The sequence below is a fragment of the Erwinia sp. Eh17-17 genome (assembly GCF_039675725.1).
Classification (GTDB): domain Bacteria; phylum Pseudomonadota; class Gammaproteobacteria; order Enterobacterales; family Enterobacteriaceae; genus Erwinia.
Genome location: NZ_JBDFQT010000001.1, coordinates 630,412 through 688,082, shown reverse-complemented (window position 1 = coordinate 688,082; position 57,671 = coordinate 630,412). Strand labels below are relative to the sequence as shown.

The following is a 57,671-nucleotide window of genomic DNA, read 5'->3' as shown; positions in this document are numbered from 1 at the left end:
GTATAGCTTATGTTGTGGGCCGTATCTAAATGGTACTGCAATACCAGATTCGCCAGAGGCGCTGATGCGCTCGCGCTACAGCGCTTATGTGATGCAGGATACACGTTATCTGGTTGCCACCTGGCACCCTTCCTGCCACGCTGAGCGATTTAGCGCGGCGATTGAAGAGAGCTATCCTTCGACGCAGTGGCTGGGATTAACCCTCCTGAGTCATGAAACAGTGCCGGAATCTAATCAGGGTTATGTGACTTTTTTTGCTCGATTTACTGAAAATGGCCGTGAAAGTTTTATTCATGAACGTTCACGCTTTCTTCGTGAGGAACAACGCTGGTACTATATTGACGGCACTTTCCCGCCAATCGGGCGTAATGACCAGTGTCCGTGTGGCTCTGGAAAAAAATACAAGAAATGCTGTGGTCACTCTTGACCCGGATTTCCCTTTTGTATCGACAGGATTACCATCGCAATGCAAGCGCAAACACTGCAACGTAAAGTTCTACGCACTATCTGCCCGGACGCTAAAGGGTTGATCGCGAAAATCACCAATATTTGCTACAAGCACGAGCTGAACATTGTACAAAACAATGAGTTCGTCGACCATCGCACCGGGCGTTTCTTTATGCGTACCGAGCTGGAAGGCATCTTCAATGACACCACGCTGCTGGCTGACCTCGACAGCGCCCTGCCAGCTGGTTCAGTGCGCGAACTGCAGCCAGCCGGCCGTCGCCGCATTGTCATTCTGGTCACTAAAGAGGCGCACTGCCTGGGTGACCTGCTGATGAAGAGTGCTTACGGCGGGCTGGACGTAGAAATTGCGGCCGTGATTGGCAACCACGATACGCTGCGCACGCTGGTTGAACGCTTTGATATTCCGTTCGTTCTGGTCAGCCATGAGGGCTTAACCCGCGACGAACACGACACCAATATGGCGGCGGAAATTGACCGTTACCAGCCTGACTATGTGGTACTGGCAAAATACATGCGTGTGCTGACGCCAGGTTTTGTCCAGCGCTACCCGAACCAGATTATCAATATTCACCACTCTTTCCTCCCTGCCTTTATCGGCGCACGCCCCTACCATCAGGCGTACGAACGCGGAGTGAAAATTATCGGAGCCACCGCGCACTATGTGAATGACAATCTGGATGAAGGTCCGATCATCATGCAGGACGTGATCCATGTTGATCACACCTACACGGCTGAAGACATGATGCGGGCTGGTCGTGATGTGGAGAAAAATGCCCTGAGCCGCGCCCTGTATCAGGTGCTGGCGCAGCGCGTGTTTGTTTACGGTAACCGCACCATCATTCTGTGACCCGGATGATGCTGTTTTGTATGACAAAACAGCATCACGGGTAAAAAAACGACAAACGCGCCACTTTATGCAAAACGGGGCTTTACAGTGTCACTTCATTTGATATGATGCGCCCCGCTTAACAAGCACAGTGTCAGGCCAGTGGTGGGGTTCCCGAGCGGCCAAAGGGAGCAGACTGTAAATCTGCCGTCATCGACTTCGAAGGTTCGAATCCTTCCCCCACCACCATTTCCTGTCTCACGATACGAAATGTCCGTCATACCGCTGCAGAATTCCCTACGGGAAGGATGAGAAGATTCGATATCGACATTCGGATTGAACGCGGTGGGACAACGCCATTCCACGAATTCAGACTTTGTACTTGTTAACACGCTTCCCCTGGTGGGGTTCCCGAGCGGCCAAAGGGAGCAGACTGTAAATCTGCCGTCATCGACTTCGAAGGTTCGAATCCTTCCCCCACCACCATCTTTAAGTACCCGTACACTGCCAAATTTGCTCCACAATTCCATGCTCCCCACGGGGAAGGATGAGAAGCTTCGACCCGAAGGTTTGAGTCGAACGCAGTGAGACAACGCCACCTGTGGCGGCCCGCAGGGCAAGGAGCGCAGCGACGCAGTCATCCTTCCCCCACCACCATCTTTAAGTACCCGTACTGCCAAATTTGCTCCACACCTCCATGTTCCCCAAGGAGAAGGATGAGAAGCTTCGACCCGAAGGTTTGAGTCGAACGCAGTGAGACAACGCCACCTGTGGCGGCCCGCAGGGCAAGGAGCGTAGCGACGCAGTCATCCTTCCCCCACCACCATCTTAAAGTACCCGTACTGCCAAATTTGCTCCACACCTCCATGTTCCCCATGGGGAAGGATGAGAAGCTTCGACCCGAAGGTTTGAGTCGAACGCAGTGAGACAACGCCACCCGTGGCGGCCCGCAGGGCAAGGAGCGCAGCGACGCAGTCATCCTTCCCCCACCACCATCTTTAAGTACCCGTACACTGCCAAATTTGCTCCACACTTCCATGTTCCCCACGGGGAAGGATGAGAAGCTTCGACCCGAAGGTTTGAGTCGAACGCAGTGGGACAACGCCACCTGTCACAGCAATATTTCGTTATCAGCCTGACATCTGCTACCATTCCGCCCTCTTTTCTCACGCTAAATGGCCTGCGCTATGAAATTTGTTTCTTTTAATATCAACGGGCTGCGCGCTCGACCTCATCAACTTGCCGCTATTGTTGAACAGCATCAGCCGTACGTGATTGGCCTGCAGGAAACTAAAGTTCACGACGATATGTTCCCGCTCGAAGACGTGGCGAAACTCGGCTATAACGTGTTTTATCACGGCCAGAAAGGCCACTATGGTGTCGCACTATTGACCAAAGAAGCGCCGATCGCCGTGCGCAGGGGCTTCGACGGTGATGATGAAGATGCACAGCGCCGGATCATCATGGCGGATATCCAGACCCCTTCTGGTCCGCTCACCGTAATTAACGGTTACTTCCCACAGGGTGAAAGTCGTGACCATCCCACCAAATTCCCGGCGAAAGAGAAATTCTATCGCGACCTGCAAAGCTATCTGGAACACCAGCAGAAAGCGGAAAATCAGGTGCTGATTATGGGCGATATGAATATCAGCAGCAGCGATCTGGACATTGGTATTGGTGATGATAACCGTAAGCGCTGGCTGCGCACCGGCAAATGCTCTTTCCTGCCGGAAGAGCGTGAATGGATGGATCGCCTGATGAACTGGGGCCTGGTCGATACCTGGCGCGCGCAAAACACCGACGTCAACGACCGCTTCTCCTGGTTCGATTACCGCTCCAGGGGCTTTGACGATAATCGCGGACTGCGTATCGACCTGGTTCTCGCCAGTAAGCCGCTGGCTGAGCGCTGTATTGCCACCGGCATTGATTACGACATCCGCGCCATGGAAAAACCGTCTGACCACGCCCCTATCTGGGCACAGTTTGATTTCTCATAGCGGTGGATAAAAAAAATGCCTGCCGTCAGGCAGGCATCTCAGGCTGCGATCATTTCACAATACGCCAGATAAGATTGTTGGTTCCCAGCGACTGCGGGTCGCGGGCGCACTGCAACAGTACGCCTTCACTCTTCAGCACCGCACCTTCCGTATAGCTCTGGTTCTCATAGATACAGCAATTCTGACAGGACGACTGATTATTGTTACGTCCCTGAGTCCAGACTTCAGGGGGCATATCCACCACGACATCAGTGTTACCGCCGCTGTTGTTACCGCCATGCCCCTGCCCGCTGCTGATATAGCGTTCAGCCATTGCCGATGAGCTGAGGGTCAACAACAGGGCTACTGCCAGATACCGTTTCATCACTCGCTTTCCTTCTCTTTCGTCGCTTTACGACGTGGCTTTTTCTTTGCCGCCGCTGCCGGAGCCGTCACGCCGCGAAAAGCCTGTGCGGAGGGTTGCTGCCGCGCCTGGTGGATCAGACTGTGCAGAGTTTCTACCAGAGGGAACATAAAATCCTGATAGCGACACTGCTTCTCACTGATTTTAGTCAGCGTGGACTCCCACTGCGCGGTCATATCTGGCCGCGCTGCCATTTCTGGCAGTGAGTGGATTAACGCGCGTCCCGCCGGGCTGGCGTGAATATAACGCCCTTTTTTAAACAAAAAAGTCCGTTTAAACAGCAGCTCGATAATGCCGGCACGCGTAGCTTCCGTTCCTAATCCATCGGTCGCACGCAGCACTTTCTTTAGATCTTTATCCTGCACAAAGCGGGCAATGCCCGTCATAGCTGACAGCAGGGTCGCATCGGTGAAAGGACGCGGTGGCTGAGTCTGCTTGGCCACCACTTCACCACGCTCGCACAGCAGATCGTCGCCTTTTGCCACGACCGGCAGCGGCGTGCCGTCATTTTCTTCATCCCGCTCTTTGCTTCCCAGCAGCGCGCGCCAGCCTGCTTCAGCCAGAAATCGTGCTTTTGCGACGAATTTGCCGCCGGCGATATCCAGTTCGATCACGCACTTGCGGTACACGGCATCCGGGCAGAACTGCATCAGGTACTGCGTGGCAATCAGCCGGTATATTTTCTGCTCATTATCAGTCAGGCTCACCCGGCTGCTGCGTGCGGTCGGAACAATGGCATGGTGAGCATCGACTTTTTTATCATCCCAGCAGCGGTTTTTCAGGTCACTGTTGAAGTCCGCTGGCGGGGTCAAGTCAGGCTGATGGACATTAATGGCATTCAGCACCGCCTGACGCCCGGCGAAATGTTCGTCAGGCAGGTAGCGGCTGTCTGAACGCGGATAGGTGATCAGCTTATGGGTTTCGTATAAGCGCTGGCAGGTATCAAGAACGATTTGTGCACTTAGTCCGAAACGCTTGCCCGCCTCAATCTGTAAGGCAGACAGAGAAAAGGGTAAAGGCGCGGTATCGTTCTCGCGCTTATCATTGTAACTGGTGACGCGCGCAGGCTGGCCGTCGATGCGCGCCACCACGTGATCGGCCAGCGGTCGATGAAGCAGCCGACCTTCTTCATCCTGATAAGGCTCGCAGGACTCGCTGGGCTGCCAGAGCGCGACAAAACGCTCCTCTTTAGGCGTAACGATATGGGCTTTTACTTCAAAGAAGTCTTTCGCTACGAAGTTTTCAATTTCTTCATCGCGCCGCACCACCAGCCCCAGCACCGGCGTCTGTACACGGCCGACTGACAGTACGCCATCATATCCGGCGTTACGCCCCAGCAGAGTGTACGCGCGGGTCATATTGATGCCGTAAAGCCAGTCGGCGCGCGAACGCGCCAGCGCCGAGACGCACAGCGGGATGAATTCGCGGTTTTCACGCAGCCGCCCGATGGCTCTTTCCACCGCCTGCGGGTTGAGATCGTTGATCAGGCAGCGTTGCACCTTTGCCCGCTTCTCTGCGGGCATCGTCAGATAATCCAGCACCTCGTCAACCAGCAGCTGACCCTCGCGGTCCGGGTCACCGGCGTGGACCACTTCGCTGGCCTGAGCCAGCAGCCCTTTAATCACATTAAGCTGTTTGGCCACTGAAGGGCGCGGCTGGAGCTGCCACTTTTCCGGCACAATGGGCAGATCAGCCAGCGACCAGCGCGCAAAGCGGCTGTTATAGCTGTCTGGCTGAGCCTGTTCTAACAGGTGCCCCACGCACCAGGTCACTACCTGGTCGGGACCACAAGCAATGTAACCATCACCGCGGCGGTGAGGCTTCGGCAGGACATCCGCAATAGCGCGGGCAAGACTGGGTTTCTCGGCAATAAACAAACGCATCCGGGGGTGAATTCCTGCTCAGGGTTTGACTTCAATAACGGCCCGTCCGGCAACCGCCGGCAGGAGTTCGCCAATGGGGGTTAGCGAAATGGCATGGTCGGCGGCGATAGCCTCAACCGCAGCCTCTGAACCGGGTAACACCGCCAGCAGCAGTCCGCCAGAGGTTTGCGGATCGCACAGTAACTGGCGCTGCGCATCGTTCATGGCCCCCACCAGATGTCCGTAGCTGGCGAAGTTACGCCCGGTGCCACCGGGTACGCAGCCCAGGGCGATATACTCTTCCACACCCGACAGCCTTGGGATGGCGCTGAACCACAGATCGGCATGCAGACCTGCCCCCTGGCACATCTCGCTGAGGTGCCCCAGCAGACCGAAACCGGTGACGTCAGTCATCGCACTGACGCCCGCCTCAGCAGCGAAGGCGGCTCCCACCTGGTTAAGCTGACACATGGTTGCCGTTGCCAGGCCCTGATGTTCCTGACGCAGCAGTGATTTTTTCTCTGCAGTAGTCAGAACGCCTATGCCCAGCGGCTTGGTAATATAGAGGCGACAACCCGGCAGCGCTTCACTGTTGCGCTTCACCTGAGCAGTATTGACCATGCCGGTCACGGCCAGGCCAAAGATCGGCTCCGGTGCATCGATAGAGTGCCCGCCCGCCAGGCTGATACCGGCCTGTTCACACACGCTGCGCCCGCCTTCTATCACCTTACGTGCAATCTCCGGTGCCAGCACGTTAACCGGCCAGCCGAGAATGGCAATCGCCATGATCGGTTTACCCCCCATCGCCCAGATGTCGCTGATGGCGTTAGTGGCTGCAATGCGTCCGAAATCGTAAGGATCGTCGACGACAGGCATAAAAAAGTCGGTGGTGCTGATGACCGCCGTGCCGTTACCCAGATCGTAAACCGCCGCATCATCACGTGTCTCATTGCCCACCAGCAGATTAGGATCGGTGCGCAACGGGTGTTCGCTGTGCAGAATGGTATCCAGCACCTTCGGGGAAATTTTGCATCCGCAGCCTGCTCCGTGGCTGTACTGCGTCAGACGAATCGCGTTCTCGTTCATCCCTGGCCCCACTCAGAAATAGCTAACGAATGGCGCAGTGTCGGACGGCACGACATTTGTCGACGATTTCAGCTGCGGCGTTCCCAGGTAGAGGAAGCCAACAATGGCGTCCTGCTGACGACAATGGAAAGCCTGACGCACCGCGTCATTCTCTGTCCAGGAGCCGGTGCGCCAGATACCGTTGAAGCCCTGGGCCGCAGCGGCCATCTGCATTGCCATCACGGCACACCCGGCTGAAACCACCTGTTCCCAGCGTGGAACTTTTGCATGCTCTTCACAATGTGCCACCACAGTGATAATCATCGGCGCACGAAACGGTGCCTGCCTGGCTTTGTCGATCGCTTTCTCATCGAGTTTGCCGTCAACCGACACGCTCTCCAGCAGCTTGCTCAGGCGGTCGCGCCCTTCATTTTCAACAATGACAAAGCGCCAGGGTTGCAGTGTGCCGTGGTCGGGAGCGCGCATTCCTGCACGTAGAATATTTTCCAGTACCTCTCCTGCCGGGGCGGGTGCCGCCAGACGCGATGCAGAGCGACGGTTCACCAGTAATTCCAGAGCATCCATTACTTCCTCCTGATAATAATTTGTATCCCGCAGAAACTAGCACAGGATGATGTTTTGTTACAGCATTGCGCTTTTTCCTGCTGACAATTACGCCACTGCTAATTAGGATATGGACTATTACTGCCCGGTTCTGCGGTTACGTTGTCACTGACTTCGACTGCGCCGGGCATTTCATTGCGAATGTGGAGAGTTTATGCGCGTCTTGTGGCGAATTATCGCTAATTTTTTTAAGTGGACATGGCGGGTGCTGAATTTCGTACGCGAATTTATTCTCAACCTTTTCCTGATCCTTCTGATCCTGGTTGGCGTCGGCATCTGGTTCCAGTTTAACAGCGCCTCAAGCCCGGCTGAAGTTCAGAAAGGCGCGCTGACCGTCGATCTGAGCGGTGTCGTGGTGGACAAGCCGTCCGTCAGCAGCACAATGAGCAAACTGGGCCGTCAATTTCTGGGAGCCAGCAGCGACCGTCTGAAAGAGAATTCGCTGTTCGATGTGGTTGACGCCATTCGTCAGGCGAAAGGCGATGCGAAAATCACCGGCATGGTGCTGAATTTGCAAAATTTTGCCGGGGCCGATCAGCCGTCACTGCAATATATCGGTAAAGCACTGCGCGAGTTCCGCGACAGCGGTAAGCCAATTTATGCCATCGGTGACAGCTACAGCCAGGCGCAATATTATCTCGCCAGCTTTGCCAGCAAAATCTATCTCTCTCCGCAGGGAACGGTCGATTTGCACGGCTTTGCCACTAACGGTCTGTACTACAAGACGCTGCTGGATAAACTGAAAGTCAGCTCACACGTCTTCCGCGTCGGCACCTATAAGTCGGCGGTGGAACCTTTCCTGCGTGATGATATGTCCCCCGCCGCGCGCGACGCTGACAGCCGCTGGGTCGGTGAGCTGTGGCAGAACTATGTCAACACGCTGGCCGCGAATCGCCAGATCACCGCCGACCAGGTGTTCCCTGGCGCACAGGGTGTGCTGGATGGCCTGCAGAAAGCCGGTGGGGATAGCGCCCTCTATGCCAAAGACAGCAAGCTGATCGATGAGCTGGCCTCTCCTTCTGTTGTCGATCAACAGCTGGTGAAAGTCTTTGGCTGGGATGAACAGGCGAAGGACTACAAGGGCACCAGCATCTATGATTATCCGGTGAAAAATGATCAGAACACCGACGGCAATATTGCGGTGATCATGGCTAATGGCGCCATTATGGATGGCGAAGAGACGCCGGGCAGCGTTGGTAGCGATACCACCGCACTGGAAATTCGCGATGCGCGCCTCGACCCGAAAATTAAAGCCATTGTTTTCCGCGTTAACAGCCCCGGCGGCAGCGTGACGGCGTCAGAAATGATCCGTGAAGAACTGGATGCGGCTAAAGCAGCCGGTAAGCCGGTGGTGGTGTCGATGGGTGGCATGGCAGCGTCTGGCGGTTACTGGGTGTCTACCCCGGCTAACTACATCATCGCCAGCCCGAACACGCTGACCGGTTCCATTGGCATCTTTGGCGTGATTAACACCGTTGAAAACTCGCTGGATGCGATTGGCGTGCACACTGACGGTGTGGCGACCTCGCCGCTGGCAGATGTTGCCAGCACTAAGGCGCTGCCGGTCGAAGTTCAGCAGTTAATGCAGTTAACCATTGAGAACGGCTATAAAAACTTCATAGGCCTGGTGGCGAAGTCACGTAACAAAACGCCGGAACAGATTGACCAGATTGCTCAGGGTCACGTCTGGACCGGTAGCGATGCGAAAGCCAACGGGCTGGTTGATGCGCTTGGTGACTTTGACGACGCGGTTGCCAAAGCCGCAGAACTGGCGAAACTGAAACAGCCTCAGCTTAACTGGTATCAGAATGAACCCAGCTTAATTGACGTGCTGTTCAGTCAGGTCGATGCCTCTGCGCACGCCGCCCTGCCTGAAGCGTTGAAAGCCTATCTGCCAGCACCGATGCTGGATGTAATGACCGCCATGAAAGATCAGCCTGGCCTGATGGGGAAACTGAATGACCCACAGAATCGCTACGCGTTCTGTCTGACCTGCGGTAACGTTAAATAAGCTGTGACCGCGTTCACTATTCAGCCCGGCGCTCTTCTGCCGGGCTGTTTTTCCCCGACTTTCCCCTTATACTGCGCCTTTTCGGCAAGTCTTGAGTTTACTAATGCAAAAGAAATCCATTTATGTCGCCTACACGGGCGGGACTATCGGTATGCAACGCTCTGAAAACGGGTTCATTCCGGTTTCCGGCCATTTGCAGCGCCAGCTGGCCAACATGCCCGAATTCCACCGCCCTGAAATGCCTGATTTCACCATCCACGAATATCAGCCGTTAATCGACTCCTCTGATATGACACCGCAGGACTGGCAATCGATTGCAGATGATATTCGCCTTAACTATGACAATTATGATGGTTTTGTCATTCTGCACGGCACCGACACCATGGCGTTTACCGCCTCTGCCCTCTCTTTCATGCTGGAAAACCTGGCCAAGCCGGTGATTGTGACCGGGTCACAAATTCCGCTGGAACAGCTGCGTTCTGACGGTCAGCAAAACCTGCTTAACTCACTGTTCGTTGCCGCTAATTATCCGATCAATGAAGTCACGTTATTTTTTAATAACACGCTTTTCCGCGGTAACCGTACCACTAAGGCTCATGCCGACGGCTTTAACGCCTTCGCGTCGCCGAATCTCGCTCCACTGCTTGAAGCCGGAATCCATATCCGCCGTCTGAATACTCCGGCAGCCCCCGCAGGCCTGGGGGAATTGATTGTTCACCCGATTACCCCGCAGCCGATCGGCGTGGTCACCATTTATCCGGGGATCTCTGCTGAAGTGGTGCGTAATTTTCTGCAGCAGCCGGTTAAGGCGCTGATTTTACGCTCTTACGGCGTGGGTAATGCCCCGCAGAACCCGGCGTTCCTGCAGGAGCTGAAAGCGGCCTCAGAGCGCGGCATTGTGGTCGTCAACCTGACGCAGTGCATGTCCGGTAAGGTCAATATGGGTGGCTATGCTACCGGAAATGCGCTGGCACATGCGGGTGTGATCAGCGGTGCCGACCTGACCGTCGAGGCCACCCTGACCAAGCTGCATTTTCTGCTCAGCCAGGATCTCACCAGTGATGAAATCCGCCAGCAGATGAAGCAGAACCTGCGCGGCGAGCTGACCCAGGACTAATGGCTATGCGTGACCGTCAGGCACTCGTGCTGATCGACCTGCAAAATGATTTTTGCCCTGGCGGCGCGCTGGCCGTTGATGAAGGTGAACAGACTATCGCGCCAGCCAACCGGCTGGCCGCTGAATTTCGCCAGCGCGGAGACGCGGTTATCGCCACGCTGGACTGGCACCCACCGGATCACGGCAGCTTTGCCAGCCGTGCAGGCACTCAGCCATGGACCACAGGCGAACTGTATGGCCTGCCACAGGTGTGGTGGCCCGATCACTGCGTGCAGCATAGCTGGGGCGCGCAGCTGCACCCACAGCTCAATCAGGCGCTGCTGACGCATCAGGTGTCGAAAGGTGAGAATCCGGATATCGACAGCTATAGCGCCTTTTTTGATAACGGGCATCGCCAACAGACAGCGCTGCATGCCTGGCTGCAGCATCAGGGCATCACCGCACTGACAGTCATGGGCCTGGCAACGGATTACTGCGTGAAGTTCAGCGTGCTCGACGCACTGGCATTAGGGTATCGGGTCACGGTCGTCACTGACGGATGTCGCGGAGTTAATTTACACGCCAGTGACAGCACACTCGCTCTGGAGGAGATGGCTCTGAAAGGGGCAAATATCGTCTGATGAGATAGCCATGGCCAGATCTGCATCTCGTGGCAGTCCGGCCATTTTTATCGTCAATTATTCCTGCAGGAATAATTTACTGGAGCTTGATGCGCGTGACGTCATCGTCGCTGATGCCAAACTCTTGTTTGAGCTGTTTTTTACTTTTCGTCACGATTTCCCCGCCCTTCGCGACACTCATATGTTGCGGATTGTCGTTATGCCGTGCCTGCCACAGCAGCACCAGCTGCAGGCTATTCTCTTTCTGCTCTGGCGTTAGCGCCACACCGTCAGCCCATTTGCCGGTTTCCACGGCGGTGACCAGGCGCTGATAGACTTCCGGCGTCAGGCTGGCGATCATTTCTTCCAGTTCCATCGTCGCTCCTAGCCTTGAGTTTTATTACCGTCTTCGTCTGTGAAGCTTAACGAAGCAGAGTTGACGCAGAAGCGCTCACCGCTGGGCTGCGGGCCATCCGGGAACACGTGTCCCAGGTGGGAATCGCAGCTACCGCAACGAATTTCAATACGTTGCATACCGTGAGTGTCATCTTCAAGGTAGCGAATTGCGTCGTCGCTGTAAGGCTGATAAAAACTCGGCCAGCCACAGCCGGAATCGTATTTGGTTTCCGAAAGAAACAGCGGGGCCTGACAGACGAGGCAATGATAAATGCCCTCATGCTTGTTATGCAGGAGTTTTCCTGAATACGGAGGTTCAGTACCGCGCTGCTGTGTGACATAGCGCTGCATTTCGCTTAACTCAGTTTCGGGTGTGTAAGGTGTATCATCTTTAGCCATGGTAGACTCTCTGGCAGGGTTATTCTGAAAATATCGGCTACTATTCTAACAAATACTTAACAAGATCAGGTGAATTTTTCGCGTCATGGGCCTCCGGTGTTTCGGCCAAGGCTTAATTTGTGACACAGCTCACCTTTTAGATCCTTCACCCCTTTATATTCGGGCAACTTGCCCCAAGATCAACTGTGTTCCCGCGTCAGTAAAGCGGTTTTGCGTTGAATAATTCCTGTTCGACAGTTTGATTTGTCGCAACAATTGACACGATTCCGCTTGACGCCTGGTATGGTTTTTGTAATTTTACAGCCAACCTTTTATTCACTATCAACAAGCTGGTGGAATATATGACTATCAAAGTAGGTATCAACGGTTTTGGCCGTATCGGTCGCATCGTTTTCCGTGCTGCTCAGGAACGTTCTGATGTAGAAATCGTTGCCATCAACGATCTGCTCGACGCAGAGTACATGGCTTACATGCTGAAGTATGACTCAACTCACGGTCGTTTCAACGGCACCGTGGAAGTCAAAGACGGCCATCTGGTTGTTAACGGCAAAACCATCCGTGTTACCGCTGAACGCGATCCAGCTAACCTGAAATGGGATGCAGTGGGCGTGGATGTGGTTGCAGAAGCAACCGGTATCTTCCTGACCGACGAAACTGCACGTAAACACATTGAAGCTGGCGCTAAGAAAGTTGTTCTGACTGGCCCATCTAAAGATGACACCCCAATGTTCGTTATGGGTGTTAACCACAAGTCTTACGCTGGCCAGGATATCGTTTCTAACGCATCCTGCACCACCAACTGCCTGGCACCGCTGGCAAAAGTTATCAACGACAACTTCGGTATCGTTGAAGCTCTGATGACCACCGTTCACGCAACGACTGCCACCCAGAAAACCGTTGATGGCCCGTCTCACAAAGACTGGCGCGGCGGCCGCGGCGCATCTCAGAACATCATCCCTTCTTCTACCGGTGCAGCTAAAGCCGTAGGTAAAGTGATTCCTGAGCTGAACGGCAAACTGACTGGTATGGCGTTCCGCGTTCCTACCCCTAACGTTTCTGTTGTTGACCTGACTGCACGTCTGGCTAAACCAGCATCTTACAAAGAAATTTGTGCTGTGATTAAAGCTGCTGCCGAAGGCGAAATGAAAGGCGTTCTGGGCTACACCGAAGACGAAGTGGTTTCTACCGATTTCAACGGCGAAACACTGACTTCTATCTTCGATGCAAAAGCCGGTATCGCACTGAGCGACACCTTCGTTAAACTGGTTTCCTGGTACGATAACGAAACTGGCTACTCCAACAAGGTCCTGGACCTGGTTGCTCACATCGCTAAATAAGCGAACCTGCCAATCACTGGAGTGGCATTAAAGCAGCAATTGAACGAATCACGATGGCCTTACGTAGTAATTAACTCGTGTGAGTGAAAGTAGCTAACGCAAATGCCGCTTCAAGAATGAAGGCAGGATGTGAAATGAATCTGAGGGCGACAGTAGTCGCCCTTTTTTTATGGTTAAATTTCAGAAGGCTGAATGATGAACGAGAAACTCTTTTCACTGCCGGTGATTAACCAGATTTCCCCTTACCTGTCTCAGCGCCAGATCGGCGAACTGCCGGTGGTGGTGGTGGCTCATCCGAAAGTACGTGCTGCGGTAACCCTGCAGGGCGCGCAGCTCATTGCCTGGCAGCCCGCCGGTGAGAAGCCAGTGATCTGGCTGAGTGACAAAACGGCATGGACGCCGGGCAAAGCCATTCGCGGCGGCGTTCCCATCTGCTGGCCGTGGTTTGGCCCGGCGGGTGAACCTGCTCACGGTTTTGCCCGTAACCTGCCCTGGACGCTTTCCGCCCACGATGAAAATGACAGCAGCGTGATGCTGACCTTTGAACTGAAAAGCAGCGAGCAGACGAAGAAACTCTGGCCGCACGACTTTACGCTGCTCGCCCGCTTCCTCTTCAGCAGCGACCGTTGTGAAATCGAACTTGAAGCGCACGGTGATTATGATGCGACTGCCGCCCTGCACAGCTACTTTGAAGTCGCTGACATTGCAGGCGTGGAGGTCTGCGGTCTTGGCCAGCACTTTATCGATAAGGTTAACAACGGGGTAAGCGGTTCCTCTGCGGATGGCAAACAGACCTACTCACAGCGTGTTGACCGTATCTACACCCAGCCTGATGGCTGTAGCGTGATTGATGATAAAACCGGGCAACGCGTGATTGAAGTGTATCATCACCATCAAAGTGACGTTGTCACCTGGAATCCGGGTGCGGAATTGTCATGCAGCATGGGTGATATGGCGAACGAGGGTTATAAAACGATGGTGTGTGTGGAAACGGCACACGTCAGTTCGCCAATGAAAAGCGCGGGTGAAAAACCTGCCCGCCTGGCAACCACCTTCCGGGTGCGGCGGAAAGCCTGACAGCGAGTGATGCCATCCCTTTTGGGTCGGGCATGCCCGGCCCGTTTACACCACGTCCAGCGGCTGTTTACCGCCCGGTGGTGGAAACGCCTGATTGAGCAGCGCCAGCTCTTCGCTGGTCAGCACCACGTTCAGCGCCGCGGCATTATCACGCACATGAGCAATACTGCTCGCCTTAGGGATCGCTATCACCCCGTCTTTGCGGATCGCCCACGCCAGTAAAAGCTGTGCCCGGCTGATGCCCTTTTGTTGTGCAATTTGCTGCAGCTGCGGGTGTTCCATCAGTTCGCGTCGCAGGCGACCGGCCTGTGCCAGCGGACAATAAGCCATGACCGGCATATTCATCTGCTGGCATTCAGGCAGCAGATCGTATTCGATACCGCGAGAAGCAAGATGGTACAGAACCTGATTCGTGGCGCAGCTTTTTCCGCCCTCTTCGGCCATCAGCTCCTGCAGGTCATCGGTATCGAAGTTCGAGACTCCCCAGCGGCGGATTTTACCCTGCTGTTGCAGCGTTTCCATGGCACGCAGCGTCTCCTCAAGCGGGATATTTCCACGCCAGTGCAGCAGATAAAGATCAAGATAATCCGTGTTCAGACGTACCAGACTGCGCTCACAGGCCTCAACAGCATCGACCTCACTGGCATTCCACGGATAGACCTTCGACACCAGAAAAGCACTGTCACGGCGTCCCAGCAGGGCCTCACCCACCACCAGTTCGGCTCCGCCATCCGCATACATTTCAGCGGTATCAATCAGTGTCAGGCCGCTTTCCAGCCCTGCCTGCAGCGCAGTGACTTCCTGTCTGCGCAAATGTGCTTCTTCTCCCATAAACCAGGTGCCCTGGCCTATCGCAGGCACGACCGTACCATCAGCAAAGGTAACCGTTCGATTCATCGCTCTCTCCATGCACTCTTTTTGCCCATTTTAATGATAAAAAGGGCGCAGCGCGCCCTTTTTTAGTGCAGACAAAGTCTGTCAGAAGGTATAACTCACCCCGGTCCACAACAGCATCTGAGAATTTCTGTCTACCATCGGGCTGTCTTTAATTTCATCACCCAGGCGGGTATAGCGGCCAGACAGTGTCGCATTCCAGTGCTCACTGATACTCCAGCCTGCCGTCAGCTCCACATACGGGCTCCAGCTGCTGTCAGGATCGTAACGGTCGAGACCGCTGCGGCGCGATTCTGCAGAGGAAATACCGTAGTAGTAGCCATTCTGGTTAGAGCTGTTCCACAAAGCACCAATCCCCGGCGTCAGGTTGAACTGTCCGAATTCGAAGCGATAGAGATAAGTCAGATCCCAGATAATCCCGTTGCTGTTATCCAGCATATCGCCCACCAGCGTGGTGCGCACAATGCCCCAGTCAGCGCTGTGGCGATAAGCCAGACCGCCCATCAGCGTCATATGACGTTTGTTGAGCGATTTCATATCGCTGTCATCGGCATCGTCCGGATCGTAGTTCTGCGGAGAACCGAGAACGGTCAGGGACAGCTGGTCCTGCTGATCTTTCCACAGGAAATAGCCGGCCTGAAGGCTGCGGATATAAAAACTGTCCCCTTCATAATTGATAACAGGGACCGGATAGTAGCGGTCCTGCCCACTTTTGTAAGGGCTCTGGCTATAGAGCAATGAAGCACCAAGAGTCAGCGGATTGGCCTGTGCGGCAGAAGCGGCAAAACAGAGAGGTATCAGCGCGGTCAGCGCAGTAAGTTTGAAATGGCTCACAATTTATTCAATCCTTTAATATATCAATTCGCACACAAGTTTATACAGTAACTCTGTGTTGAGTCACAAATTTACACAGCTTTTAGCACTTAAAATCAATTTCCTGACTTTCATTAATAGATGTATGGCAATAACGACATTTACAAATCCCTACAGGCCGCATCAGCTAAGGAGATTGTTTAGATGCTTTATGACTTTGTTATTGAAATTTCATTGAAAATGGTCGGTAAGTCAGGAAATTTCTTAAATGCGATCTACGCTTATTAATAAGACGCTAAATTCCATCGAGTAAAGCGACAGACCGCTTTGTGACTCCCGGTAAAAAAATCAGGTTGGCATAAGGGTTGCTGTACTCAAATAAGTTCCTTCAGGGGCTGACCCTACTTAGGCCTCTGGTACCTGTGCTAAAAACGAAAGGACGGGCATCGCCATGAATATATTCGATCACTACCGTCAGCGCTATGAAGCTGCCAAGGACGAAGAGTTCACACTGCAGGAATTTCTTACTGTTTGCCGGCAAGATCGCAGTGCTTACGCCAACGCGGCGGAACGACTGTTAATGGCCATAGGTGAGCCAGTGATGGTGGATACGGCTCTGGAGCCACGGCTTTCCCGGCTGTTCTCCAACCGTGTGGTGGCGCGTTACCCAGCCTTTGAAGAGTTTTACGGTATGGAAGATGCTATTGAACAGATCGTCTCTTACCTGAAACATGCGGCGCAGGGGCTGGAAGAGAAGAAACAGATCCTCTATCTGCTCGGTCCGGTGGGCGGAGGTAAATCCTCACTGGCTGAACGTCTCAAATCACTGATGCAGCGCGTGCCGATTTATGTGCTGACCGCCGATGGCGAACGCAGCCCGGTCAACGACCATCCGCTGTGCCTGTTCAATCCGCAGGAAGATGCCAATATTCTTGAAAAAGAGTACGGTGTGCCCCGCCGCTATCTCGGCACGATCATGTCGCCGTGGGCGGCAAAACGTCTGCACGACTTTGGTGGCGATATTACCCGTTTCAAGGTGGTCAAAGTCTGGCCATCCATTCTGGAGCAGGTGGCGATTGCTAAAACCGAACCCGGCGATGAAAATAACCAGGATATCTCTGCGCTGGTCGGTAAAGTGGACATCCGTAAACTGGAAAACCACGCGCAGAACGATCCAGATGCCTACGGTTACTCCGGTGCACTTTGCCGCGCCAACCAGGGGATTATGGAGTTCGTCGAAATGTTTAAAGCACCGATTAAGGTGCTGCATCCCCTGCTGACCGCCACTCAGGAAGGGAACTATAACGGTACTGAGGGCATCTCCGCCCTGCCTTTCAACGGGATTATCCTCGCGCACTCAAACGAATCTGAGTGGGTTACCTTCCGTAATAACAAGAATAACGAAGCGTTTCTTGACCGCGTGTATATCGTTAAAGTGCCTTACTGCCTGCGCGTGTCGGAAGAGATCAAAATCTACGACAAACTGCTGGTCAACAGTGAGCTGACCCATGCCCCTTGCGCGCCGGGTACGCTGGAAACGCTGGCACGCTTCTCCATCCTTTCGCGCCTGAAAGAACCGGAAAACTCCAGTATCTATTCGAAAATGCGCGTGTACGACGGTGAGAGCCTGAAGGATACCGATCCTAAGTCAAAATCTTACCAGGAGTATCGTGACTATGCCGGGGTGGATGAAGGGATGAACGGGTTATCCACCCGCTTTGCCTTTAAAATCCTCTCGCGGGTGTTTAACTTTGACCACGCGGAAGTTGCCGCTAACCCGGTCCATCTGTTCTACGTGCTGGAACAGCAGATCGATCGTGAGCAGTTCCCGCAGGAACAGGCCGAAAAATACCTTGAGCACCTGAAAGGGTATCTGATCCCGAAATATGCTGAGTTTATCGGTAAAGAGATTCAGACCGCTTATCTGGAATCCTATTCTGAATATGGTCAGAATATCTTTGACCGCTATGTCACTTATGCCGATTTCTGGATTCAGGATCAGGAATATCGCGATCCGGATACCGGACAGCTGTTTGACCGTGAATCCCTGAATGCAGAGCTGGAAAAAATTGAGAAGCCCGCCGGGATCAGTAATCCGAAAGACTTCCGCAATGAAATCGTCAACTTTGTTCTGCGCGCACGCGCGCACAATAATGGCCGTAATCCGAACTGGACCAGCTATGAGAAGCTGCGCACCGTGATCGAGAAGAAAATGTTCTCGAATACCGAGGAGCTGCTGCCGGTTATTTCGTTTAACGCCAAAACGTCTACTGACGAGCAGAAAAAGCATGACGATTTTGTCGACCGGATGATGGAAAAAGGCTATACCCGCAAACAGGTACGCCTGCTGTGTGAATGGTATTTACGTGTAAGAAAATCATCGTAATTCGGTAGTCGCACCCGATCGGGTCAGGGCCGATGCCCTGACCCGTCTTGCAGCACTGTTTGGGGGAGCTATGGCCTATTTTATCGATCGGCGTCTTAACGGTAAAAACAAGAGCGCGGTGAACCGCCAGCGTTTCCTGCGCCGCTATAAGTCGCAAATCAAACAGTCGATCTCCGAGGCCATCAACAAGCGCTCGGTGACCGATGTAGAGAGCGGAGAATCCGTCTCAATTCCCATTGAAGATATTAACGAACCGGGTTTCCACCAGGGACGCGGCGGCCAGCGCCATCGTGTCCATCCTGGTAATGACCACTTCGTACAAAACGATCGCGTGGAACGACCTCAGGGCGTCGGTGGCAGCGGTGGCGGCCAGGGTAAAGCCGGTCAGGATGGCGAAGGTCAGGATGAGTTCGTTTTCAATATTTCTAAAGATGAGTACCTCGATCTGCTGTTTGAAGATCTCGCTCTGCCGAATCTGAAGAAGAATCAGCACCGCCAGCTCAATGAATACAAAACTCACCGGGCAGGCTATACCGCCAACGGCGTGCCTGCCAATATCAGCGTAGTGCGTTCATTACAGAACTCTCTGGCGCGTCGCACCGCGATGACCGCAGGTAAACGACGTCTGCTGGCTGAACTGGAGAGTGCTCTGCAGCAGGTTGAGAACAGTGAACCGGCTCAGCTACTGGAAGAAGAGCGGCTGCGCCACGAGATTGAAGAACTGCGCGCCCGTATTAAGCGCGTCCCGTTTATCGATACCTTTGACCTGCGCTACAAGAACTTTGAAAAACGCCCGGAACCTTCCAGCCAGGCCGTGATGTTCTGCCTGATGGACGTATCGGGGTCGATGGATCAGGCCACCAAAGATATGGCCAAACGGTTTTATATCCTGCTGTATCTGTTTCTCAGTCGGACTTATAAAAATGTGGATGTGGTTTATATCCGTCACCATACTCAGGCGAAGGAAGTCGATGAGCAGGAATTTTTCTACTCGCAGGAGACCGGCGGCACTATCGTTTCCAGCGCGCTGAAACTGATGGATGAGGTCGTGAAAGAGCGTTACGACCCGGCGCAGTGGAATATTTACGCCGCGCAGGCTTCCGATGGCGATAACTGGGCGGATGACTCGCCGCTGTGCCATGAAATTCTGGCAAAAAATATTCTGCCAGTGGTGCGCTACTACAGCTATATCGAAATCACCCGGCGTGCGCACCAGACGCTGTGGCGTGAATATGAGCATCTGCAATCCACATTTGATAACTTTGCCATTCAACACATTCGTGAACCGGAGGATATTTATCCGGTGTTCCGCGCACTCTTCCACAAGCAGGCGGAAGAAAATTATTGAGATCTCCCTTCCTCTGCCGATAAAAATTTATCGGCAGAGAAATCCTTTATGTTATCTTCTGCACTTCCCCCCGCATTACAGGCCATAGTGTGCTGCCAGAAATGACTTTTTCTCGCCTTCACAACCTTTTTCACGGTTCAGCCGTTAATTCGTCAAACAAAGCCTGTTTTAGCCGCACTGAGCGGCATTTACTTACGCCTGTTTTAGGATATTTTAAGCTGATAACAACCTGATAGCTGGATGCTCGCCAACAGCGTTCAGATTTTGACCGCTTACCGCTCAGACCGCACCCGGTAATCGTTTTTCCCATCGCTCACAGGAGAGATAGCCTTTGGAAGCCAGCGCAATTTATAGTTTATTCATCATTGGTTCTGTGCTGGTTGCATCGAGCATTCTGCTGAGTTCGTTCTCTTCAAAGCTGGGTATCCCCATTCTGGTCATCTTCCTCGCGCTGGGTATGTTAGCCGGCGTTGATGGCATTGGCGGCATCGCCTTTGATAATTACCCTGCCGCCTATCTGATCAGTAACCTCGCACTGGCGGTGATCCTGCTGGATGGTGGGATGCGCACCCAGGCCAGCTCATTTAAGGTCGCGTTAGGCCCGGCGCTGTCGCTGGCAACGGTGGGCGTACTGATTACCGCCGGCCTGACCGGGCTGGCTGCGGCATGGCTGTTCGATTTAAATCTGATTAACGGCTTCCTGGTTGGCGCCATTATCGGTTCGACGGATGCGGCAGCGGTGTTCTCGCTGCTGGGGGGCAAAGGTCTGAACGAGCGCGTCAGCGCCACGCTGGAAATTGAGTCAGGCAGTAACGATCCGATGGCGGTGTTTCTGACCATTACGCTGATTGAGATGATCCAGCAGGGGCAGAGTGGATTGAGCTGGATGTTTGTCGTTCATCTGGTACAGCAATTTGGCCTGGGGATTGTCCTCGGTCTGGGCGGCGGCTGGGCTCTGCTGCAGCTGGTTAACCGCGTTTCGCTGGCCAGCGGGCTCTACCCCCTGCTGGCGTTAAGCGGCGGCATTCTGGTGTTTGCCCTGACTACTGTGCTGGAAGGTAGCGGCATTCTTGCGGTCTATCTGTGTGGTTTCGTGCTGGGTAATCGCCCGATTCGCAACCGCCACGGCATCCTGCAAACCTTCGACGGGATGGCCTGGCTGAGCCAGATCGGTATGTTCCTGGTACTGGGGCTGCTGGTCAACCCCACCGATCTGTGGAATATCGCTATTCCGGCTACGCTGCTGTCGTTGTGCCTGATACTGATTGCCCGTCCGCTTTCCATTATCATTGGACTGATGCCGTTCCGCGGCTTCAATATTCGTGAACGTATCTTTATCAGTTGGGTGGGGCTGAGAGGTGCCGTCCCGATTATCCTGGCGGTCTTCCCGATGATGGCAGGGCTACCGAATGCCTCCCTGTTCTTTAATATCGCGTTCTTCGTGGTGCTGGTATCGCTGATGGTTCAGGGTACTTCGCTGGGCTGGGCGGCACGAAAGGCCCGCGTGGTGGTTCCCCCGATGGCGTCACCGATTTCTCGCGTGGGGCTGGATATTCATCCGGAAAATCCGTGGGAGCAGTTTGTTTATCAGCTGAGTGCCGATAAATGGTGCGTCGGTGCCGCGCTGCGTGACCTCGTTATGCCGCGCGAAACCCGCATTGCCGCCCTGTTCCGCAACAACCTGCTGCTGCACCCGACCGGCAGCACGCGCCTCAGAGAGAACGATGTGCTGTGCGTGATAGGCCGCGAACGTGATTTACCTGCGCTGGGTAAACTGTTCAGCCAGTCGCCGCCGGTGTCACTCGATCAGCGCTTCTTCGGGGACTTTATTCTGCAGGCCGATGCCCGTCTGCATGACGTCTCTGAAATTTACGGCATTGAGCTGGATGAAAACGCCGACAGTCATCAGACGCTGGGCCAGCTGGTGCTGGCTTTAATTGGCGGCGCACCGGTGGTCGGCGATCAGGTTGAGTGGAAAAATATGGTCTGGACGGTCGCCGAAAAAGAAGCCAACGAAATCGTCAAGATCGGTGTCCGGGTGCAGGAAGAAAAGGAATAACCGGCTAACAGAGGCCTGAGAGGAAATAAACCTTCAGGACTTTTCTGAAACCGTCATATTTAATCATGACGGTTTCAGTTTCATCAAATAGTGTTCTGCTGGTTATCATATTGTCATACTATTTATTTATTACCCGGTGTTAACCGCTGCGCTGTCAGTGACCCACTGTGTTATTTTCACCCGCTTTTAGGATTATCCCGTATTAACTAACGCAAATAACTCCTGCATACTCATTCCTTCATTATGTGACGGATTAGCGTGGTTCTTTCCAGTACCACCGCTCCGCTGCCCTGAACATCTTAACGATAACGGCAACACACAAGACAGTCTGATAAACCTCCGGGTTTAACGTAGCGGCTCCTTGACGCGTGCTTTATCCTCGTCAGGTCATTGATTTCTCATTAAAAGAGAGCAGGCATTATGGCAAGTACCCTGGTACTGAACGACCGTCGCCGCACCTTCAGTGGCACGAGAAAAAATGTTATTGCAAAAGTCGCATTAAGTTTTTCAGATTTACTCTCTATTAATCTGGCCCTGTTTTTATCTGCTGCCACTCTCCAGGGTATTTGGGGAAATCTGGATATTTTTATCCCTCCGCAGGAAGTTGAAGTTCGCTTTATTGCTCAGTCAGTGATGTCAGTATTATGTACCGGCTGGTTTTGGATGCGTCTGCGTCATTATACTTATCGCAAACCCTTTTGGTTTGAATTAAAAGAGATTATTAAGACGCTGGTGATCTTTTCACTGCTGGACCTGGCGCTGATTGCGTTTTCCAAATGGGATTTCTCCCGCATGCTGTGGAGCTTCACCTGGCTGTACGCACTGATTCTGGTGCCGCTGCTGCGCTCCTGCGTGAAGAATGCCATCCTGAAAGCGGGCCAGTGGCAGAAGCACACCATCATTATTGGTTCAGGCCGCAATGCCCGTGAGGCCTACGCGGCGCTGCAGAGTGAAGAACTGCTCGGCTATGACGTCAAAGCCTTTGTCGCCCCGGCCGGCGAGAAGAACAGTAGTGATAACTTCAACGGCATTCCGGTGATCACCCATAAGGATATCGTCTGGGAGACTGTTGATCTTGATAACACCCAGTTCATCGTGGCGATGGAGAACGATCAGCGCGCCATCCGCGATCAGTGGCTCAAGCTGCTGTCGAAGAAAAAATGCCGTTCCGTCTCGGTGGTACCGACCCTGCGCGGCGTTCCGCTGTACGGTACGGATATGTCGTTTATCTTCAGCCATGAAGTGATGCTGTTACGCGTCAGCAATAATCTGGCCAAACGCTCTTCACGCTTCCTGAAGCGAACCTTTGACGTGGTGGTGGCATCGCTGTTGCTGCTGTTGCTGGCACCTGCTTTTGGGCTGATTTGCTGGATGGTAAGCCGTGATGGCGGCAGCCCGATTTACGGTCACGAACGCGTCGGCCAGGACGGCAGGAAGTTCAGGTGCCTGAAATTCCGCTCGATGGTTATGAATTCGAAAGAAGTGCTGGAAACCCTGCTGGCGACCAGTGAAGAAGCGCGCGCTGAATGGGACAAAGATTTCAAACTGAAAAACGATCCGCGCGTCACCAAAATTGGTTCATTTATGCGTAAAACCAGCCTTGATGAACTGCCGCAGCTGTGGAACGTGATCCGTGGAGAAATGAGCCTGGTGGGCCCACGCCCGGTCATTGAAGCCGAGCTGGAACGCTATGCCGGTGACGTAGACTACTACCTGATGGCCAAACCCGGCATGACCGGACTGTGGCAGGTGAGCGGTCGTAACGACATCGACTACGATACCAGGGTCTATTTTGACTCCTGGTATGTCAAGAACTGGGCGCTGTGGACCGATATTGCGATCCTGTTTAAAACCGCCGGCGTCGTGCTGCGTCGCGACGGCGCTTACTAAACGCGGATCAACTGTTCAGATAATCGTCATTGCCATTTCGTGGCAATGACGATTGACAGCCCCTCTCCCGCTTTTATCACTTTCCCCTTTTCTTTTCTGCCGGTTATCTCTACCCTGTCCGGCTTGCTTTACTCTGGACGCCTCACCCGCCATGCAAAAATTTACGCTACTGTTACTCAGCCTGGTGCTGCTCGCACCCCTTGGTATCGATCTCTACCTGCCAACGCTGCCCGATATCGCTGTCGGTCTGAATACCCCGGTCACTGCCATCCAGACCACCATCCCCCTGTTTTTGCTGGTGATGGGTCTGGGGCAGATTATAGCCGGCCCTCTGGTTGATAATCTGGGCCGTAAGCCGATTGCGCTGCTGGGCCTGCTGTTATATGTCACCGGCAGCGTGCTGGCGGCGACGGCCACCGGCTGGCCGCAGTTCCTCAGCGCCCGTATCATTCAGGGCTGTGCGGTCTGCTGCACCGCCGTCGTGGCATTCAGCGGTGTTCGTGACCGACTGAGCGGAGAAGAGGCCGCGCGGGCCTATGGCTTCTTAAACGGCGCGCTGAATATCGTACCGGCCCTGGCACCGATGCTTGGCGGTTTCCTGGCTGAAGCCTTTGGCTGGCGCGCCAACTTCTGGTTCCTGACGGGCTACGCGCTGTTTATTGCCGTCCTGGTGATGGTTTTCCTGCCAGAAACCCGCCCGGCGGATACGCAAAAGGTGAAGGGATTGCCGGTGAAGCAGTACTGGCAGATCCTGCGGCAGCCCCGTTTTCTTGCCTTTGCTTTCGCTAATGCGGGCGCACTGGGTATGGTGCTGACTTATGTATCCCTGGCCCCACAGGTGCTGATGACCGAGGGTAAACTAAGCGCCATGCAGTTTTCTATTGCCTTCGGCGCCAACGGCTTCTGGATCATGCTGGTCAGCGTGCTGGTGAACAAAATGATCCGCAAAGTAGGTCGTCCGGTTTGCCTGGCGACAGGCGCGCTGGCGATGACGCTGGGTGCGGTGATGTTAATGGCAGGAGTGATGCTGTTCCCGGACAGTATGCAGACGCACTGGGCGCTGTATATGCTGCCGGTGGCGGTCTCGGTTGCCGGACTGGCCTTTACCGTGGGCCCGGCCACCAGCTATGCGCTGGAGCCTTACCAGCAGCAGGCGGGCGTCGCTTCAGCGCTGGCGGGGTCTATTCAGATGGCGGGGGGGTCGTCTGCGGGTCTGCTGGTGATGGCCTTACCTCTGACCGAGAAACCGGCACTGGCCCTGATGATGGTGGCCGGTGCCCTGCTCAGCTTCACCGCCTGGCGTTTCAGTAAATCAGTACGCGGCAAACTGACCGCGCTCTGAGCTTATTCTACGGTGACCGGTACCCTGGGGGCGAGCGCGCACATCAGCTCATACCCGACGGTGCCGGATGCCAGTGCCACATCATCAATCTTCACGTTGTTCCCCCACAGCTCAACCTGACTGCCGATGCCCGCCTGCGGGCACGGCGTTAAATCGACGGTGATCATATCCATCGAAATCGCCCCGACGATCTGCGTTATGACGCCATCAACCATAACCGGTGTCCCGGTTGGGGCGTGGCGGGGATAGCCATCGGCATAGCCACAGGCGACCACGCCGATGCGCTGTTCGCCCGCTGCGCGATAACGGCTGCCGTAACCCACGCCAGAACCGGCCGTCAGCTGTTGAATGCCGATCACTTCACTGGTCAGCGTCATCACCGGCTTCAGACCACTGCTGGCGATATCCTGCCAGCGCCCGCTGGGAGACGCCCCGTAAAGAATAATACCGGGACGCACCCACTGATGATGCGTTTGCGGATGCCACAGGGTAGCAGCCGAGTTCGCCAGTGACCGCGCACAGTCAAGACCCTCTGCAGCCTGTTCGATACGTTTCAGCGGTTCAGCAATACCCTCCGCCGTTTCTGCCTCAGCAAAGTGCGCCATCAGCGTCATTTCACCGACATTATCCAGCGAACGCAGCTTATGCCAGACGTTGTGCACCTGCTCAGGCTGGAAGCCCAGGCGGTTCATCCCGCTGTTCATCTTGAGATAGATCTCCAGTGGGGCTGACAGCTTCGCTTTTGCCAGCGCCTGAATCTGCCAGTTGCTGTGTACACTGGTGGTCAGACGGTACTGGTCGAGGAGAGCCAAATCTTCCGGGTGGAAGAACCCCTCCAGCAGCAGGATGGGCTTTTTCCACCCGCGCTCGCGCAGCAGAATAGCCTCTTCAAGGTTCAACAGCGCGAAGCCATCGGTCTCTGCCAGACTTTCCCGCACCCGGTCAATTCCGTGCCCGTAGGCATTCGCTTTGACCACTGACCAGAGACGGGATTCCCCGGCGGCACGGCGGGCAACGGCAAGATTTTGCCGCAACGCGGCGCGATTAATCGTTGCGACAATGGGACGAGACATACTCTCTCCTTGTAAAATCTATACGATGAGTTAGCGAACACGGGCACTGTGCAGCACCCCAACCGGCTCCGGGCTGTAACCCGGCAGATAGCGCATCACGGACAGATCGTCGGCGGCTATCGCCGGGGTGATCCCGGAAATAATATCCGCCAGGAGCTGCCCGGAACCGCAGGCCATTGTCCAGCCAAGAGTACCATGACCCGTATTAAGGAACAGATTTTTCAATGGGGTACGCCCTACAATGGGTGTTCCGTCTGGCGTCATGGGGCGTAACCCCGTCCAGAATGTGGCTTGCTCAATATGGCCACCCTGCGGAAACAAATCGCCCACCACCATTTCCAGCGTTCGGCGGCGTGCCGGTCGTAGTCTGGTGCTGAAACCGACAATTTCAGCCATCCCTCCCACGCGGATGCGGTCATCGAAACGGGTAATGGCGACTTTATAGGTTTCATCAAGAACGGTAGACACCGGCGCTGCCGCTGCATCCCTGATTGGGATGGTCAGTGAATAGCCCTTGAGCGGGTAAACCGGAACATTCACGATATCGTTCAACAGTGCCGTGGAGAACGAGCCAAATGCCACCACATAGGCATCGGCTGTGATGGTTTCACTGCCGCACCGCACGCCGCAGATACGGTTCCCCTCCTGCAACAGCGCATCCACTGGCGTGTTGAAACGGAAGTTGACCCCCGCAGCCTCAGCCATAGCAGCCAGCCGCTGGGTGAAGAGCTGGCAGTCTCCGGTTTCATCATTCGGTAAACGCAGCCCGCCGGTCAGCTTGTGCTGGGTATCACCCAGTGCGGGTTCAGCCTGGTGCAGCTGTGCCGCCTCCAGCAGCTCATACGGTACGCCAGCATCTTTTAACACGGCAATGTCTTTTGCCGCGCTGTCAAACTGCTGTGCAGTTCGGAAAAGCTGTAACGTCCCGCCCTGACGCCCTTCATAGGCGATACCCGTTTCCTGACGCAGGGTCTTCAGGCAGTCGCGGCTGTACTCAGCAATACGCACCATCCGGCTCTTATTCTGCTGATAATGACGCATATCGCAGTTACGCAGCATCTGCCACATCCAGCGCAGCTGGAACTGGCTACCGTCAAGACGAATAGCCAGAGGCGCGTGGCGCTGGAACATCCATTTTATCGCCTTCAGGGGCACGCCCGGTGCTGCCCAGGGCGCCGCGTAACCCGGAGAAATCTGTCCGGCATTGGCGGCGCTGGTCTCCATGGCCGCTGCTGGCTGACGGTCAATCACCGTCACATCATGACCTGCTTGTGCAAGATACCAGGCACTTGCCACGCCCACCACGCCACTACCCAGAATCACCACTCGCATACTGACCTCACAGGAAACCATTTATAGAATTATGCACTGGATGCTTCGCCACTTAACGGAGGAAAACACCAGCGCAAAATTTTACATCACACGGAAATATTTCACATATTTTTTACCTTAAAGACCGACAAAAACAAGATGCGCCCCCCATTTCAGCCGATATATCTGCCTTTGATGAATTTTAAGCAGATTGTTACCGCAAAATAGCATAAATGCGCAAAACTCAGAACAAACGCGCCCCGTCATAACATGCTGTTATAAACAGGATATTATCCTGTAAAATAACCAAATCGTTGAATTTATCGTTAGGTAAAATTCTTTTTTAAACCAGCGCTGAATTTTCTGTCGAAGATTTCAATTGTTTTAACGGGAGGGATACGAGACAGTGAACTATCATTGAGATATTGGCTTTAATTCCAGGCTTATACGGGTGTTGCAGACGCAGATAAGTCGACATGAAAACGGACATTTTGCCGCAAGGTTATCCGGTTTTATAAAAAGGGGTGCGCTATGACCACGATCTTTGACGTTCCGATTAAGGACAGCAAACGACTCGATGATGGACCAGACTGGACCTTCGAACTGCTTGATGAGTATCTCAGGGAGATCGACCGTGTCGCTAAATCCTACCGGCTGGATACCTATCCCCATCAGATCGAGGTGATTACCTCTGAGCAGATGATGGACGCCTATTCCAGCGTCGGTATGCCTATCAACTATGCCCACTGGTCCTTCGGTAAAAAGTTCATCGAAACGGAGCAGCGTTACAAGCATGGTCAGCAAGGACTGGCTTATGAGATCGTGATCAACTCCAATCCCTGCATTGCCTATCTGATGGAAGAAAACACCATGACCATGCAGGCGCTGGTGATGGCACACGCCTGCTACGGCCATAACTCCTTCTTCAAAAATAACTATCTGTTCCGCAGCTGGACCGATGCCAGCTCGATTGTCGATTACCTGATTTTTGCGCGAAATTATATCTCCGAGTGTGAGGAACGTTACGGCGTCGAGAACGTTGAGCGCCTGCTGGACTCCTGCCATGCCTTAATGAATTACGGCGTCGACCGCTATAAACGCCCGCAGAAAATCTCCCTGCAGGAGGAGAAGGCGCGACAGAAGAGCCGTGAGGAGTATCTGCAAAGCCAGGTCAATATGCTGTGGCGCACCCTGCCGCGCCGGGAGCGTGAGGAAACCCACCTTTCCAGCGCGCGCTATCCGGCAGAGCCTCAGGAAAACCTGCTGTACTTTATGGAAAAAAATGCGCCTTTGCTTGAGCCGTGGCAGCGTGAGTGCCTGCGTATTGTCAGAAAGGTGAGTCAGTATTTTTACCCACAGAAACAGACTCAGGTCATGAATGAGGGCTGGGCCACCTTCTGGCATTACACCATTCTGAACCATCTGTACGATGAAGGAAAAGTGTCGGAACGCTTTATGCTGGAGTTCCTGCACAGCCACACCAACGTGGTGTTCCAGCCCCCTTATAACAGCCAGTGGTACAATGGTATCAATCCGTATGCGCTGGGATTTGCCATGTTCCAGGATATCAAACGTATCTGTGAGGCGCCGACAGAGGAAGACCGGCACTGGTTCCCCGATATTGCAGGTTCAAACTGGCTCGATACGCTGCATTTTGCGATGAAAGAGTTTAAGGACGAGAGCTTTATCAGCCAGTTCCTTTCGCCGAAAGTGATGCGCGACTTCCGTCTGTTTACCGTGTTGGATGACGACCGCAATAACTTCCTGGAGATTGCCGCGATTCACGATGAAGCGGGCTACCGGGCGATCCGCCAGCAGCTCTCGGCGCAGTACAATCTGAGTAATCTGGAACCCAACATCCAGGTGTACGACGTTGACCTGCGCGGAGACCGCTCGCTGACGTTACGCTATGTGCCGCACAATCGTGCGCCGCTGGATAAAAGCCGTCGCGAAGTGCTGAAACACGTTCACCGCCTGTGGGGCTTTGATATCAATCTGGAACAGCAGAACGATGATGGCAGCGTCGAGATCCTCGATCGCTGCCCTCCACGGCCGGGCGGTACGCTGTGACGTGAGTACGCAGGCCCCGCTGTCTGTGGCGTGGCGATAATAAAAAAGGGCTGACCGTATTCCGGTCAGCCCTTTTTTAATCGCGGCAGGGGTTAACGACGTGCAGGCGGTAAATCGGTCGGCATGCTGGTCTGCATGGCGTGCCAGATTTCCCCGCTGCGACGGCCGTAGTCACGCACGCTGTCAACAATCTGATCGTACTGCTGGTTATGCAGAATAGTGAGCAGCTGCTGATAAAACGCCTGCGCCAGTCGGCGCGCTTCCGGGTTTGAGAAATAGTGGCGTCCGACACGCGTATACAGCCCTTTCAGGCCGTTGATGATCAGGCCGTAAATCGGATTGCCAGAGGCAAACGCCAGACCGCGGAAAATATTGTAATCAAGGTTGGTATAGGCTTCAGCCTGATCTTCAACCTGATTGGCCGTTTCCAGCACCTCACGGGCTTTATCCGGGTAGGTACGAATAGCGCGACGGATGAAGATCGAAGAGATATTGGTGCGCACTGACAGCAAATTATCGACCAGTTGCGGAACACTGTCATGATCGAGACGGGCCAGCGTTTCCAGGATACTCAACCCGGAGGTCTCCCAAAAGTTATTCACTTTGGTCGGTTTACCGTGCTGAATGGTCAGCCAGCCGTCACGCGCCAGACGCTGTAAAACTTCACGTAACGTGGTACGGGTCACACCAATGAGTTCGGAGAGTTCACGTTCAGCGGGCAAAATAGAACCCGGAGGGAAACGACTATTCCAGATACTTTCGATGATATACTCTTCAGCGAAACCCGCCGGGCTCTGCGCCTTAATAACCATAGCGTTCTTTTTCCGTTGCGTTCATTTCTTCAAAATTCGGCTCATCATACCAGACGCTCCAGGCATCACCTAGCTTACCCGCAGGGGAAAAGGAGATCGCCTGCAAAAAAAAGAGATTGTTATCTGCCCGACTTACGGCGGTTCCCGACCCGATGCCGGGAGCGGTGCGTGAAAGGAAACATCATGATTTATCGTCAACAGAGTTAATTTAAGTCACTTTACTGCTTAATTTTTTCCCTGCTGGCTGGATTGCGGACGCTTTTCGTTTACACTGCCGTCTAACTGCCTTTTAGACGGAAAGACTAATGTTGAGATACCTGAATAGCTGCTCTCGCGGACGCGGCGCATGGCTGCTGATGGCACTGACCGCATTCGCTCTTGAGATGACTGCGCTCTATTTTCAGCATGTAATGCTGCTGAAACCCTGTGTCATGTGCATTTATGAACGCTGTGCGCTGTTTGGCATTATGGGTGCCGGGCTGGTCGGTGCTATCGCACCAAAGACTCCGCTGCGCCTGGTTGCCATTGTTATCTGGCTGTACAGCGCCTGGGAGGGGGTTCGTCTGGCGTGGGAACACACCATGATCCAACTGCATCCGTCACCGTTCGTGACCTGTGATTTTGCTGCCCGCTTCCCCTCCTGGCTGCCGCTGGATAAATGGCTGCCTTCCGTGTTTGTCGCCAGCGGCGACTGCGCGGAGAAGTCCTGGTCGTTTCTGACGCTGAGCATGCCGCAGTGGCTGGTAGGTATTTTTGCTGCCTACCTGCTGGTGGGGGCGCTGGTTCTGATTGCCCAGCCGTTTAAACCGAAAAGACGCGATCTGTTCTCGCGTTAATCTCCCCGGCGGTTCCCCATTTCGCCGTGCGTATCCTGTATAAAAAAAGCTCCGCACTGGCGGAGCTTTTTTGTTATGCACTCAAGCCGAACAATTATTTACCGTACCAGCGCGGGCGGTTGATAATGTGCTCTTCCCAGTCCACTACCTCACTTTCATGCACCGCAATATGACGCACGGAAATACGCGCAGCGTGCATCGCAGCACGTGAACCACTGCGCAGCGGATGCCACGGTGGTAACGTTTTCCCTTCCGCCAGCACCCGATAGGCGCAGCTGGGCGGCAACCACTGGAAGGTAGGCAGGTTGTCGCGCGTCAGCTTGATGCAGTCTTCTTCCAGCTCAAAGCGGGTTTCGTAGTTGCGGCACTGGCAGGTTTTAATGTTCAGCTGATTACAGGCCACATTGGTGAAGTAAATTTCATCCGTGTCGGCATCCTGCAACTTATTCAGGCAGCACTGACCACAGCCATCACATAAGGATTCCCATTCCTCGTCGCTCATTTGTTCCAGCGTTTTCCGCTGCCAGAAAGGGGTATCAGTCATGTCGGTGTCCGGTAAAAGTAAAAGCCCGCACCTTATAAGGGGTTTGAGCTTCAGTTGCAAGTTTTCCGCTCAGCTTTACAACACGCGGGTGGCAACGCCGTGGCCACCGAGAGAAATTTCAAGACGGTCGCCGGATACCATTGGACCGACGCCTTCCGGAGTTCCGGTCAGGATCACATCTCCTGCACGCAGGGTGAAGAACTGGCTCATGTAAGCGATTAACGGCACAATTTTATGGATCATATCGGCAGTCGTGCCCTGCTGGCGCACAACGCCATTGACCATAAGCTTCAGCTCAACGTTCTGCGGATCCTCGTTAAACTCGCTGACAGGAATAAAACCTGAGAGTGGGCAGGAGTTATCAAACCCCTTCGCTTTTTCCCACGGCTGCCCGGCTTTCTTACAGCCGGCCTGGATGTCGCGCAGCGTTAAGTCCAGCGCCACGCCATAGCCGGCAATGGCCTGGACAACATGCTGTTCAGTGGCCTGCTTCAGGGTGGAACCAATCAGCACCGCCAGCTCAATTTCATGGTGAACAGCACCCAGGTTTTTCGGAATAGACAACGGCTGGCGAATATCACAGATAGCCGTTTCCGGCTTGATGAACAGCACCGGCTCTGTGGGTGTAGCACTGCCCATCTCTTTAATGTGGTTAGCATAGTTACTCCCCACACAGACGACCTTGTTTACCGGAAAATCTAGCAGTGCGCCCTGCCAGTTATGATGCTGATACATGCTGTTTCTCCTGCCTGATTAGAGTGGCTGCGCCGACATAATATCGCCGCGATTCTGCTTACTGTACCGTCTGCTGCGTGACGATGGCGTCGGCCATCATGCCAATACTAATGGCAAAATAATAAGACCGATTCCAGTGCATCAGCGTGCGAAAATTGTCATAAACCATGAATGAACGCCCGCCCCCATCCTGCGGAGTGATGATCCAGGCGCGCTGACCGGCGTCGCGGTTTTCATCGGGATGCATCAGCTTTACGCCGGACTGTAACCACTGGGCCGCTGTTTTTGCCTGAGCCGTTTTCAGACCTGCCTGCTGCGCGTCAAAACCCGCCGGTAAGATAACTTCCTGCCCCCAGCCCTGGCCTGCACGCCAGCCTTCCCGCTGCAGATAATTCGCCGTGGAGGCAAACACATCATCCAGATTATTCCAGATATCAATCCTGCCATCGCCGTTGCCATCTTTACCGTAATTAAGGAATGAGCTCGGCATAAACTGGCTCTGCCCCATCGCCCCGGCCCAGGACCCTTTCAGGTCTGCGGCGCTCATCTGCTGGCGCTGGATAATGCGCAGGGCGGCCATCAGCTCTTTAGTAAAGAACGCTTCCCGCCGCCCTTCAAAGGCCAGCGTGGCCAGCGCAGAGACCACCTCTTCTTTACCCTGAATCTGGCCAAAGTGACTTTCCAGCGCCCACAGCGCAACAATATATTGCGTCTGCACGCCGGAGGCATCGGTTATCGGCTGCAGCTGATTCTGATATTGCTGAACATAAAGCCGGGCCTGCTGGATTTTTTCCGGCGTCAGGACCCTGCCGAGATAATCGTCCAGGGTGACTTTATTTTCCAGCTGTCCACGGTCCGATTTAATCACCCGATCGACAAAATGCACGCCAGTGAAGGCAGTATCAATCGTTTGCTGGTCAAAACCCGCCTCGCGTGCCTGGGCTTTTAACTGTTCAACATAACCGGGAAATTCAGCCGGGTTACGCCCCTGCTGGGCCAGCGTGGTGGCGGGAGGTTCCGGGCTGGTGCCGGATGTCAGGGGGGTGGCGTAACCGGCGCTGCCGGACGCCAGAACCAGTGAGACGACAAGGAAGTTAAGGGCTAACGGCTTCATGCAGGCATCCTTTTATCGCTTCTCCGTCAGAAATTTATAAATAAAAGACCCACTCTGACCCACGGAGATATATTTGCAGATGATTCCGAATTAATCTTTTTTAGCATCACTCAGATGTATCTTAAGCAGACTTTCCAGCGGCGGCGGCAGCTGTAAATAAAACCCATCTTCACGCAGCGCTGTTTTCACTTTTTCAATATCCGCCCCCACCAGCTTCTTGCTCCCGTCCAGGGGAAGCAGCATTGCCAGCTTAGGTTTACCGAACCCCTTCAGCAGAGCGTCAGGAACGCGTGAGAAATCGTCTTTTTTTTCAACATAAAGATAAGTCTGGTCGCGCTGAGGACTTCTGTAGATCACACAAAACATATTTTTTACTCGAATTAACCTGGATGGTGACTTGCCTGAATATTACAGTAACTATAACATGCTTGCAGAACTTCGGAATATTGCCTGTCTTGATTAAACACCTGAAAAGTGGTGTTGATTTAGCCAGGATGGGAAATAACAGGACTGAGCGGGACAGATGTCACAATCGCCAATCGAGTTAAAGGGCAGCAGTTTTACGCTGTCAGTCGTTCATTTGCATCACACCGATCCTGACATCGTGCGTCAAGCCATTGAAGAAAAGGTCAGTCAGGCTCCGGCATTTTTGAAAAATGCCCCGGTGGTGATTAACGTTTCTTCATTAACCCGTGAGGTGAACTGGCGTCAGATGCAGCAGGCGATTACCGCGTCCGGTCTTCATATTGTCGGCATCAGCGGCTGCAAAGATGAGCAGCTAAAACGCATGATTGCGCGCTCTGGTCTGCCGGTGCTCAGCGAAGGTAAAGAACAAAAGCGCGCTAACGATGTTGCACCGCTGTCTATCCCGGTCGAACAGCCTGCTACAAAAACACGGCTAATCTCTTCGCCGGTGCGTTCTGGTCAGCAGATTTACGCGAAAAACTGCGATTTGATCGTCACCAGCAGCGTCAGCGCCGGTGCTGAACTGATTGCCGATGGCAATATTCATATCTACGGAATGATGCGCGGTCGTGCCCTGGCTGGCGCTTCCGGCGACAAAAATTGCCAGATATTTTGCACCAGTTTATCCGCAGAGTTGGTATCGATTGCCGGTAATTACTGGCTGATGGATCAAATCCCTGCTGAATTTTTTGGAAAAGCGTCGCGTCTTTGTCTCAAAGATGGCGCGTTGACTATACAGACACTGAACTGAGCCAGGCTCTCGAGCCCTTTCTTTTCTTAAGGAAATTATTATATGGCACGCATTATTGTTGTTACATCGGGTAAGGGAGGCGTGGGAAAAACCACGTCCAGCGCGGCCATCGCTACCGGTCTGGCGCAGAAAGGTAAAAAAACCGTCGTTATCGATTTTGATATCGGTCTGCGTAACCTGGATTTGATCATGGGCTGCGAACGCCGCGTGGTGTATGACTTCGTCAACGTGATTCAGGGCGATGCCACACTCAATCAGGCGCTGATCAAAGATAAGCGCACTGAAAACCTGTTTATTCTGCCTGCTTCACAGACCCGCGACAAAGACGCGCTGACCCGCGATGGCGTGGAGAAAGTTCTGAACGATCTGGGCGAAATGAATTTTGACTTCATTGTCTGCGACTCACCCGCCGGGATCGAAACCGGTGCGCTGATGGCGCTGTACTTCGCAGATGAAGCGATTATCACCACCAACCCGGAAGTCTCTTCGGTTCGTGACTCCGACCGTATTCTCGGCATTCTCTCTTCTAAATCACGCCGCGCAGAGAAAGGCCAGGATGCGATTAAAGAACACCTGCTACTGACCCGCTACAATCCAGGCCGTGTGAATCGTGGTGACATGTTAAGCATGGAAGACGTACTGGAAATTCTGCGTATTCCTCTGGCCGGTGTGATTCCGGAAGACCAGTCTGTATTACGAGCCTCAAACCAGGGTGAGCCAGTGATCCTGGACGCTGAGTCCGACGCAGGTAAAGCCTATGCTGATACCGTTGACCGTCTGCTTGGTGAAGAACGTCCCTTCCGCTTCATTGAAGAAGAGAAGAAGGGTTTCCTGAAACGCCTGTTTGGGGGATAAACCATGGCCTTACTCGATTTCTTTTTATCCCGTAAAAAGAGCACAGCCAACATTGCCAAGGAACGGCTACAGATTATTGTGGCAGAACGCAGAAGGGGCGATAGTGAGCCCCACTATCTGCCACAGTTGAAAAGGGACATTCTGGAAGTGATCTGTAAATACGTGAAAATTGATCCGGAGATGCTCAGTGTGAAGCTGGATCAGAAAGATGATGATATTTCTATTCTTGAACTGAATGTAACGTTACCGGAAACGGAAACGGAAGAAACTCCGAAATGATCCCCTGCTACTCCTGATTTTCCCCTGCTGTTGTGCAGGGGAAAATTGCACCATCAGTAAGCCGACAGAACCTCTGCAATGCCACTTTCCAGCAGCTTACCGCGCCATCCGTCCACCAGTTCAGGCTTACCGGCCTGTGGCTTTAGCTTCCAGTGCCAGTTTAACAGCTGATTGATCTGCCTGCGTGATGCCAGCAGCTCCTGGCTGACAGCGTGTTTTTCTGCTGTTTCTGCGACTAACGCTTTCAGGCTTTTGAACACCTGCTTGTAATTAGGGTAGTCGATCAGGTTTGGCAGTGGCTCCGGCAGGTTCTCGTCATCCAGCGCTGCGGCCTGGGCCACCATCGCTACCAGCGCTTTACCGTGAAAACGGATCTCCTGCCCCGGTAATCCCAGATGATCGAGCTCGCCCAGTGAACCCGGCATATAGCGCGCCACTTTCCACAGATTCTCTTCACGCACCACGAAGTTAACCGCCATATCCTTTTCACGGGCCAGCTCAAGACGCCACGCAGCCAGAAGACGCAGTGCCGCCAGCTGGCGCGGGCGCAGCTGCCACGCATTAGGAATATCCCGCCAGGCCTCCTGTGGGTCAAGCACGGTGGTACGGCGCTGACACAACAGGCGGCACTCATCCAGCGCGGCAGCCATCTGCCCTGCGGCTTCCGTTTCAGCCACCAGCTTACCGGCGACCGGCAACAGGTAGAACACGTCGGCTGCGGCATAATCGCACTGCTTTTCCGTTAACGGACGCGCCATCCAGTCAGTGCGGGATTCACTTTTGTCCAGGGCAATACCGGTAAAGGATTCAACGATGGTAGCAAAACCGCAGGATAGCGGACGGCCGCTGAAGGCCGCAAGGATCTGCGTATCAATCATCGGCTGTGGCAGCACGCCGAACTCGTGGTGAAACACTTCCAGATCCTCGCTGCCCGCGTGCAGGTATTTCACGACCTTCTCATCCGTCAGAAGATCGCGAAAAGGCGTCCAGTCGGTCACGGGCAGCGGGTCAATCAGCGAGATAGTTTCGCCATCAAACAGCTGGATTAACCCCAGACGTGGGTAGTAGGTGCGGGTGCGGACAAATTCAGTGTCCAGCGCCAGTGCCGGAAACTGGCGGGCACGCTGGCACACTTCTGCCAGCGCTTCATTAGTGGTGATCATGATGTAATTCAAAATAGCGTTCTCTCTCCGCAGAACCGGATCGGTCCTGTGGTTAACGGTAAATGCACAAAAAAATGCCGGGCAACCCGGCATGATTCGTTACTGGCAAAACGGGCTGCATCACTCTGACGGCGGCTGCGCTTTTATCGCTTCCTCGCGCAGTTCGCGGCGCAGGATTTTGCCAACGTTGGTCTTCGGCAGCTCGTGGCGAAATTCAACAATTCTGGGGACTTTATATCCTGTCAGATGACGCTTACAGTGGGCAATCAGCTCTTCTTTGGTCAGTGAATCGTCTTTCTTCACCACGCAAATTTTTACTGTTTCACCCGCGACGTCATTAGGAACGCCAATCGCGGCGGCTTCACGCACTTTCGGGTGAAGCATCAGGACATCTTCAATCTCGTTAGGATAAACATTAAACCCGGAGACCAGTATCATATCCTTTTTGCGATCGACAATACGCAGGAAACCTTCGTGGTCAACGGTAACAATATCACCGCTGCGAAGCCATCCATTTTTTAAAACTTCATCGGTGGCATCCGGCCGCTGCCAGTAGCCCAGCATCACCTGAGGGCCTTTGATACACAGCTCCCCCGGCTCGCCCGGCGGCATTTCATTTCCGTCATCGTCGACCAGCATAATATCCGTAGAAGGCACCGGCAGACCAATACTACCGTTGTGACACTGAATATCATACGGGTTGACTGACACCAGCGGTGAGCACTCTGTGAGTCCGTACCCTTCAAGCAGATAGTGACCGGTAAGTTTCTCCCAGCGCTCGGCTACCGCTTTTTGTACTGCCATGCCGCCACCGGCGGACAGCGTCAGGGTCGAAAAACCCAGCTTATTAAACGCATCGTCATTTAACAACGCGTTAAACAGGGTGTTAACCCCGGTGATGGCTGTAAAGGGATATTTGCCTAACTCTTTCACCAGACCGGGGATATCACGCGGGTTAGTGATTAACAGGTTTGCGCCACCCAGTTCAATAAACAGCAGGCAGTTCACCGTCAGAGCAAAAATATGATACAGCGGCAGCGCGGTGACTACCGTCTCCTCCCCGGCTTTTAACAGTGAACCATAGGTGGCTTTGGTCTGTTCGAGGTTCGCCTGCATATTACGGTGCGTCAGCATCGCGCCTTTCGCTACGCCGGTGGTGCCACCGGTATATTGCAGGAAAGCGAGATCGTCGTTAAGAATTTCCGGCCGGGTGTAGGCCATCTGCGATCCATTCTGCAGGGCCTGACGGAATGAGATGGCACCGGGAAGGTGATATTTTGGCACCATTCTTTTGATGTACTTCACCACAAAGTTAACCAGCGTCCCCTTTGCCGGAGAGAGCTGATCGCCCAGGCGGGTCAGGATCACGTGCTTCACCGATGTCCTGGCAACCACTTTCTCCAGAGTGTGAGCAAAATTTGACACGATCAGGATAGCGCTGGCACCGCTGTCGTTAAGCTGGTGTTCCAGCTCGCGCGGGGTATACAGCGGGTTAACATTGACGACGATCATCCCGGCGCGCAGCACACCAAATAACGCGATCGGGTATTGCAGCAGGTTAGGCATCATCAGTGCGACGCGGTCGCCCTTTTTCAACCCCAGCCCCTGTTGCAGATAGGCTGCGAAGGCACGGGATCGCTCATCCAGCTGACGAAAAGAGAGGCTCTGCCCCATGTTGATAAACGCGGTTTGCGTGGCATAACGCAGCACTGCATGTTCAAACAGGTCAATGAGCGAACCGTAACGGTCAGGATTAATTTCAGCCGGAACATCGGCGGGGTAGCGGTTTAACCAAACCTTATGCAAGGAATCACCTCGAAAATTATTATTTGTTGTCATCGCAGCCTCGACCGGTCGGCATCTGTTAACATTATTTTAACTCAGCGTACCAGTTTGCTCAGGTCTGTATTTTGAGGTTGCGAAGCCCATCACTAAATTTCTCTCATCCTGAGAGATCCAATAAAAAAAAGGCCGATCCGCTGATAAAAAGCGGATCCGCCGATTTAACACCATACTGTTCGAATTATTGCGTCAGAATAGTTTGTACCTGGGCCGGGCCGGGGTTGTAATATCCCCAGGGAGAAGGTCCCCAGTAGCCCCCACGATGGCGCCCATATCCCGGACCATACCAGATCCACGGATCGATCGGCTGAGGCGGCGTCATAACCTGCTGGGTCATGTGCCAGCGTTGATAGCCCGTCACCTTGAGCACCAGGAAAGTGTACTGTGCATCGCCAATTTTGCCCTTTTCGGTCCCGCTGATGGTACCAACCACGGTCACCATCTGCTGATTAAAATCAACCGGGTCAATAAAGCCGTTCACATCAGCGAAAATGCGGCCAATGGAAGGTGAGCCGAGCACCGGCCGGGCGCCGTCATCCAGCGGCATGGCGGCAATCTCCAGGCGTGTCAGCCCGTTGCGATTGTCCACCTTCACGACCTTACCGCCGAAGCGCGACTCCTGTCCGGTATAGAGCTGTGGCGCACTCAGCACCCGCACCAGATCCTGCTGCGGATAGTCAGAATGACCCTTAACCGAATCCGGCACCGTGACACAACCGCTTAACAGCACCGATAGACTCAACAACACACTGCACTGCCAGAGACTGGATCTACGCATTCGACTCTCCCTTGTTATGCTACTTTGACTACTATTGGTTTAAATAGTTGCCATCGTTACTCGCGACCCGGCAATTTCTTCCAGGTGACTTCATTACGCAGGTAGGTCGGTTCTGCCTGTTCAGGTGCCACGGTCATTCCGGCGGCCAGCGCCTGCTGAGCCAGCGGCAGCATATCTTCTGCGCACGGCAGCGTAACGTCAGACAGCGTCAGAACCAGTCCACTGTTTTCAGCCAGCTGTGGCCAGGCCTGCCAGCCGGTACCCACGCAGGTCCACTGCCCCTGCTGCGCGGCCATGCGCGCTGCGGCTGCATCAGGTTTCAGTACGGCTTCCGTTTCCTCGCCCTGCCAGTTTCCCTCTGCATCGCGCTGATATTCGGCCCAGTAAACTTCGCCCATCCGCGCATCAATGGCCGCCAGTACGCGGGTCGCACCGTGCAGGCGCCAGGCGCTCTGCGCCATCGTCTTCAGCGTAGAAATGCCGATCAGCGGCAGCGCTGCGCCCAGTGACAGCCCCTGAGCAATCCCGATACCGATACGCACGCCGGTAAAACTGCCCGGACCGCGGCCAAAGGCCAGCGCATCGAGATCCTTCAGCGCCACACCGCCCTCCTGCAGGACCTGCTGGACCAGCGGCAGGATGCGCTGGGTGTGTTCACGGGCGCACAGTTCAAAATGCGCCAGTAAACGGTCGTTATTCAGCAGGGCGACCGAACAGGCTTCCGTCGCAGTATCAATGGCTAAAATTCGCGTGGACATAACACCCTCAGGGGAGAAAATTTTCGGCGCGGATGATAGCACATCCGCACCAGATTGATTACTGCTGCCCGGTCAACTGCAGAAATTCGATCGCTTTCTGCACATCGCGGGTGCGCGGCGTCGGCGGCAGGCTGTTAACAATAACCGCACCGTAGGGGCGCATCACCAGACGATTATCGCAGATCACCAGCACGCCACGGTCATCAACGTCGCGGATCAGTCTTCCGACCCCCTGCTTCAGCGCAATCACCGCATCCGGCAGCTGCACATCATCAAAAGGTTCTCCGCCTCTTAGCTTGCAGTCTTCCATACGCGCTTTCAGCAGCGGATCTTCCGGGGAGGTAAACGGCAGCTTATCAATAATCACCAGCGACAGCGCATCGCCACGCACGTCCACCCCTTCCCAGAAGCTGTTGGTGGCAACCAGCAGGGCATTGCCTGCGGCGACAAACTGCTTCAGTAGCTGGCCTTTGCTGGTTTCCCCCTGTAACAGCACCGGCAGCGTCATCGAAGCGCGGAACTCGGCAGCCAGTTCGCGCATCACCTGATGGGAGGTACAGAGGAAGAAACAGCGCCCGTTATTCGCCTCAATCAGCGGTTTCATCATGCGCGCCAGCTGACGCGTTCCGCCAGGCTGATTGGGTGAAGGCAGATTACGCGGTACGCAGAGTAGCGCCTGGCGGGCAAAATCAAATGGGCTGTTGAGGATCAGTGTTTCCGCCTCGCCGACCCCGAGACGATCGACAAAATGCGTCATCTGCTCATTGACCGCCAGCGTGGCGGAGGTAAAGATCCAGCTTGCCGGGCGTTCGTCCATCACTTCGCGGAAGCGGTCGGAAACGGACAGCGGCGTCAGCGCCAGAGTAAAGTTACGCGCATTGCATTCATACCAGTAGCTGAAGCCGGGCTGGGTGGTGTCTTTCAGACGTTTGAGTCGGCCGCGATACAGTGCCGCCCGTTCAAACGCCGCATCCAGCAGCGCAGAACGGCCCAGTGACAGCTTCGCCACGTCATAGCACAGCTCCAGCGCATCATCGAGCAGCAGTAGCGCTCGCTGAATCTGCGGATTACTCAGCAGCTCACGCAGGTTACCGCGAAAGCCGGGATCGCCCAGCGACAGGCGAAAATCCTGAGCGCTCTGCGCCAGCCGATCGGCTGACTTCTGAAGCTGCTGCACATCGCGAACTTCGGTACGGTAAGCGATCGAAATATCTTTCGCCAGGTCGAGCAGCTGGCGGCTGGAGAGCTGCTGACCAAAATACTGGCTGGCGATGTCCGGCATCTGATGGGCTTCATCGAAAATCATCACGTCAGCATCCGGGATCAGCTCGGCAAAACCGCTCTCTTTGACCACCATATCCGCCAGGAACAGATGGTGGTTTACCACCACAACATCGGCATCCATCGCTTTGCGGCGGGCTTTTACCACGAAGCAGTCCTTGTACTGCGGGCAGTCGCTCCCCAGACAGTTATCGTTGGTGCTGGTGACCAGGGGCCAGATAGTGCTGTCTTCCGCAACGCCACCGCAGGTGCTGATGTCGCCGTCCACGGTTTCGATCGACCAGCCGCGCAGATGCACCAAATCGCTCATCGCCTGAACCGCCAGATCGCCCCCCGCCATCGACTGCTGTTCCAGACGTTCAAGGCAGAGATAGTTAGAACGCCCCTTCAGCAGCGCAATGATGCCTTTAAATTTCAGCGCGTTCGCCACCGTAGGCAAGTCGCGGCTGTAAAGCTGATCCTGGAGCGCCTTGGAACCGGTAGAGACGATCACTTTTTTACCGGAACGCAGCGCCGGAGCAAGGTAGGCATAGGTTTTCCCCGTACCAGTCCCCGCCTCAACCACCAGTTCACTCCGGCCATCGATGGCTCGCGCCACCGCAGCCGCCATCTCGCGCTGAGGTTCACGCGGCCTGAAGCCTGGGATCGCCTGCGCCAGAGCGCCGTCTGCTGCAAAATCGTCTACCACATTCCCTCACCACCCGATCAAAACTACTGTAATTATGTCAGTATCCGCCAGCGCACTCCACCCTTTAGGTGACAGACCCGGTTAATCTGTGCCAGTCTGTCGCGATGACACGCCTCATGATGCAAGAATATACAAAGGCTTGTGAAAAGGTATATTGCTTTGTGTGTTCCATTAAATGGAGACCGCATTTAAGTCGTAATGATGCATTAACGGTTGTATCACCACCTCCTCCCTATTTGCTCAGGCAGAGCCTTACTTCACTGTCTCTAAAGCTGCTACAAAGCCTGCTGTAACAACAGTACACCAACAACTGGTTTCGCATCGGTATGTTTTCTCGTCTACTTACGCTCACCTGAATACTGTTTTAATACACAGTGTTCAATTAAATATATTGGAAATATACTTTTTTTCCGTCCAGTCCTCAGAAACGTTCTGACCTTAAGTTCGTTTCGGTTCCCTTCCATGAAAAATATGGTAACATTGAAAAACAACTAAATAATATCATCCAAATGGTTTAATAATGAGAAGCATAAGATTCGACTGGGTTGATTCTCTAAAGTTCTTAGGGATATTTGCGATATACGTAGGTCATCTTGGTCCTGGTGCCGGTAAGATACCTCCATTTGTATTTAGCTATCATGTACCTCTGTTTTTCTTTATATCTGGGTTTTTCTCAAAAGAACTACGCGGGATCTCATTCATCCAGTTTTTTATTGATAAGTTCAAGCGACTCATGATTCCCTATTTTTCGTTTTGTTTTATTATTTTACTTCTTACATCATTGAATGCCGGAGACCCATTCAAGGTTATTTTACACAATATTAATGACATTATTTATGGTGTGAGAAACAACCCATCAGTAGGAACCATATGGTTTATTAACTGTATGTTTGCAATGATTGTTATTGATGGTGCTTTTTTAAAAATTATTGGCAATAAATATGTTATTTTAGTTATTTCATTATGTGCATTCATAGCTTCACAGACCCTGCTTCACCATAACCCATTAGTGATGCCAAAATGGTTCTGGAATATTGATTCCGCTATCGCCTACTGGTGGCTAATGGCGCTTGGTAGGTGTATGTTTAAATTCATGTGTGAATCTACGCTGTTTGCAAAATCCCTGTATGGCGCTGCTTTATTCTCCGTTCTGTCGTTCGTGACTCTCTATCAGCTATTCAACTCCAGGTCTTTGATTGAGGGCTTGACTAACGAATTATTCCCACAAGCTATGCAATACCCTGCGTTTGGAATGATTAATACACTTGTAACAACAACAAGTTTGATTCTGTTTAATGTGTTCTTATCAAAATTAATTTGTAGCAGCAAATATATAAATGAAATTGGTAAAAACACGCTAAATATTTGTGGCCTGGAGGTCGTCACAAAGACTCTGCTGCCATTATCTTTAGCAGCGTTAGGTATTGGTTTAACAATACCTAACCCTTCTTCTGCTATTATCTATGCATTAATATGCTTATTTATTTCTAACGTTATTGGAAAATGGTTATCAAGAAACTTAGGAAAGCCGTTTAAAATCTAGCTGTACTGGTAAAAACGAGCCCGCGCTAGCGGGCTCTATCATAAAGGACTATCGCATTCAAATTACTGCCGATGGGATTAACTGCACTCCTGCAAAGTTGAAGTTTTTCCCTCCCTCCTCAGCTGACGCTTCTACTCCGATAATGTGGAACCCGGCAGAAAGTTTACACGCAGAAGGTTCGAATAATTTATCATAGGTTATTTCAACATCTTTCTTATAATCTATCCTGCCTGAATAGCGGTGGTCATTTCTTTCTCCAAAATAGGTAATTTCACCTGTTCCACCAGCCTCACCGTTGAAACCACCTATCGCCAACCTGGTATGGTCAGTGGGGTTATCCAGGATAACAGGAAAATATATGTGCTGTAGACTATCGTTAGAGTCAGCGGTTAGCACAGAGCCAAATCTACTATCCACGGACCAAATGGCTCTTGACAAAGTTAAGTTATCCTTAAAAGTCGAATTTGACAAACCGCACAAATCATATGGATTGTTTAAAGTATTGGCAAGGACCAACGGAATAGCCATGTTCCAACCAGCGTTTTGATACGCTTCAGAATTTAAATGAACACCATCACCGTTAATTTTTGATGCAGGAGTCATGCGGCTGGTTTTATATGAATAATAGTAATTGTCTACAAGATCGACGTTCATATGAGACGCCACATCTTTCATTGTTTTTATGAAGGCTGGCATACGCTTCATCATGAACTCTTTGCCATCACCTACAGGTGAAATTATTGACGGCGTAACAAGGATTGGTATCTTACCGTACTGCCGGGTTAGCCTGACAAACTCTATTAAATTCTGACGGTATTGTGACTCATCGCTTTCGTACGAATTGCAGTCGTTCAGGCAATGATTGCAGTAAATAATCAAAGCATCTGACTTCATTAGTCTTTCTTCATATGTACCTGGCCCACTATCACGACCGGTTAGAAGCAATTTCAGCGTTGTGCCTGGTATCGCACTATTCTTAACTTTCACAAGTCCTGGGAAAATCAGATCGAGTGCTTTCTGTAATGAAGCCGATGGGTTAGCAGGGTCCATTGTTGTTGTGTTGTGCGGAATAGAACCCCACATTGTTGAGTCACCAAAGCATTCAATTTTGATGGATTTTTGGTCGGCAAGAAGGTTTGCTGCAAACGAAGCCCTGGCCGGTGGGGTATCGTTGTTATGTTGATCCGGCTGATTAGCTGATGCATCTATCACTTTTGCTGAAGAAATAAAAGAAGGTATAAGCGCTAAAGGGGCAAAAAGTTTAATCATCACTCTACGTGAAGTATTCATATCTATCTCAAACCATTGTCTAATGAGCCGATATTACAACCGTAGATACTTCATTTCCACTGCTAAGGCTTTTGACGATGTATACACAAGGTGGTAACACTTAGCATGCAGGAAGTGAAGCCACTGTTATTGATAGCCCTGCTGACAAACTATCGACATGGTGGGAAGAGACGCTCATTTTTTGTCAGATCATTTGTCTCAGCATGAAAGCCTAATGATGGTATTTTTATCGGTAATGTCTCAAATGTGCCCTAAGTTGATTTAAGAAACGCAACCAAAAATAATTAAGGTATTGATATGTCAAAAGAAATAACCAGAATTGAACCAGTTGAACACCGTATGTCCGAAGCCGTGATCCACAACGACACGGTCTATTACACCAGCGTGCCGGAAAATCTGGATGAAGATGCAGAAGCGCAGACGGCAAATGCGCTGGCGGTGATTGATAAACTGCTGACCCGCGTCGGTTCAGACAAAAGTAAGATCCTGGACGCCACCATTTTCCTGGTGCATAAGTCAGATTTCGCGGCGATGAATCGCGCCTGGGATGCATGGGTGTCTCCGGGCAACGCGCCGGTACGCTGTACCGTGCAGGCTAACCTGATGAACCCAAAATATCTGGTTGAAATCAAAGTGGTTGCGGCGATGTAACCCCATCCCCTGCCGGGCGGCAGGGGGAAACCACTTATTCGTCGTACTCTTCTTCTTCTTCGTCGTGGTTATTATCACCCATGTAGTCTTCTTCTTCCTCGTCGAACATCACCGGGACATGACCGCCCGTATGGTTCTCACGGATTTCGGCAGCCACCATCGTAATGGCCTGGCCGCTGCTCATTCCTTCGGACATCAGCTTTTGAATGCGTTCAACCGCATCCTGCTGCTGTTCATGTGATAGCGCGGGTAATCCTGTAAACATAATGACTCCTGGGGTGGTTTGCGCTGCGGATTATTCCACGGGCGACAAAGAGATGCCAGCGGCATAAAAATATGTCAGGCTTGATGCCTGTTTGAAATCTTGCTGCTGAAGAACCATGTCACCTGTTTATCATCGTCTCAAGTATACGCCAGATGCCGTTGAGCATCGCTTTGCCAGCCTTTCCCACCTGCCCTGGGCGATGCTGCTACATTCGGGTTTTGCCGATCACAGTGATAACCGCTTCGATATATTCGTGGCTGAACCCCGCGTAACACTGACGACGCGTGGCGCGTTCACCACCATCGAAACCGCAGAACGTCAGGAGCATAGCGAGGATGACCCGCTGAGGCTGCTTGAACAGCAGTTAGCCACGTGCGGTTTACAGGCAGAGCCGCACCGTGACCTGCCGTTTCAGGGTGGCGCACTCGGCCTGTTTGGCTATGACCTGGGCCGCCGCTTCGAGAGACTGCCTTCAACAGCAGAACAGCAGTTGAGCACGCCGGACATGGCGGTCGGGATCTATGACTGGGCGCTGATTGCCGATCATCACCAGCAGACGCTGACGCTGGTGGTTCACGGTGACCCGGCAGCTCGCCTTGCCTGGCTGGAGGCTCAGCAGCCTGAAACGCAAGTGCCCTTCCGTCTGACCCGCGGGTGGCAGGCCAATATGACGCGCGCAGAGTACGGCGAAAAGTTTCGCCAGATCCAGCAGTGGCTGCTGTCGGGCGACTGTTATCAGGTCAACCTGGCACAGCGCTTTGCGGCGTCATACTGCGGCAGCGAGTGGCAGGCCTTTTTACAGCTGTGCCGGGCTAACCGCGCACCGTTCAGCGCCTTCCTCCGCCTGCCGGACAGCGTGATCCTCAGTCTCTCGCCGGAACGCTTTATTAAACTCAACCACCAGCAGATTGAAACCCGTCCGATTAAGGGGACGCTGCCACGCCTGAGCGATGCGCTCGCCGACCGCCTGCAGGGCGAAAGACTGGCGAATTCCCCTAAAGACCGCAGCGAAAACCTGATGATTGTCGACCTGCTGCGTAATGATATCGGCCGCGTTGCCACTCCGGGCAGCGTAAAGGTGCCACAGCTGTTTGTCGTCGAGCCTTTCCCTGCGGTGCATCATCTGGTCAGCACCATTACCGCCGAGCTGAAACCCACGCTCACCGCCTGTGATTTACTGCGCGCCTGTTTTCCCGGCGGGTCAATCACCGGTGCGCCGAAAGTACGCGCAATGGAAATTATTGAGGCGCTGGAGCCTCAGCGACGCAATGCCTGGTGCGGCAGCATTGGCTACCTCAGCGTCTGTGGAAGAATGGATACCAGCATCACCATACGTACCCTGATCGCCGAACAGGGTACGCTATATTGTGCTGCCGGGGGCGGCATCGTTGCCGACAGCGATGAAGCCGCTGAATATCAGGAAACCCTTGATAAAGTAAACCGTATTTTACCGTGTCTGGAGTCGCTGTCCGATGAAATCTGATCCTCCCCCGCTGGCGCATTTCCTGACGCGCTTTCTGCTACAGCCTCCGGCAGCAGGGTCACAGGATCTCCCTCAGCGTCAGGCGGCAGTGCTGGTACCGATTATTGCCCATCCTGAGCCGACGCTACTGCTGACGCGCCGTGCTGCCACACTGCGCAAGCATGCGGGCCAGGTCGCCTTTCCCGGCGGGATGAAAGACAGCAGCGACACCTCTCTGGTGGCCACCGCGCTGCGGGAAGCACAGGAAGAAGTCGCCATCCCCCCTGCGTGGGTCAATGTGATCGGCACGTTGCCCCCGGTGACCAGCAGCACGGGTTTTCAGGTGACCCCGGTCGTCGGCGTGCTGCCGCCGGGTCTGAACTGGCAGGCGAATGAAGGTGAAGTGGAGTCGATATTTGAAATGCCGCTGGAAGAAGCCCTACGGCTGAGCCGTTACTCAGCGCTGGATATTCAACGCTACGGCAGGACACATCGCGTGTGGCTTTCCTGGTTCGACGACTATTTTATCTGGGGTATGACAGCCGGTATCATCCGCCAGTTGAGCCTGCAAGTGGCAAAACACTAAAAAATCGTATAAAATCCAGCCATAAGTTGCTTCAAAAGCCGTCTTTACATTATTTTTCACCAGATTATTGCCAACGGGCGATCCAAATCACTGCAATACGGCGCTTTTTCATTTATATTCCTCGCAAAATGTGGGTACCCGTTATTAACCTCTCCCACAGCGTGATTAAAATCCTCTAAGGAGCGTACAACGTGATTAGCGTTTTCGACATGTTTAAGATCGGCATTGGCCCGTCAAGTTCTCATACGGTAGGCCCAATGAAAGCCGGCAAACAGTTCGTCGACGATCTGGTGAACAATCGCCAGCTCTCTTCGGTGACGCGTATTGCTGTCGATGTTTACGGTTCTTTGTCCCTTACCGGCAAAGGCCACCATACCGATATTGCCATCATCATGGGGCTGTCTGGCGCGTCTCCGCAAAGTGTCGAGATTGACGCTATCCCGGCATTTATTCGTGATGTAGAAGAGCGCCAGCGTCTGCTGCTGGCGAACGGCGCGCACGAAGTCGATTTCCCGCGTGAAGGTGGCATGGTGTTCCGCAGCGACAATCTGTCACTGCATGAGAACGGCATGACCATTCACGCCTTTGCCGGCGAACTGCGCATCTACAGCAAAACCTATTATTCCGTCGGCGGTGGCTTTATCGTCGATGAAGAGAACTTCGGCAAATCCGTGGTCAATGAAGTCACCGTGCCTTACGCGTTTAACTCCGCAAAAGAGATGCTGGCCCACTGCCATACGACCGGGCTTTCTCTCTCCGGCATGATGATGAAGAATGAACTTGCCGTGCACAGCCGCGCGGATATTGAGCAGTACTTCACCGATGTCTGGCGCACCATGCGCGAATGTATCGATCGCGGTCTGAACACCGAAGGCGTGCTGCCCGGCCCCCTGCGCGTGCCGCGCCGCGCTTCCGCCCTGCGTCGTCTGCTGGTGTCCTCCGATAAAATGTCCAGCGACCCGATGATCGTTATCGACTGGGTGAATATGTTTGCGCTGGCAGTAAATGAAGAAAATGCGGCCGGTGGCCGTGTGGTCACTGCCCCGACCAACGGTGCCTGCGGTATTGTTCCCGCCGTGCTGGCTTACTATGACCACTTTATTGAACCCGTCACTCCGGAAATCTTCATCCGCTACTTTATGGCCTCCGGGGCGATCGGCATTCTGTATAAAATGAACGCCTCGATTTCCGGTGCTGAAGTGGGCTGCCAGGGCGAAGTCGGCGTTGCCTGCTCCATGGCCGCAGCCGGCCTTGCGGAACTGCTGGGCGCCAGCCCGGAGCAGGTTGCCGTGGCCGCTGAAATTGGTATGGAACATAACCTCGGACTGACCTGTGACCCGGTCGCAGGTCAGGTTCAGGTACCGTGCATTGAGCGTAATGCCATTGCTTCGGTGAAGGCGATTAACTCGGCGCGTATGGCCATGCGCCGCACCAGTGAAGCTCGTGTCTCACTGGATAAAGTAATCGAAACCATGTACGAGACCGGCAAAGATATGAATGCCAAATACCGCGAAACGTCGCGCGGTGGCCTGGCAATAAAAGTCCAGTGTGACTGATTCACCGACGCCACCCCTTACGGGTGGCGTTTTTTTTGCCCGCGCGATCAAAAAATAACTCCCCTCCTGCTATCGCCAGCAACAGGAAGTAGCTAAAGTGTTTTGGCGTGTTTAGTGGAAGTAAGTTCCTGTTTTTGAGCCATTCAGCTTTTCTCTTCAGTACGACTAAACTTAATGCATCAGTTGCCGATAATTGGTATTCGGTCTCTATATATGCGCGTCTTGATCTAAAGGGTGGTTACTGATGCAAATGTCCCAGGAAGTTTTCGGACAGTTTCGCCGCAAGCGATTTCTTATCGCTGCGGTTGTTGCCGCGTTGGTGCTCATTCTCACATTAACCTTTCGTTTTATGGAAGAGAAAGGCCGAATAGAGCAGCAATCGCGTACCTTTGCCGATAATGCCATCCAGCGTTTTGACCGCATGTTCTCGCCGCTGGACGTTGCCGCCAATAATACCATCGGGCTCGTAGGCCTTACCTGTAGTGAAATTCGCTTTCCGCTGATTGAAAAACTGGCCTCATTACAGACCGTCAGATCTATTTTGCTGGTGGATGAAGACAAGGTGTATTGCTCAAGCATCTTCGGCGCTTCCGACATTACCTTCAGTGATACTTTTCCCGAACTGGCAGTCAATAATCAGCGCATGATGCTGGCGGTTGATGAGCACCTGATTAAAGGCTCTCCTGTGCTGCTGTTCTGGACACCCCGCTCGCTGGATAACCGTTCCGGTATCATTCAGGTGATCAACATTGAACTGATGACCAATTACCTGCTGGAGCCGACGCTCCCCTGGGTGGAGCGGGCCATTTTCAACGTTGGAGGGAAAAGCCTGGAATACGGTAATCCGGCGATTGAACCTGCGGTCCCTTCAGAGGACGAGGTCAGCTACGAGGAGTCATCGTTACGCTATCCGTTTTCTATTACGCTCTTAGGACCATCGCCCACCAGGCTGGCGCTGATGACCGTGCCTTCACAGCTTCCACTGGCGCTGTTGCTCAGCCTGCTGATGGGCTATATCGTCTGGCTCGCCACCGCCAACCGCATGAGTCTCTCGTGGCAAATCAGCTACGGCATTACCGCGCGCGAATTTATGGTGTATTGCCAGCCGCTGATTAACGCCAGAAGCGGCGGCTGTGACGGTATTGAGCTGCTGTTACGCTGGCACAACCCCCGCCAGGGCTGGATCCCACCCGATGTCTTTATCCCGCTGGCCGAACGGCAGAACTTAATTGCGCCGCTGACGCGGTTTGTGATCAGCGAGGCAGTACGCCATCTGCCGGAACTCCCGGCCTGTAAGTCATTCCACGTTGCCATTAACGTGGCGGCAAGTCACTTTCACGAGCGGGCCATTATTGATGATTTGCAGCGTCTGTGGTGGCCGGCCAACCCGCAGCCTCAGCTGATTGTGGAACTGACCGAGCGTGATTCGCTGCCGGTGGTCGATCAGCGCGTGGTGTCGCATCTGCATGAGATTGGCGTAAAGCTGGCGATTGACGACTTCGGTACCGGGCACAGTTCGCTCTCTTATCTGAAGACGCTCAGCCCGGATGTCCTGAAAATTGATAAAGTCTTTACGGCCGCCATCGGCACCGATGCCATTAATGCGACAGTGACAGATATGGTGATTTCGCTCGCGCAGCGGCTGAATATCAGCCTGGTCGCGGAAGGGGTCGAAACGGCTGAACAGGCCGCCTATCTGCGTGATAAAGGAGTGGATGTCCTGCAGGGATACTTCTATGCGCGCCCGATGCCGTTAGGGGATTTCCCTGACTGGCTGGTGAACCACGATCGGGCGCTGGACGCCTGATCGTTAAGGAACAGGGGCGAAGCCGGCTTCGCCCCTTTTCAGGGTTAACTCATGACCTTGGCAGGCATGCCCCCTACTGCTCCTCTTCCTGACGCTCTTTCGTGACGCGAACCAGATCGATACGATAGTCGGTGGCTTCGATGATCTGGAAGCGCAGTGGCAGCATCTCAATCACTTCACCCGGCTTCGGCAACTGACCTTTCTGTTCAATCAGCAGACCGGCCAGCGAAGCATGGTCGTCTTCCGGCCTCACCAGTTCCTGCGTGTCCAGCAACTGTTGCAGTGAGTGGAGGTCGGTTCCGCCTTTCACCAGCCAGCCATCGCCATCCGCGATAATATCCGGGGTCTCATCCTCGTCCGGGAATTCTCCGGCTATCGCTTCCAGCACGTCCAGCGGCGTAATCAGCCCCTGTACCACACCAAACTCATTGGTCACCACCACGAAGCTGCCTTTTGCCCGGCGCAGCACGCCCAGCAGATTAAGCGGATCGAGGGTTTCCGGCACGATGATCGGCGGTGTACCTGCGGCAAACGTGGCCACATCAATACCGTGGTCCAGTGCCACCAGCAGCTCTTTGGCACGCACAACACCGATGATCTCATCCAGTTCCCCGCGACATACCGGAAACAGACTGTGCGGTGTATCGAGCAGCTGAATGCGGATCTCATCCAGCGGGCGCGTGGCATCCACCCAGGAGATTTCACCGCGCGGCGTCATAATGCTGCGCACCGAACGGGAGGCCAGCGTCAGAACGCCGTTGATCATATAGCGCTCTTCATCTTTGAATGCCTGCTGCGGCATAATCGCGGCCACTTCGCTGCTCTCGCTGCTGTGGTTTTCGTTTTGACGACGTCCGCCCATCAGGCGCTGAATGGCTTCGGCGGTACGTTCACGCATCGGTCGCCTTTCCTGATGACGCATAAAATTATGGCGCGCAATCTGGTTAAACAGCTCAATCAGAATCGAGAAGCCTATCGCCGCGTACAGGTAACCTTTCGGAATATGGAAACCAAATCCTTCGGCAACCAGGCTGAGACCGATCATCAGCAGGAAGCTCAGACACAGTACCACCACCGTGGGATGCGCATTGACGAAGTTGGTCAGCGGCTTAGAGGCCAGCAGCATCACGCCCATGGCAATGATCACGGCCGTCATCATAATCGCCAGGTTGTTCACCATCCCAACCGCCGTAATCACCGCATCCAGTGAGAATACCGCGTCGAGAATCACAATCTGTACCACGACCGCCCAGAAACTGGCATAGCCCTTATTACCACCGGCGTTCATATCGCGGTTTTCAAGGCGTTCGTGCAGCTCCATTGTCGCTTTAAACAGCAGGAATAACCCGCCGACCAGCAAAATGAGGTCGCGGCCTGAGAAACTGAATTCGCCCACACTAAACAGAGGACGGGTTAACGTCACCATCCATGAGATCAGTGAAAGCAGCCCCAGACGCATAATCAGCGCCAGTGACAGACCGATCAGACGCGCTTTATCGCGCTGCTTCGGCGGCAGTTTATCGGCCAGGATGGCAATAAAGACCAGGTTATCGATACCCAGTACGATCTCAAGAACGATGAGCGTGAAAAGACCTGCCCAGATTGAGGGGTCTAAGAGAAATTCCATGACAGACTCCGGAAAAAGGAACGGGAATACGCAGCAAACGTTCGAATGAGCGTGCAGCAGGGATGACAACAGGTGGAAAACTGGGTGACGTCAGCAGACGTTGAAAACGATACCGGATAGCCCGGCGGCATGATTGAGCGACTTCGGTGACAGTCCATAGGGAGGGCTGAGGCCCGTTACTCCTGTATTAAAAAAGGATCACTACTTTATCAGTTGAAACAGGGACGTCAAAATATTTTCTTACATTCAGACAGGTATTACCCACTTTATGAATAATGTTTGATCAGACTTCTAGAAATGTAGGTAAAGGTCTAAATAACTGAGCAAGGTCACATAATTTATTTTTTCGCGTACTAAAATAAATCCCGTTTATCGTCTGTGTTTAGAACCGCTGATATGTTTTCAGCGCGTTATAGTAAAAGAGAGTGAACGTTGAACTTCAATTATTCTGAATGCGTCATCGATTCGGATCAACTCCACACGGCTAGCAGGCTTGGGCCGTTGCCCACTGATAAAGGAGGTAGCAAGTGACTATTGCTATTATGATCGGCACACACGGCTGGGCTGCAGAGCAGTTGCTGAAGACCGCCGAAATGCTGTTAGGGGATCAGGAAAATGTCGGATGGATCGACTTTGTCCCCGGTGAAAATGCCGAAACGCTGATGGAGAAATATCAAACGCGTCTGGCTCAAATGGACAGTACACAGGGAGTGCTGTTTCTGGTCGATACCTGGGGAGGCAGCCCGTTTAACGCTGCCAGCCGCCTGGTGGTCGATAAACCCAATTACGAGGTCGTCGCCGGGGTCAATATTCCGATGCTGGTCGAAGTGCTGATGGCACGTGATGACAATCCTGCCTTCGATGAGCTGGTCGCACTGGCTGTTGAAACCGGACGTGAAGGCGTGAAGGCGCTGAAAGCCAAAACGCCGGAAAGCGCCCCGCCCGCTGTTAAAGCCCCCTCTGCCCCGCAAGCCCCGTTACAGCCAGGGGATCACATGAAAATCGGTCTTGCGCGTATCGATGACCGTCTGATTCACGGCCAGGTTGCGACCCGCTGGACAAAAGAGACTAACGTAACGCGGATTATCGTGGTCAGTGATGAAGTGGCTGCTGATAACGTGCGTAAAACCCTGCTGACCCAGGTCGCACCACCGGGTGTTACCGCCCATGTGGTTGACGTGGCAAAAATGGTTCGCGTCTGGAATAACCCCAAGTACGGCAAAGACAAAGTGATGCTGCTGTTTACCAATCCGACCGATGTGGTGCGTCTGGTAGAAGAAGGCGTCAATATCACCACGGTGAATATTGGTGGCATGGCCTTCCGTCAGGGGAAAACGCAGGTCAATAATGCAGTTTCCGTGGACGCTAAAGACATTGAGGCATTTAAAAAGCTCAATGAACGCGGTATCGAACTGGAAGTTCGTAAGGTCTCCAGCGACCAGAAACTGAAAATGATGGATTTGATCGCAAAAGTTGCTCAATAGACCGTGGCCTGTTGACTCAGGTTGAACTCCGTTCTGGCATGAAAGAGGAAAAATGTAATGGAGATTACCACGCTACAAATTGTACTGATATTTTTCGTCGCCTGTATCGCAGGTATGGGTTCTATCCTCGATGAATTTCAGTTTCACCGGCCGCTAGTGGCCTGTACGTTAATCGGTGCCGTTCTCGGTGACATGAAAACCGGGATCATCATCGGGGGTACGCTGGAAATGATCGCCCTGGGCTGGATGAACATTGGTGCCGCCGTGGCGCCGGATGCGGCTCTGGCATCCATCATCTCGACCATTCTGGTCATAGCCGGTGGTCAGAGCGTAGGCGCAGGTATCGCGCTGGCTATTCCTCTGGCAGCCGCCGGTCAGGTATTGACCATCATCGTTCGTACCATCACCGTGGCCTTCCAGCATGCGGCGGATAAGGCTGCCGAAAAGGGCAATCTTACCGCTATCTCATGGATCCACGTTTCCGCACTGATATTACAGGCTATGCGCATCGCTATCCCTGCTCTGATCGTGGCGGTATCCGTCGGAACCAGCGTGGTACAGGACCTGCTGAACTCCATCCCGGACGTTGTAACCAATGGTCTGAATATTGCTGGTGGCATGATTGTGGTGGTCGGTTACGCCATGGTGATTAACATGATGCGCGCTGGCTATCTGATGCCGTTCTTCTACCTCGGTTTCGTTACCGCCGCCTTTACCAGCTTCAACCTTGTAGCGCTGGGTGTGATTGGTGTGGTCATGGCTATCCTGTATATCCAGCTGGCACCGAAATACAACCGCGTTGCGGGTGCACAGGCTTCAGGTCCGGCACATAACGACCTTGATAACGAACTCGATTAAGGAAAGGTGAGAGAAATGGTTGATTCAACAACAGCAACAACGCAAAAGAAATTAACACCTGGCGATGTGCGCGGTGTGTTCTTACGCTCTAACCTCTTCCAGGGTTCATGGAACTTTGAACGTATGCAGGCGCTGGGATTCTGTTACTCAATGGTTCCGGTTATCCGCCGCCTGTATCCTGAGAACAATGACGACCGTAAGCAGGCCATCAAACGCCATCTGGAGTTCTTCAACACCCATCCTTACGTCGCCGCTCCGGTGCTGGGCGTGACGATGGCAATGGAAGAGCAGCGCGCTAACGGCGCCGCTATCGATGATGCAGCGATTAACGGCATCAAGGTGGGCCTGATGGGGCCGCTGGCAGGGGTCGGTGACCCGATCTTCTGGGGAACGGTACGTCCTGTCTTTGCTGCGCTCGGTGCCGGTATTGCCATGAGCGGGAGCCTGCTTGGACCGCTGCTGTTCTTTGTGCTGTTTAATCTGGTGCGTTTGCTGGTACGTTATTACGGTGTGGCCTACGGCTATCGTAAAGGCGTGGATATCGTCAGCGATATGGGCGGTGGCTTCCTGCAGAAACTGACCGAGGGGGCGTCAATTCTCGGCCTGTTTGTCATGGGGGCACTGGTCAACAAGTGGACCCACGTTGACGTACCGCTGGTGGTGTCGAGAATTACCGACCAGACCGGCAAAACGACCGTCACTACCGTGCAATCGATACTCGACCAGCTGATGCCGGGCCTGATCCCGCTGCTGCTGACCTTTGGCTGTATGTGGCTGCTTCGCCGTAAGGTGAATGCGCTGTGGATTATCATGGGCTTCTTTGTTATCGGTATCTTCGGCTACTGGATTGGCCTGCTGGGTGTCTGACACCTGTTGATACGATCGTCATCCAGGGGCCAGCACAGTCTGGCCCCGTTTATTTGGATCCTGATATGTTTTTGACCGACTACCTGATTGTGCTGTTTATTGTTTTCATTTTGATCTACGCCATCTACGACGAACTGATGATGGACCGCCTGCACGGGCCGACCCGGTTAAAGGTGTTGCTGCAGCGGCGTAACAAACTCGACAGCCTGATCTTTATTGGTCTGCTGGCGATTCTGCTCTATAAGAATGTGAGCGACCAGGGGCCGCAGGTCACAACGCTGCTACTGATGGCACTGGGTGCGCTGGCAGCCTGGCTGTTCTGGATACGTGCGCCGAAACTGCTGCTGAAACAGGAGGGGTTCTTTTACGCTAACGTGTTTATTCGCTGGGAGCGGATCAGCGCCATCAACCTGTCAGAAGATGGCGTGCTGGTGATTGCCCTGGAAAACCGCCGTTTGCTGATCCACGTTCGTCAGCTTGACGATCTGGAAAAAATTTACCAGGTTATGCTGGAGAGTCGTTAACCGCTTCCTCTGTCATCTGAACGCTGTCGCGCTGCCACAGACGAAGAGTAAAGTCAGTCTCACAGGAGAACTGTCCGGTCGTTGCCAGAATGCCCCACACCTCGGGACGGGCGCGCCAGGCAAACGGCGTCATCTGTAACAGCGCAGCAGACTCTTCACTGTTCAATACCATGGCGTAACTGAGCTGCTGCTCTTCCACCAGCGCGAAGCCCGGCATCTGTTCCGGTGTCGTGTCGTGCAGCTGGACATCCTGGTAAATCAGCGCCTTAAACTGCATCAGATGGCGTGGCCCCGGCGTCACCGTCAGGACATACCCCTGTGGCCTCACCACGCGCGCCAGCTCTTCCGCTTTGCAGGGCGCGTAAATACGCAGCACGGCATCAAACTGGTTGTCGCTGAACGGCAGGCGGTGACTGGATGCCACACAGAATTCAACGTTGCGATAGCGTTTTGCTCCGGCGCGTACCGCGATTTTCGCCACGTCCAGCCCGTAGACCTGCGCCTCACCCTGCGCCGACAGGCGGCTGGCAACATCATGGGTGTAATACCCTTCCCCGCAGCCAATATCCAGCACGCTGACGGGTGGCTCAGGCAGCACGCGCACCAGCAGGTCACTGACCTGTTGCTGCAAAGGCTGGTAGTGGCCGGCATCGAGAAAATTGCGCCGCGCCTGCATCATATCCGCACTGTCACCGGGCTGTCTGGAACGTTTATGCTGTACCGGCAGCAGATTTACATAGCCCTCTTTGGCCTGATCAAACTGATGCTGGTTTTCGCAACGCCAGACGCGCTGGTTTAACGTCAGCCGCTGCTGGCAGAGAGGACACTGGTACGACATAACAACACTCCATAAAACAGATGACGCGGCAGTGTACTGCAAAGG

Annotated in this window: 52 protein-coding genes, 2 tRNA genes and 3 other RNA genes (1 of these 57 running past the window's edge); 33 read left to right on the top strand and 24 right to left on the bottom strand. The window is 53.6% G+C overall.

From position 1 onward, the window contains the following. The 8 genes from ABEH87_RS03045 to xthA all read left to right on the top strand — a co-directional run. Positions 1–427, top strand: the 3' portion of a protein-coding gene (locus ABEH87_RS03045) for a YchJ family protein (protein ID WP_346573779.1). Its footprint begins 35 nt before the window's first position; only the last 427 of its 462 coding nucleotides appear in the window; its start codon lies beyond the left edge, outside the window; the stop codon is at positions 425–427. A 39-nt stretch (positions 428–466) separates the two neighbouring features. Beyond that, the gene (gene purU / locus ABEH87_RS03040; RefSeq protein ID WP_346573777.1) at positions 467–1,315 is read left to right on the top strand and encodes a formyltetrahydrofolate deformylase; all 849 of its coding nucleotides are present in this window, start codon (positions 467–469) and stop codon (positions 1,313–1,315) included. A gap of 143 nt (positions 1,316–1,458) precedes the next feature. Then, a tRNA-Tyr gene (locus tag ABEH87_RS03035) sits at positions 1,459–1,543 on the top strand. A 152-nt stretch (positions 1,544–1,695) separates the two neighbouring features. Then, a tRNA-Tyr gene (locus ABEH87_RS03030) sits at positions 1,696–1,780 on the top strand. Between the two features lie 40 nt (positions 1,781–1,820). Beyond that, a non-coding RNA gene (locus tag ABEH87_RS03025) (RtT sRNA) lies at positions 1,821–1,951 on the top strand. 38 nt (positions 1,952–1,989) lie between these two features. After that, positions 1,990–2,120, top strand: a non-coding RNA gene (locus ABEH87_RS03020) — RtT sRNA. A 38-nt stretch (positions 2,121–2,158) separates the two neighbouring features. Next, positions 2,159–2,289, top strand: a non-coding RNA gene (locus ABEH87_RS03015) — RtT sRNA. 192 nt (positions 2,290–2,481) lie between these two features. Beyond that, positions 2,482–3,291 (top strand): exodeoxyribonuclease III, encoded by an 810-nt coding sequence (gene xthA, locus ABEH87_RS03010; RefSeq protein ID WP_346573775.1) that lies wholly within the window; start codon positions 2,482–2,484, stop codon positions 3,289–3,291. A gap of 49 nt (positions 3,292–3,340) precedes the next feature. On the opposite strand, the gene ABEH87_RS03005 is transcribed toward xthA, so the two are convergent. The 4 genes from ABEH87_RS03005 to ABEH87_RS02990 are packed head-to-tail and all read right to left on the bottom strand — an operon-like array spanning position 3,341 to position 7,206. Beyond that, entirely contained in the window at positions 3,341–3,655 is a 315-nt protein-coding gene (locus ABEH87_RS03005) for a YnjH family protein (RefSeq protein WP_346574563.1), read from the bottom strand. Further along, positions 3,655–5,577: a DNA topoisomerase III gene (locus ABEH87_RS03000; RefSeq protein WP_346573774.1), complete on the bottom strand. Its 1,923-nt coding sequence runs from the start codon at positions 5,575–5,577 to the stop codon at positions 3,655–3,657. The genes ABEH87_RS03005 and ABEH87_RS03000 overlap by 1 nt, the downstream gene beginning before the upstream one ends. Positions 5,578–5,595: 18 nt before the next feature. Next, entirely contained in the window at positions 5,596–6,642 is a 1,047-nt protein-coding gene (selD, locus tag ABEH87_RS02995) for a selenide, water dikinase SelD (protein WP_346573772.1), read from the bottom strand. A gap of 12 nt (positions 6,643–6,654) precedes the next feature. Continuing rightward, positions 6,655–7,206 carry an NAD(P)H nitroreductase gene (locus ABEH87_RS02990; protein ID WP_346573770.1) on the bottom strand — a complete coding sequence of 184 codons (552 nt, stop codon included), beginning with the start codon at positions 7,204–7,206 and terminating at the stop codon, positions 6,655–6,657. 193 nt (positions 7,207–7,399) lie between these two features. On the opposite strand from ABEH87_RS02990, the gene sppA reads away from it, so the two are divergent. The 3 genes from sppA to pncA all read left to right on the top strand — a co-directional run bounded on the left by sppA (position 7,400) and on the right by pncA (position 10,993). Next, positions 7,400–9,256, top strand: a complete 1,857-nt coding sequence (gene sppA, locus ABEH87_RS02985) for a signal peptide peptidase SppA (RefSeq protein ID WP_346573768.1) — start codon at positions 7,400–7,402, stop codon at positions 9,254–9,256. Between the two features lie 103 nt (positions 9,257–9,359). Beyond that, positions 9,360–10,373, top strand: a complete 1,014-nt coding sequence (gene ansA, locus ABEH87_RS02980; protein ID WP_346573767.1) for an asparaginase — start codon at positions 9,360–9,362, stop codon at positions 10,371–10,373. A 5-nt stretch (positions 10,374–10,378) separates the two neighbouring features. Beyond that, positions 10,379–10,993 (top strand): bifunctional nicotinamidase/pyrazinamidase, encoded by a 615-nt coding sequence (gene pncA / locus ABEH87_RS02975; protein ID WP_346573765.1) that lies wholly within the window; start codon positions 10,379–10,381, stop codon positions 10,991–10,993. A gap of 76 nt (positions 10,994–11,069) precedes the next feature. Here pncA and ABEH87_RS02970 read toward each other — a convergent pair whose 3' ends face one another. Together ABEH87_RS02970 and msrB are read right to left on the bottom strand one after the other, a co-directional pair. Continuing rightward, positions 11,070–11,348, bottom strand: a complete 279-nt coding sequence (locus ABEH87_RS02970; protein ID WP_346573763.1) for a DUF1315 family protein — start codon at positions 11,346–11,348, stop codon at positions 11,070–11,072. An 8-nt stretch (positions 11,349–11,356) separates the two neighbouring features. Next, positions 11,357–11,767 (bottom strand): peptide-methionine (R)-S-oxide reductase MsrB, encoded by a 411-nt coding sequence (msrB, locus tag ABEH87_RS02965; protein WP_346573762.1) that lies wholly within the window; start codon positions 11,765–11,767, stop codon positions 11,357–11,359. Between the two features lie 341 nt (positions 11,768–12,108). Here msrB and gapA point away from each other — a divergent pair, with 341 nt between their 5' ends. Continuing rightward, complete coding sequence (gene gapA / locus ABEH87_RS02960) at positions 12,109–13,104, top strand: glyceraldehyde-3-phosphate dehydrogenase (protein WP_191932526.1); 996 nt, start codon at positions 12,109–12,111, stop codon at positions 13,102–13,104. Positions 13,105–13,299: 195 nt separating this feature from the next. Then, positions 13,300–14,181 (top strand): D-hexose-6-phosphate mutarotase, encoded by an 882-nt coding sequence (locus ABEH87_RS02955; protein ID WP_346574561.1) that lies wholly within the window; start codon positions 13,300–13,302, stop codon positions 14,179–14,181. Between the two features lie 45 nt (positions 14,182–14,226). Here the strand turns inward: ABEH87_RS02955 and ABEH87_RS02950 are convergent, their stop codons facing one another. Both ABEH87_RS02950 and ABEH87_RS02945 read right to left on the bottom strand, forming a co-directional pair. Then, positions 14,227–15,078 (bottom strand): aldo/keto reductase, encoded by an 852-nt coding sequence (locus ABEH87_RS02950; protein WP_346573761.1) that lies wholly within the window; start codon positions 15,076–15,078, stop codon positions 14,227–14,229. An 81-nt stretch (positions 15,079–15,159) separates the two neighbouring features. Further along, a complete protein-coding gene (locus ABEH87_RS02945; RefSeq protein ID WP_346573759.1) occupies positions 15,160–15,909 on the bottom strand; it encodes a MipA/OmpV family protein in 750 nt (249 codons plus the stop codon). A 430-nt stretch (positions 15,910–16,339) separates the two neighbouring features. On the opposite strand from ABEH87_RS02945, the gene yeaG reads away from it, so the two are divergent. The 5 genes from yeaG to ABEH87_RS02920 all read left to right on the top strand — a co-directional run bounded on the left by yeaG (position 16,340) and on the right by ABEH87_RS02920 (position 24,913). Beyond that, a complete protein-coding gene (gene yeaG / locus ABEH87_RS02940) occupies positions 16,340–18,274 on the top strand; it encodes a protein kinase YeaG (RefSeq protein WP_346573757.1) in 1,935 nt (644 codons plus the stop codon). A 70-nt stretch (positions 18,275–18,344) separates the two neighbouring features. Then, the gene (locus ABEH87_RS02935; protein ID WP_346573755.1) at positions 18,345–19,622 is read left to right on the top strand and encodes a YeaH/YhbH family protein; all 1,278 of its coding nucleotides are present in this window, start codon (positions 18,345–18,347) and stop codon (positions 19,620–19,622) included. 331 nt (positions 19,623–19,953) lie between these two features. After that, positions 19,954–21,681, top strand: coding sequence for a potassium/proton antiporter (locus ABEH87_RS02930; RefSeq protein ID WP_346573753.1), 1,728 nt, complete (start codon positions 19,954–19,956; stop codon positions 21,679–21,681). Positions 21,682–22,101: 420 nt separating this feature from the next. After that, on the top strand, positions 22,102–23,571 hold the full coding sequence (gene wbaP / locus ABEH87_RS02925; protein ID WP_346573751.1) for an undecaprenyl-phosphate galactose phosphotransferase WbaP: 1,470 nt from the start codon (positions 22,102–22,104) through the stop codon (positions 23,569–23,571). Positions 23,572–23,722: 151 nt separating this feature from the next. Beyond that, positions 23,723–24,913 carry a multidrug effflux MFS transporter gene (locus tag ABEH87_RS02920; RefSeq protein WP_346573750.1) on the top strand — a complete coding sequence of 397 codons (1,191 nt, stop codon included), beginning with the start codon at positions 23,723–23,725 and terminating at the stop codon, positions 24,911–24,913. Between the two features lie 2 nt (positions 24,914–24,915). Here the strand turns inward: ABEH87_RS02920 and dadX are convergent, their stop codons facing one another. Both dadX and ABEH87_RS02910 read right to left on the bottom strand, forming a co-directional pair. Continuing rightward, positions 24,916–25,986: a catabolic alanine racemase DadX gene (gene dadX / locus ABEH87_RS02915; protein WP_346573748.1), complete on the bottom strand. Its 1,071-nt coding sequence runs from the start codon at positions 25,984–25,986 to the stop codon at positions 24,916–24,918. A gap of 30 nt (positions 25,987–26,016) precedes the next feature. Continuing rightward, positions 26,017–27,318, bottom strand: a complete 1,302-nt coding sequence (locus ABEH87_RS02910) for a D-amino acid dehydrogenase (protein ID WP_346573746.1) — start codon at positions 27,316–27,318, stop codon at positions 26,017–26,019. 510 nt (positions 27,319–27,828) lie between these two features. Here ABEH87_RS02910 and ABEH87_RS02905 point away from each other — a divergent pair. Then, positions 27,829–29,367 (top strand): SpoVR family protein, encoded by a 1,539-nt coding sequence (locus ABEH87_RS02905; protein WP_346573744.1) that lies wholly within the window; start codon positions 27,829–27,831, stop codon positions 29,365–29,367. A 92-nt stretch (positions 29,368–29,459) separates the two neighbouring features. On the opposite strand, the gene fadR is transcribed toward ABEH87_RS02905, so the two are convergent. After that, positions 29,460–30,179: a fatty acid metabolism transcriptional regulator FadR gene (gene fadR / locus ABEH87_RS02900; protein WP_346573743.1), complete on the bottom strand. Its 720-nt coding sequence runs from the start codon at positions 30,177–30,179 to the stop codon at positions 29,460–29,462. 305 nt (positions 30,180–30,484) lie between these two features. Here fadR and dsbB point away from each other — a divergent pair, with 305 nt between their 5' ends. Next, complete coding sequence (gene dsbB, locus ABEH87_RS02895; protein ID WP_346573741.1) at positions 30,485–31,015, top strand: disulfide bond formation protein DsbB; 531 nt, start codon at positions 30,485–30,487, stop codon at positions 31,013–31,015. Positions 31,016–31,109: 94 nt separating this feature from the next. Here dsbB and ABEH87_RS02890 read toward each other — a convergent pair whose 3' ends face one another. The 4 genes from ABEH87_RS02890 to ABEH87_RS02875 form a co-directional block, all read right to left on the bottom strand. Beyond that, positions 31,110–31,559, bottom strand: a complete 450-nt coding sequence (locus ABEH87_RS02890) for a YcgN family cysteine cluster protein (protein WP_346573739.1) — start codon at positions 31,557–31,559, stop codon at positions 31,110–31,112. Positions 31,560–31,634: 75 nt separating this feature from the next. Then, positions 31,635–32,294 carry a fumarylacetoacetate hydrolase family protein gene (locus ABEH87_RS02885; protein WP_346573737.1) on the bottom strand — a complete coding sequence of 220 codons (660 nt, stop codon included), beginning with the start codon at positions 32,292–32,294 and terminating at the stop codon, positions 31,635–31,637. Positions 32,295–32,352: 58 nt separating this feature from the next. Then, positions 32,353–33,408, bottom strand: coding sequence for a lytic murein transglycosylase (locus tag ABEH87_RS02880; protein ID WP_346573736.1), 1,056 nt, complete (start codon positions 33,406–33,408; stop codon positions 32,353–32,355). A gap of 90 nt (positions 33,409–33,498) precedes the next feature. Further along, positions 33,499–33,774, bottom strand: a complete 276-nt coding sequence (locus tag ABEH87_RS02875) for a YcgL domain-containing protein (protein WP_346573734.1) — start codon at positions 33,772–33,774, stop codon at positions 33,499–33,501. 157 nt (positions 33,775–33,931) lie between these two features. On the opposite strand from ABEH87_RS02875, the gene minC reads away from it, so the two are divergent. Genes minC through minE form a run of 3 tightly spaced genes read left to right on the top strand, consistent with a single transcriptional unit; the run spans position 33,932 to position 35,758 of the window. Then, positions 33,932–34,624: a septum site-determining protein MinC gene (gene minC / locus ABEH87_RS02870; protein ID WP_346573733.1), complete on the top strand. Its 693-nt coding sequence runs from the start codon at positions 33,932–33,934 to the stop codon at positions 34,622–34,624. 42 nt (positions 34,625–34,666) lie between these two features. Beyond that, positions 34,667–35,479 (top strand): septum site-determining protein MinD, encoded by an 813-nt coding sequence (gene minD / locus ABEH87_RS02865; protein ID WP_346573732.1) that lies wholly within the window; start codon positions 34,667–34,669, stop codon positions 35,477–35,479. A 3-nt stretch (positions 35,480–35,482) separates the two neighbouring features. Further along, positions 35,483–35,758 carry a cell division topological specificity factor MinE gene (gene minE / locus ABEH87_RS02860; RefSeq protein ID WP_062746175.1) on the top strand — a complete coding sequence of 92 codons (276 nt, stop codon included), beginning with the start codon at positions 35,483–35,485 and terminating at the stop codon, positions 35,756–35,758. A gap of 53 nt (positions 35,759–35,811) precedes the next feature. On the opposite strand, the gene rnd is transcribed toward minE, so the two are convergent. The 5 genes from rnd to ABEH87_RS02835 all read right to left on the bottom strand — a co-directional run bounded on the left by rnd (position 35,812) and on the right by ABEH87_RS02835 (position 42,268). After that, positions 35,812–36,921 carry a ribonuclease D gene (rnd, locus tag ABEH87_RS02855; protein ID WP_346573730.1) on the bottom strand — a complete coding sequence of 370 codons (1,110 nt, stop codon included), beginning with the start codon at positions 36,919–36,921 and terminating at the stop codon, positions 35,812–35,814. Between the two features lie 120 nt (positions 36,922–37,041). Next, positions 37,042–38,727 carry a long-chain-fatty-acid--CoA ligase FadD gene (fadD, locus tag ABEH87_RS02850; protein ID WP_346573728.1) on the bottom strand — a complete coding sequence of 562 codons (1,686 nt, stop codon included), beginning with the start codon at positions 38,725–38,727 and terminating at the stop codon, positions 37,042–37,044. A gap of 217 nt (positions 38,728–38,944) precedes the next feature. Beyond that, positions 38,945–39,541 (bottom strand): Slp family lipoprotein, encoded by a 597-nt coding sequence (locus tag ABEH87_RS02845; RefSeq protein ID WP_346573726.1) that lies wholly within the window; start codon positions 39,539–39,541, stop codon positions 38,945–38,947. A 56-nt stretch (positions 39,542–39,597) separates the two neighbouring features. Continuing rightward, positions 39,598–40,299 carry a tRNA (adenosine(37)-N6)-threonylcarbamoyltransferase complex dimerization subunit type 1 TsaB gene (gene tsaB, locus ABEH87_RS02840; RefSeq protein ID WP_346573724.1) on the bottom strand — a complete coding sequence of 234 codons (702 nt, stop codon included), beginning with the start codon at positions 40,297–40,299 and terminating at the stop codon, positions 39,598–39,600. A 58-nt stretch (positions 40,300–40,357) separates the two neighbouring features. Then, positions 40,358–42,268 (bottom strand): ATP-dependent DNA helicase, encoded by a 1,911-nt coding sequence (locus ABEH87_RS02835; RefSeq protein WP_346573722.1) that lies wholly within the window; start codon positions 42,266–42,268, stop codon positions 40,358–40,360. A 520-nt stretch (positions 42,269–42,788) separates the two neighbouring features. Between ABEH87_RS02835 and ABEH87_RS02830 the strand changes: the two genes are divergently transcribed. Next, positions 42,789–43,811, top strand: coding sequence for an acyltransferase family protein (locus ABEH87_RS02830; protein WP_346573720.1), 1,023 nt, complete (start codon positions 42,789–42,791; stop codon positions 43,809–43,811). A 57-nt stretch (positions 43,812–43,868) separates the two neighbouring features. Here the strand turns inward: ABEH87_RS02830 and ABEH87_RS02825 are convergent, their stop codons facing one another. Further along, positions 43,869–45,101, bottom strand: a complete 1,233-nt coding sequence (locus tag ABEH87_RS02825; RefSeq protein WP_346573719.1) for an SGNH/GDSL hydrolase family protein — start codon at positions 45,099–45,101, stop codon at positions 43,869–43,871. Positions 45,102–45,398: 297 nt separating this feature from the next. Between ABEH87_RS02825 and ABEH87_RS02820 the strand changes: the two genes are divergently transcribed. Further along, the gene (locus tag ABEH87_RS02820) at positions 45,399–45,752 is read left to right on the top strand and encodes a RidA family protein (protein WP_346573717.1); all 354 of its coding nucleotides are present in this window, start codon (positions 45,399–45,401) and stop codon (positions 45,750–45,752) included. A 34-nt stretch (positions 45,753–45,786) separates the two neighbouring features. On the opposite strand, the gene ABEH87_RS02815 is transcribed toward ABEH87_RS02820, so the two are convergent. Beyond that, positions 45,787–46,017, bottom strand: a complete 231-nt coding sequence (locus ABEH87_RS02815; RefSeq protein ID WP_346573715.1) for a YoaH family protein — start codon at positions 46,015–46,017, stop codon at positions 45,787–45,789. 115 nt (positions 46,018–46,132) lie between these two features. Here ABEH87_RS02815 and pabB point away from each other — a divergent pair, with 115 nt between their 5' ends. From pabB to ABEH87_RS02795, 4 genes are all read left to right on the top strand, one after another. Then, entirely contained in the window at positions 46,133–47,500 is a 1,368-nt protein-coding gene (pabB, locus tag ABEH87_RS02810; protein ID WP_346573714.1) for an aminodeoxychorismate synthase component 1, read from the top strand. Beyond that, complete coding sequence (locus ABEH87_RS02805) at positions 47,490–48,065, top strand: CoA pyrophosphatase (protein WP_346573712.1); 576 nt, start codon at positions 47,490–47,492, stop codon at positions 48,063–48,065. Before pabB ends, ABEH87_RS02805 begins: the two co-directional genes overlap by 11 nt. Before the next feature lie 191 nt (positions 48,066–48,256). After that, complete coding sequence (locus ABEH87_RS02800; protein ID WP_346573710.1) at positions 48,257–49,621, top strand: L-serine ammonia-lyase; 1,365 nt, start codon at positions 48,257–48,259, stop codon at positions 49,619–49,621. A gap of 244 nt (positions 49,622–49,865) precedes the next feature. Further along, entirely contained in the window at positions 49,866–51,428 is a 1,563-nt protein-coding gene (locus ABEH87_RS02795; protein ID WP_346573709.1) for an EAL domain-containing protein, read from the top strand. Positions 51,429–51,501: 73 nt separating this feature from the next. Here ABEH87_RS02795 and ABEH87_RS02790 read toward each other — a convergent pair whose 3' ends face one another. Beyond that, a complete protein-coding gene (locus ABEH87_RS02790; protein ID WP_346573708.1) occupies positions 51,502–53,055 on the bottom strand; it encodes a TerC family protein in 1,554 nt (517 codons plus the stop codon). A gap of 527 nt (positions 53,056–53,582) precedes the next feature. On the opposite strand from ABEH87_RS02790, the gene manX reads away from it, so the two are divergent. The 4 genes from manX (at position 53,583) to ABEH87_RS02770 (ending at position 56,788) form a co-directional block, all read left to right on the top strand. Then, positions 53,583–54,539 carry a PTS mannose transporter subunit IIAB gene (gene manX / locus ABEH87_RS02785; protein ID WP_346573706.1) on the top strand — a complete coding sequence of 319 codons (957 nt, stop codon included), beginning with the start codon at positions 53,583–53,585 and terminating at the stop codon, positions 54,537–54,539. A 57-nt stretch (positions 54,540–54,596) separates the two neighbouring features. After that, the gene (locus tag ABEH87_RS02780; RefSeq protein ID WP_346573704.1) at positions 54,597–55,397 is read left to right on the top strand and encodes a PTS mannose/fructose/sorbose transporter subunit IIC; all 801 of its coding nucleotides are present in this window, start codon (positions 54,597–54,599) and stop codon (positions 55,395–55,397) included. 15 nt (positions 55,398–55,412) lie between these two features. Continuing rightward, entirely contained in the window at positions 55,413–56,264 is an 852-nt protein-coding gene (locus tag ABEH87_RS02775; RefSeq protein WP_346573703.1) for a PTS mannose transporter subunit IID, read from the top strand. Positions 56,265–56,329: 65 nt separating this feature from the next. Then, positions 56,330–56,788 carry a DUF986 family protein gene (locus ABEH87_RS02770; RefSeq protein WP_346573701.1) on the top strand — a complete coding sequence of 153 codons (459 nt, stop codon included), beginning with the start codon at positions 56,330–56,332 and terminating at the stop codon, positions 56,786–56,788. On the opposite strand, the gene rlmA is transcribed toward ABEH87_RS02770, so the two are convergent. Continuing rightward, positions 56,769–57,626: a 23S rRNA (guanine(745)-N(1))-methyltransferase gene (rlmA, locus tag ABEH87_RS02765; RefSeq protein WP_346573700.1), complete on the bottom strand. Its 858-nt coding sequence runs from the start codon at positions 57,624–57,626 to the stop codon at positions 56,769–56,771. The genes ABEH87_RS02770 and rlmA overlap by 20 nt on opposite strands. Positions 57,627–57,671 lie beyond the last annotated feature (45 nt).

Coding starts and splice junctions, on each gene's coding strand:
- dsbB (WP_346573741.1), top strand. CDS start 30,485: ATGTTGAGATACCTGAATAGCTGCTCTCGCGGACGCGGCGCATGGCTG.
- tsaB (WP_346573724.1), bottom strand. CDS start 40,299: ATGTCCACGCGAATTTTAGCCATTGATACTGCGACGGAAGCCTGTTCG.
- ABEH87_RS02815 (WP_346573715.1), bottom strand. CDS start 46,017: ATGTTTACAGGATTACCCGCGCTATCACATGAACAGCAGCAGGATGCG.
- ABEH87_RS02830 (WP_346573720.1), top strand. CDS start 42,789: ATGAGAAGCATAAGATTCGACTGGGTTGATTCTCTAAAGTTCTTAGGG.
- minD (WP_346573732.1), top strand. CDS start 34,667: ATGGCACGCATTATTGTTGTTACATCGGGTAAGGGAGGCGTGGGAAAA.
- dadX (WP_346573748.1), bottom strand. CDS start 25,986: ATGTCTCGTCCCATTGTCGCAACGATTAATCGCGCCGCGTTGCGGCAA.
- ABEH87_RS02845 (WP_346573726.1), bottom strand. CDS start 39,541: ATGCGTAGATCCAGTCTCTGGCAGTGCAGTGTGTTGTTGAGTCTATCG.
- msrB (WP_346573762.1), bottom strand. CDS start 11,767: ATGGCTAAAGATGATACACCTTACACACCCGAAACTGAGTTAAGCGAA.
- ansA (WP_346573767.1), top strand. CDS start 9,360: ATGCAAAAGAAATCCATTTATGTCGCCTACACGGGCGGGACTATCGGT.
- ABEH87_RS03000 (WP_346573774.1), bottom strand. CDS start 5,577: ATGCGTTTGTTTATTGCCGAGAAACCCAGTCTTGCCCGCGCTATTGCG.
- ABEH87_RS02950 (WP_346573761.1), bottom strand. CDS start 15,078: ATGAATCGAACGGTTACCTTTGCTGATGGTACGGTCGTGCCTGCGATA.
- rlmA (WP_346573700.1), bottom strand. CDS start 57,626: ATGTCGTACCAGTGTCCTCTCTGCCAGCAGCGGCTGACGTTAAACCAG.
- ABEH87_RS02890 (WP_346573739.1), bottom strand. CDS start 31,559: ATGACTGATACCCCTTTCTGGCAGCGGAAAACGCTGGAACAAATGAGC.
- ABEH87_RS02795 (WP_346573709.1), top strand. CDS start 49,866: ATGCAAATGTCCCAGGAAGTTTTCGGACAGTTTCGCCGCAAGCGATTT.
- ABEH87_RS02955 (WP_346574561.1), top strand. CDS start 13,300: ATGAACGAGAAACTCTTTTCACTGCCGGTGATTAACCAGATTTCCCCT.
- rnd (WP_346573730.1), bottom strand. CDS start 36,921: ATGATCACCACTAATGAAGCGCTGGCAGAAGTGTGCCAGCGTGCCCGC.
- minC (WP_346573733.1), top strand. CDS start 33,932: ATGTCACAATCGCCAATCGAGTTAAAGGGCAGCAGTTTTACGCTGTCA.
- ABEH87_RS02825 (WP_346573719.1), bottom strand. CDS start 45,101: ATGAATACTTCACGTAGAGTGATGATTAAACTTTTTGCCCCTTTAGCG.
- selD (WP_346573772.1), bottom strand. CDS start 6,642: ATGAACGAGAACGCGATTCGTCTGACGCAGTACAGCCACGGAGCAGGC.
- ABEH87_RS02880 (WP_346573736.1), bottom strand. CDS start 33,408: ATGAAGCCGTTAGCCCTTAACTTCCTTGTCGTCTCACTGGTTCTGGCG.
- ABEH87_RS02905 (WP_346573744.1), top strand. CDS start 27,829: ATGACCACGATCTTTGACGTTCCGATTAAGGACAGCAAACGACTCGAT.
- ABEH87_RS02820 (WP_346573717.1), top strand. CDS start 45,399: ATGTCAAAAGAAATAACCAGAATTGAACCAGTTGAACACCGTATGTCC.
- ABEH87_RS02875 (WP_346573734.1), bottom strand. CDS start 33,774: ATGTTTTGTGTGATCTACAGAAGTCCTCAGCGCGACCAGACTTATCTT.
- sppA (WP_346573768.1), top strand. CDS start 7,400: ATGCGCGTCTTGTGGCGAATTATCGCTAATTTTTTTAAGTGGACATGG.
- ABEH87_RS02885 (WP_346573737.1), bottom strand. CDS start 32,294: ATGTATCAGCATCATAACTGGCAGGGCGCACTGCTAGATTTTCCGGTA.
- xthA (WP_346573775.1), top strand. CDS start 2,482: ATGAAATTTGTTTCTTTTAATATCAACGGGCTGCGCGCTCGACCTCAT.
- pncA (WP_346573765.1), top strand. CDS start 10,379: ATGCGTGACCGTCAGGCACTCGTGCTGATCGACCTGCAAAATGATTTT.
- ABEH87_RS02805 (WP_346573712.1), top strand. CDS start 47,490: ATGAAATCTGATCCTCCCCCGCTGGCGCATTTCCTGACGCGCTTTCTG.
- gapA (WP_191932526.1), top strand. CDS start 12,109: ATGACTATCAAAGTAGGTATCAACGGTTTTGGCCGTATCGGTCGCATC.
- ABEH87_RS02775 (WP_346573703.1), top strand. CDS start 55,413: ATGGTTGATTCAACAACAGCAACAACGCAAAAGAAATTAACACCTGGC.
- ABEH87_RS02990 (WP_346573770.1), bottom strand. CDS start 7,206: ATGGATGCTCTGGAATTACTGGTGAACCGTCGCTCTGCATCGCGTCTG.
- purU (WP_346573777.1), top strand. CDS start 467: ATGCAAGCGCAAACACTGCAACGTAAAGTTCTACGCACTATCTGCCCG.
- ABEH87_RS02970 (WP_346573763.1), bottom strand. CDS start 11,348: ATGGAACTGGAAGAAATGATCGCCAGCCTGACGCCGGAAGTCTATCAG.
- ABEH87_RS02920 (WP_346573750.1), top strand. CDS start 23,723: ATGCAAAAATTTACGCTACTGTTACTCAGCCTGGTGCTGCTCGCACCC.
- pabB (WP_346573714.1), top strand. CDS start 46,133: ATGTCACCTGTTTATCATCGTCTCAAGTATACGCCAGATGCCGTTGAG.
- minE (WP_062746175.1), top strand. CDS start 35,483: ATGGCCTTACTCGATTTCTTTTTATCCCGTAAAAAGAGCACAGCCAAC.
- ABEH87_RS02910 (WP_346573746.1), bottom strand. CDS start 27,318: ATGCGAGTGGTGATTCTGGGTAGTGGCGTGGTGGGCGTGGCAAGTGCC.
- yeaG (WP_346573757.1), top strand. CDS start 16,340: ATGAATATATTCGATCACTACCGTCAGCGCTATGAAGCTGCCAAGGAC.
- ABEH87_RS03005 (WP_346574563.1), bottom strand. CDS start 3,655: ATGAAACGGTATCTGGCAGTAGCCCTGTTGTTGACCCTCAGCTCATCG.
- ABEH87_RS02780 (WP_346573704.1), top strand. CDS start 54,597: ATGGAGATTACCACGCTACAAATTGTACTGATATTTTTCGTCGCCTGT.
- fadR (WP_346573743.1), bottom strand. CDS start 30,179: ATGGTTATTAAGGCGCAGAGCCCGGCGGGTTTCGCTGAAGAGTATATC.
- ABEH87_RS02770 (WP_346573701.1), top strand. CDS start 56,330: ATGTTTTTGACCGACTACCTGATTGTGCTGTTTATTGTTTTCATTTTG.
- wbaP (WP_346573751.1), top strand. CDS start 22,102: ATGGCAAGTACCCTGGTACTGAACGACCGTCGCCGCACCTTCAGTGGC.
- ABEH87_RS02935 (WP_346573755.1), top strand. CDS start 18,345: ATGGCCTATTTTATCGATCGGCGTCTTAACGGTAAAAACAAGAGCGCG.
- ABEH87_RS02790 (WP_346573708.1), bottom strand. CDS start 53,055: ATGGAATTTCTCTTAGACCCCTCAATCTGGGCAGGTCTTTTCACGCTC.